The organism is Nonomuraea sp. NPDC050691 (assembly GCF_040654455.1).
GTDB lineage: Bacteria > Actinomycetota > Actinomycetes > Streptosporangiales > Streptosporangiaceae > Nonomuraea.
The window spans coordinates 1-51,844 of sequence record NZ_JBFAIA010000039.1 but is presented as its reverse complement, the minus strand read 5'-3'; the positions used below and the strand labels follow the sequence as shown (position 1 = coordinate 51,844).

Sequence of the window (51,844 nt, the reverse complement as noted above, 5' to 3'; positions counted from 1 at the left end):
CTCGGATCCGGGCTGTCGGGGATCGCGCAGGACATGATCCAGCTCGTCGGCTTCCGGATGGTGCAGGGGTTGGGCGCGGGCGGTCTGATGACCGGATCGCCGCCGCGTCCCCGGCCGAGGCGCCGCCGGTCCCGCCTCTGCGGCCCGCGGGCGCCGAGGTCCGGCTGAGCGGGGTCACGTTCGCGTACGGACCGCACGCGGCGCCGGTCGTGGCGGGCCTCGACCTGAGCGTGCCGGAAGGGGAGCACCTGGCGGTGGTCGGGCCCAGCGGGGCGGGCAAGTCCACGCTCGCGGCCCTCGTCAGCGGCCTGCTGCGGCCGGACGCGGGGGAGGCGCTGATCGGCGGCGTCCCGGCCGCGTCCGCGGACCCGTCCGCGCGGGTCCTCATCCCCCAGGAGGCGTACGTCTTCCGCGGCACCCTCCGCGAGAACCTCACGTACCTGACCCCGGAGGGAGACCTCGACCGGGCCGTGGCGGCGCTCGGGGCGGAGGAGCTGGTGGAGGCGGCCGGCGGGTACGACGCGCCGCTCGACGCCGCCGCCCTGTCCGCCGGTCAGCGGCAGCTCGTCGCCCTCGCGCGCGCCTACCTGTCGCCCGCCCGCCTCGTCATCCTGGACGAGGCCACGTCCTGCTTGGACCCGGCCGCCGAGGCGCGGGTGGAGCGGGCGTTCGCCCGGCGCGGCGGCACGCTCGTCGTGGTCGCGCACCGCATCACCTCCGCGCGGCGCGCCGGCCGCGTCCTGCTCATGGACGGGCCGGACGTGCGCACCGGCACGCACGACGAGCTCGTCCGCACCGCCCCCCTGTACGCCGACCTGGTCGGCCACTGGCAACCGGAGCCCGTGACATGAGATATCCGGACGCGATGCGTCTGCCCCTCGTCGAGCACCTGCACGGCCACGCCGTCCCCGACCCGTACCGCTGGCTGGAGGACCCGGGCACCCCCGAGACCCGCGCCTGGCAGCAGGCCCAGGACCGGCTGTGGCGCGAGCACGCCGCCACGCTGCCGCTGCGCGACCGGTTCGAGGCGCGCCTTCTGGAGCTGAGCGCCGCCGGCCTGGTCACGCCGCCGCTGTGGCGCGGCGGGCGCCGCTTCCACCTGGCCCAGTCCGCGGGGCAGGAGCACCCGGTGCTGCACCTCGACGGCGAGCCCGTCCTCGACCCCTCGGCGATCGACCCGTCGGGCCTGACCACGCTCGACGGCTGGCAGCCGGACCACGACGGACGCCTGCTCGCCTACCAGCTCTCCCGGCGCGGCGACGAGCGCGCGGACCTGCACGTCCTCGACCTGTCCACCGGGCGGCCGGTGGACGGCCCGATCGGCGGCTGCCGCTACTCGCCCGTCGCCTGGCTGCCCGGCGGCGACGCCTTCTACTACGTCCGCTTCCGCCAGGGCGTCTACCTGCACCGCCTCGGCGACCCGGCCGACGTGGAGGTGTTCGCGCGGGGCCCCGTCGCGTACGGGCTGCAGACCAGCGGCGACGGCCGGTGGCTGACCATCACCGCGGGCACCCGGGCGGGCAACGGCGCCTGGCTGGCCGGCCTGTCCGCCGGCGACCCCGCCCGGCTCGACCCGCGTCCCGTCCACGAGGAGGGGCGCGAGCGGGACGCCCGCACGGAGGCGGCCGTCGGCCCCGACGGCCGCCTCTACGTCCTGACCGACCAGGACGCCCCGCGCCGCAGGCTCTGCGTCGCCGACCCGGCGCAACCGTCGGCCTGGAAGGAGCTGATCCCGGAGGACGGGGCGGCGGTCCTCGGCGCGTTCACGGTCCTGGACGGCGACCGGCTGCTCGTCGCCCGCACCCGCCACGCCGTCGGCGAGATCGGCGTCCACGACGCGGCCACCGGGGAGCTCCTGGCCGAGGTGCCCCTGCCGGGCAGCGGCACCGTCACCGCCCTCACCTCGCGCCCGGGAGGCGGCCACGAGGCGTGGTTCGGCTACACCGACGCCGTGACCCCCGCCGAGGTCTGGCGGTACGACGCCCGCGACGGCGCCACGGCCCGCTGGGCGACCGCACCCGGGCACGTGCCGTTCACGGAGGTGGAGAGCCGGCACGTCGAGTACACCTCGGCCGACGGCACGCGCGTCCGCATGGTGGTCACCGCCCTGCCCGGCCGTGACGGCCCGCGGCCGGCGATCCTGACCGGGTACGGCGGGTTCGGGGTGCCGCTCACGCCCGCGTACGCCGCCGACTCGCGCGCCTGGGTGGAGGCGGGCGGCGTCCTCGCCGTCGCGCAACTGCGCGGGGGCGGCGAGGAGGGGGAGTCCTGGCACCGCGACGGCATGCTCGGCCGCAAGCAGAACGTCTTCGCCGACTTCGAGGCCGCCGCCGGGAAACTGGTCGCCGACGGCTGGACCGAGCCGGGCCGCCTGGCTGCCTGGGGCGAGTCGAACGGCGGCCTGCTCGTCGGCGCCGCCCTGACGCGCCGCCCCGACCTGTTCGCCGCCGTCATCTGCTCCGCCGGGCTGCTCGACATGGTCCGCTACGAGCGCTCCGGCCTCGGCGCCTCCTGGGCGACGGAGTACGGCACGGCCGCCGACCCGGAGCAGCTCGCCTGGCTGCTCGGCTACTCGCCCTATCACCACGTACGCCACGGGGTCACGTACCCGGCGACGCTCTTCACCGTCTCGGGCGGCGACTCGCGGGTCGACCCGATGCACGCCCGCAAGATGTGCGCCGCCCTGCAGGAGGCGACGTCGGGGGAGGGGCCGGTGCTGCTGCGCCACGAGCCCGACGTCGGCCACGGCGCCCGCGCGGTCAGCCGTTCCATCACCCTCGCCGCCGACATCCTCGCCTTCGCCGCCGCCCACACCGGCCTCACGGCCTGACAACGTCCTGGGGGCGGAGCGGTCAGATCCAGCCGGACTCGCGGGCGATGCGGATCGCGTCGATGCGGCTGCGCGCGCCAAGTTTGGAGGTGGTGCGGTGCAGGTAGTTGCGGACCGTTCCCTCCGACAGGAACAGCGAGGCCGCGATCTCCGAGACCGGGGCGCCCTCGGCCGCCGCGCCGATCACGTCCAGCTCCCGGGGAGTCAGCGGCGGCTCCAACGGTCTCATGGCGGCGATGGCGATCTCCGAGTCGATGACCCGCTCCCCGGCGGCCACCCGGCGGATGGCGTCGGCGAGCTGGTGCGGGGGCGCGTCCTTGGCCATGAAGCCGCGCACGTGCACGTCCAGCGCCCGCCGCAGCAGGCCGGGCGTGCCGACGCCGGTGAGGATGAGGACGCCGCAGTGCGGCAGCTCCTCGTGCAGCTCGCCCGCAGCCTCCAGGCCGTCCTTGCCGGGCAGTGAGACGTCGATGACGGCCACGTCCGCCCCGGAGGAACGGGCGGCGGCGACGATCCGGTCTCCCCGGTCGACCTCGGCGACGACCTCGATGTCCTCCTCGTAGGCCAGCAGGGCCACGATCGCGCCACGCACCAGATGCATGTCCTCAGCCAGCAACGTTCGGATCACGTTTGTCCTCGCGGTCGGCCAGCAAGACCTTTCCGGTTCCAGAGGCGGCCCTGACCCCTTCAAGAACAAGGTGTCAGGGCGCCGTCACCGCGAGTCTTTGCCCAGTTACGGCGGAAGCATGCTAGAGCGCCGTAAATTCCGCGGAATCTGTTCCCGGGGCAGCCGGCACGCCCCGGGCGTCAGGTCTTGTCCGCGCCGTTCTTCGGGTTGCCGAAGCGGACGCCCTGCCGGTACGTCCAGGCGTACTGCTTGCAGATGGTGGAGATCTTCACCCCCTTGTACCTGCCCTTGTAGGCCGGGCAGGTCCAGTCCCGCATGGTGACGTAGAAGACGTCGTCCACCTGGGACTTGCGGTTCCTGTCGAGGTAGTACTTGTACTTCTTGTAGGTGTTGCCGATCAGGCCGTATCCGTAGTCGTGCATGTCGCAGGCCGGGCGGAAGTCGAACTTCCACCTGCTGGGCCGGGCCGGGACACCGGTGCAGTAGTCGTGGTGGACGCCGACGACCCAGTACCCGGTGGGCAGCTTCTTCCACGACGGGTACTTCCAGCCGTAGTGGGCCGCCCACGCCGCGCAGCCGACGCGGGTGTACCACATCCAGTGCACGGCGGCGGAGCAGTACGAGGGGGAGGCGAACGGCCGGACGACGTCCCCGGAGAAGTCGTCCGGCGACGGGCCGGTGGCGTCGGGGTCCTTGATGGCGTCCCCGCTGAGGTCCGGCGGCGTGCCGGACGAGGTGTCGGGCCTCCTCGTGTCCGAGGTGGCGGTCGCGGCGGGGGCCGCCGAGTCCCCGGCGAACGCCAGCCGCCAGTCGCCGTGCGAGGCGGAGTCGACGGTGGTCAGCCGTCCGACGCCGTCGTAGGCGTACGCCGCCTGGCCCGCGCCGTCCAGGCGCGGGTCCGCCATGGTCCGCAGCAGGCCGGAGGCGTCGTAGGCGTACGTGGCGACGGGCGCGGGCGATCCGGAGCCGGACTGCAGCGTGATCTCCTTGAGCCGGCCCGCGTAGTCCCCGGTGCCCGTGCCGGCGGCGGTGGTCGTCGTGGCGTACCGGAAGGCCAGCACGCTCTGCGGTTCGTCGCCGGCGGCCGGCTCGGTCACGGTGGCGACCCTGCCCTGCGCGTCGTAGGTGACGGAGGACGTGCCGTAGGCGTTGTTCCCGACGCCCGTCACCCTCCAGGCGTCACCCACCTGTTTCCAGGTGTAGGTGTGGGCGAGGTCGGCCGGGTCGGCGGGTTCACCGCTCCCGTTGGTGAACCCGCCGTCCTCGGGGTCGCCCGGCTCGATGGGGATCGTCTCGACGATGGTGGCGGGCCCCGGGCGCCTGCCGGTGGACTCGGTGAGCTTGGAGCCGTCCTCGGCCTCGTACTTCCGGATGTACGCGCCACCGGGGAGGTCGATGCTGGTCTTGAGCGTGTAGGCGGTGGAGCTGTCCGAGTCGAGGTCGGTGACGATGATGGAGCCGTCCTGGACCTGCAGTGCCCGGCCGGTGGTGCCGCCGAGGAACTCGGCCTGCCATCCCGGCCCGAAGACGGACAGGTCGGTCCGGGAGGCCGGCGTCGGCCGGGGCCGGGAGGCCGTGCCGTCCACGGTGGTCACGCTGTGCCGGCGGCCGATCTGGCCCTCGGCCACGTCGCTCTCGGCGATCTCGAAGGTGTCGGTGTCGGCGTGGTACTGGCCGGGGCCGATGGACTGGACGTCGGCCGGCGGCACCGTGTCGGCGGCGACGGATGCGGCGACGACGGACGCGACGGGAGCGGAGGCGGCGGGAACGGATGTCGTGGGAACGGATGTGGTGGGAACGGATGTGGTGGGGACGGAGGCGGTGGCCTGTGCGGGTAAGGCGGTCAGCAGGGGGATGGCCAGCCCCATGACCGCCGTGACGACGCTTGAGCGTCTCACTCAGCCCTCCTTACGAGGTCCGAAGATCGGGTGGATCTTGCGGGCGCACGCTATGCGAGGGCTGTTGCCACCGGGTTGCCATCGAGGTCATCCGGGCCGTCGCCGCGGTCGTCCCGGCCGCCGCCGCCGCCGGCGCTCTCGCGGCTGCCCATCCGGAGGAAGATCGCCGACGCCTCGCGGAGGGCCGCCTCCGCCGCCGCCGCGTGGCCCTGGGTCGCCTCCAGGCGGGCGAGCACGCCGAGCGTCCGCGCCCGCCACAGGGGCAGGCCCATCTCGTCCCACAGGGCCAGCGCGGCGGCGAGCGCGCGGCCGGCCCGGACCGGCGCGCCCTGCGCGATCCGCAGCTCGCCGATCGTCCGCAGCACCAGGCCCCGGCCGAACCGGTCGCCCAGCCGCGAGCACACGCGCAGGCTGGCGAACAGCGCCTGCTCGGCGAGCCGGAGGTCGCCCCGGTGAAGATGGATCTTGGCCATGGCCTGGTCGGCGTAGCAGGCGCCATGGGGATCTCCGGCCGCGCCGAACAGCCGCCGGGAGTCGCGGAACCGGGCCGCCGCCTCCCCGTGCTCGCCCAACGCGCGGTGCGCGAGCCCGACGCTGCGGTGGAGGAGCGCCTCGCCGCGCCGGTCGTCGATCTTCCGGAAGGCGGCCAGGGCCTCGTTCAGCACCGACAGCGCCGCGTCCCCGTCGCCCCGTTCGCGGCGGACGAAGCCGAGCATGCACCGCGCGTGCGCGCGCCCGGCCCGGTCGCCGAGCCGGGTGAACAGCTCCGCCGCCTCGTGCAGGGAGTCCTCGGCCGGGCCGAACCAGCCGGCCTCGGCGCGCACCGTGCCGAGGCCGGACAGGGCGGCGGCCCGGTTGCGCCGGTCGCCGATCCGCTCGAACCGGCGCAACGCCTCCTCGTACGCGGTGGCCGACTCGGCGTAGCGGTCCTGCGCGAGGCGCATGCGGCCGAGCCCGAGCAGGACCATCCCCTCGCCTTCCAGATCTCCCGAGCGGCCGGGCGGCCCTGATCGGCCGGGCAGTCCTGATCGGTCGCCGAGCCCCGGGTCGCCGCGCAGGATGTCCTGGCGCAGCCGGACGACGCCGGGACCGGGTTCGAGGCCGAGGTCGTCGGCCAGGCGCTCCCGCAGCCGCTCGAACGCGTCGAGCGCCTCGGCGACCCGCCCGGACCGGTACAGCGCCAGCATCAGCAGCCCGACGAGCCGCTCCCGCGCCGGGTCGGCCGCGACCTCCTCGGCGAGCGTGCCCAGCACCTGGCGGTGGCGGCCGAGCCGCAGCGACGTCTCGACGTGCTCCTCGACGACGACCCGCCGGGCCTCCTCCAGGCCCACGCACAGCGCGTCGCGGGCCGCTCCGGTGGCCGCCGCGTCGAGCGCCGGGCCCCGCCACAGGTCCAGCGCCTGCCGGAGCAGGACGGTCCGCTCCTCGTCGTCGCCGGCGGCGCGGGCCCGCTCGGCCAGCACGCCGAACCGGTACGCGTCGACGGTCATCGGATCGACGCGCAGGCCGTACCCGGAGCCCGTGGCGAACACGGCCGCCTCGCACCCCGCGGCGACCCGGGAGAGCGCGCCGCGCAGCCGCGAGACCAGCACCTGGACCTGCCGGCGGCCGCCGTCTGGCGGCCGGTCGGGCCACAGGAGTTCGAGCAGCCGGTGGACCGGCACCACCCGGTTGGGCGAAAGGGCCAGCACCCCGAGCAGCAGCCGCTGCTGCCGCCTGGGCAGCGGCACCGGCGTGCCCGCCCACCGCAACTCCACCGGTCCGAGCAGGCGTATTGCGTGATCCTCAGCGTCCAAGCTGACGACCTCCCGGTCAGGCGTGGGTTCGCGCTCCGGGACGACTGTAGTTGATCAATCGGGAAAGCGGAGTTGCCGCCGGACCAGAGGCGCACCTCGCCGCAGAGATGCACCTCGACGCCGAGCCGGTCGAAGAACGCGGCCTTGGCGGTCAGTGCCTTGTCGGCCGTGGCGGCGTCCGGGGCGTAGGCGATCTGCACGTGGTTGGCCTTGTGCCGGGCCATGAACCGGTCGCGCGTGACGCCGTGGTGGACGACGTGCGCGATCGGCCACTCGGGGTTGGTGGCGGCCCAGCGGCGCTCGGTCTCCTCCTGCAGCTCGACCACGGACGCGCGGCCGATGTCGAGGTGGAGGCGGCCCCCGGCGATGTGGAGGCGCGACCAGACGATCTCAGTTCGCGGTGTACAAGGCGCCCGAGTCGTTCCGTCGCGACCTCGGCGCCACCGGCACCACCGTCCGCTGCCCCCTACGTGAAGGGGAGGCCCGCACGCGCGGGCCTTCTCTTCACGTCCGGGGTGGGGGATGCTGGCGATCATGGAACCTCGCGTGCGCCCTCTCCCACCCGAGCAGTGGGACGACTTCCAGCGGGACAACCCCTACAACGTCTTCACCACGATCGCCCGCCACCCCAAGCTCTACCGCGCCTGGCTCGGCTTCGGCGGCGCCCTCCTGTACGGCGGCACGCTGCCCGCGCGCGAGCGCGAGCTGGCCATCCTGCGCACCGCGCACCGCCACGGCAGCGCCTATGAGTGGGCCCACCACACGCGCATCGGCCGCGAGGCCGGGCTGACCGACCAGGAGATCGACGCGGTACGGCGCGACGACGCGGACTGGCCGCCCGGCGACCGGCTGGTGCTGCGGGCGGCCGACGAGCTCCACGCCGACGGCGACCTGAGCGACGCCACCTGGGCGGCCCTGTGCGAACGCTACGACGAGGCGGAGCGGATCGAGCTGGTCATGCTCATCGCCCACTACGGCATGCTCGCCGTGGTGCTCACCACGCTGCGCGTGCCCCTGGAGGACGCCTGAGCCGAGCACCCTGGTGTACTCGATCTCGGTGGTCAGTACAACCAGGCCGTGACAGCGGCCCCCGGCACAGCCGGGGGCGCTGGACCTGATCGAGAGGATGCGTGATGGGATGCGGAACTCGATCATTGCGTCCCCTGCCGCTTGGGCGCCAATCGAATGTGATCAACAGCATGCGACCGGCCGTCCTGCACGTCACTCCATGATCGAGTATCGTGGGCGGGCACAGCACCGATGGGAGACAGGGCGCCGGAAACGGCGAGCGTTGCACGATGTTCGATGAACTTGCCAAGCACTACGATCAGCGGGCCGCGCAGCTCAAGGGTGTCCATTACAGCTCGCATGGGCGGTCGGCGGCAGCCCCGGTCGGACGGCGAGCTGCTGACCGACGTGGTGCAGAGCCGCGTGGTAAGGCGCAGGGCATCAAGCTCGTTCCCGGGATCCACGGCGGTTTTCTGGGCTGTCGAAAACGTTGATGAAGCTGGTCGGTTGTGCCACAGCTTCGGTGGGCATCGGTCGAAAACTGACGAACCAGTGCTGCCCGCCTATGTGCCGTACGAGGAACTTCTCGGTGAGGGCGACGCAATATGAGGGATCACGGTTACTCCACACAATGGCAGTCGCTGCGGTGGGCAAGTGCCGTCGCCCAGGATCGTTGCGATCAGATGGCAGAGGTCCAAAAGGAGCTGCGGCGGGCGTTCGAGGAGGATAGAGCCGCCCTTGGTGGAGATGTGTACGGGGCGGAGCTGGCCATGAAGCTCCCAGCGATCGAAAAGGGGATATTCGACACTTTCGGCGCCTTGCTTGATGAGTTGGAATACGAGGGCCACGGCCTGGCCCGAGGTTCGGCCTTCTACGAGGTGGCCGAGCGCTCCAGCCAGCTGGGTATGTGACCGCCTTCGGTCGCCTTTCCACGCGCGGCGGAATGGCGGTGGGAGATGGGCTTTGACGGATGTGTCGTTCCGGAGGCGTTGCGACCGTACGTCGACTGGGTCACTGCGACGGCGTGGCCTGAAGGCGACCCGCGGGGGTGCTTCCGGATGGCCGATGCGTGCGTGGTGGCGGCGCATCGGGTGGTGGCCGACACTGACGCCGCGGATCTGGTCACGGCCAACCTCGTGGGGGAGCGGTGGGACGGCGCGGCACAGCGGCTGTTCGTCGCGCATGTGCGTGACAAGGTGGGCGGTCGGCGAGCCGAGCTCGTCACGCGGCTGATCAACGCGGCACTTGCGTTGAACGGGGTCGGGGTGGTCATCCAGCACGCCCAGCGCATGATCACCTTTATCGTGATCCTGGTGATGGCGGTTGTGCCGTTCCTGATCTGGCGGGCGCCATGGGTGCTCAGTGCCTTCTTGCGGGTAAGCCGCATGACCGCCTTGCAGGTCGCCAAGCTCGCAGTGACGCTGGCGGGCCTGTTCGCCGCGAGCGGCGGGACGTTGGAGTTGGTGACAGAGCTTTCGCAGGTCAAGGGCGGGCGGCGGGATGAGATCGACACTCACCAGTTGCTGATCAGTGTGCGGGACGGGGCGATCACCGGGCTGCTGACCGGGCTGCTTCAGGGCGGATTGGGCCGGCTGGCCACGCCGGCGTTACGGGACGGCATCGCTCAGGCAGAGGCCGCGTTCGGGGAGAGGTTGCTGGCTCTCCTGACGGGAACGGTGCCCGGCCAGGCATTGCAGTATGGCGTCGCCGGGTCGGCCGCCAGTGCGATCAGCACGGTGCTGGACGGCCGGCCGCTGGAGTGGGACCTGATCCTCAAGAGCGGCACTTCTGCGGCACTTGGCGCCGACGGCCAACACCTGGCCACCCCGCACCTGGCCGCTCGCCACATCGACGACGTGGCCGTACATGGCAGCACGGTGAACCCGGAAGGTCCTCCCACCGCCCATCACACCGATCTCGCCCAGGCCGCCACGCAGACCCATCCGCACGCCTCGCGCGACGGGCAGATCGGCACGCCTGGCTCCCCGGTCCGCGAACCGCGAACCGTCACGCCTGACAACGCAATCGGTGGTCTCCCCGCGAAGGACAGCGGGCCGACCCCCTCAATGGGCCTGGACGCCCGTACGGCGCCTTCCGCCGACCGTGCTGTCGCCTCACCCGACCCCAAGGTCGCCCCGGGGCGCAACAGAATCGAAGCGGCCCTTCTCGGCAAGGAGGGAGCCGTTCACGATGGGCAGGGAGGTCGCGGGCCTGGCCGTCAGGATTCTCTTGCAGCCGGCCCGCCGCTCGCCGAGGGCCGGCGACATCTGACGGAGCACCCGCAAGTCGCCGACTTGACGGTGGACCCCAGGGACACCGGTCACGCTGTCCAGGAGATCATTCCCGAGGGAGCGCCGAACCAACCGGAGGGTGCGACCGTCGCGCATACTGCCGAGAATCCCCAGTCGCAGGCGCACCAGCCATCGCCGGATCATCCCAGGATCACCACGTCCGAGTGGGTGCAGGCCACAATGGACGCGCACGGGGCCGAAGCCGGCAGCCCGCTCGCCTATCAGAATCAACGCGCCCAGGCGGTCGGCGAGGTCAGTGCGGAGTTGCGCCTGTCGGATCCAAAGGCTTTGAATGCCCTGGAGGTGGCGTACAACGTAGTCAGGGCAAATCATGCGCCATACATCGTCAGATGTGTCGAGGGAATGCTCCCTGATCTGAGAGCAGACGCGGCGGCAGGCCGCGCGATCGTCTTCATGGGCCGCGACGGATACAACATGGCCCTCGCGGCCAGGAGATTGGATCCGGCCTTCTTCGATGGCCATTGCACCGTGGCTCTTGTGTCCAGGAAGATGGCGGAAGCCGCAGTACAGGACCTGGAACTTGGGGGCAGAACCTTTCCGGAGCTCAAGGGTCTGCGGCATATGGCGCAGGATGTGAACCCCGGTGATGTCTCCGGAGCCGCTCGACGGTTGACCGAGTATCTCCAGCGGAGCGGGGTTCCCGTGGGGCGTGAAGGTGCCGTCACCATTGTCGACAACGGCTTCCGCGGAACCATCCAAGAGATGTTCGCCGCCATGTACCCGGAGACCTCGTTCACGGGACGCTACATGTTCTTCGCCCAGTCCCCGGGAGATCCTCATCCTGGAACGAAGCAGGGCTACGAATTTCATCTGGACCTCGATCGGAGTAATGGTGGATCGCCTCTCTGGGATCCGCTGCCGCCGAGAGAGGTCGAGCTCACGTTTCAGAGCAACTGGGCACTCTATGCAATCGAGGAAACCATGCAGGGGCCGATGTCGAGTCCCGCCCGAATCGGCGACGACGGTCACCCGGTACAGGTTTTAGAACGCGACAGTCGAAATCCCACGCACGGATTGAACCCTGTGCTCGTGCCAAAGATACTCACCGATCCGGCTGTCCGCGAGGCCGTGCTGCGAATCAACCTCGTTGCTGTCGAGCACTGCGTCGACCACATCATGGAGCTGAGATCAAAAGGTGATGACTGGCAGGGTGAGCTCGATCGGGGGAGGGACAGAATGCTGTCCAACGTGCGTGCTTGGATAGCCCGTGGTCAGCCCGATCCGGAATTCGCGTTCATGACCGGCGCCTTCGCGCGCCGAGAATTCGGGGCGCCGATCTTCGAACTCGCGTCGGCGATCGAACAAGCCGGCGTCTCAAGGCAGGAAGAACGGCGAGTGTGGGAGTCCTTCGAAAGGCTGTCGACCCGGGAAGAAAAAGAGGCGTTCGTGGAGGAATTCAGAGGGTCTCACACGCAGGACGCCGACGAAGGGGGTTGATGTTCCCAGCTGCCAGGTCCGCTTCCGCCGACACGCTGATGCGCTCTCGGATTGCTGTGCCGGCCGGCGCTCGGAAGATCTGTCCATGCACAGCTTTTCCCGAGGGAGCTATCCGAGCAGGATCATCGCCCGCCGATAGCGGACCGTGCTGGTCGTGCCGCGCCGCACGATCCGCTGCAGCTCCTGCCTCTCTTGGTCCGTGAGCCTGCGGGCCCTGACCGGTTGCGTCAGCCGGCCTCCCGAGCGCCTGTCGAACGTGATCAGCACCCATCCAACCGGCAGGAACGGCTCACGCGCCAACCCGGTGATCGTTTCCGGCCGGCAGCACTAGCCGCCCGGGACGATCATCGTCACGCCCGGCACCGAGCCGATCGAGGCCAGCGCCTTGCCCGCGTCGGCCAGCCCGATCGTCCGGGTCACGAGCTGGTCCGGATGCAGGATGCCGGCCCGGATCATCTCCAGCATCGGCGGATAGGCGTGCGCCGCCATGCCGTGGCTGCCCAGCAGCCGCAGCTCCTGTCCGATGACCCGGCTCATCGGCACCGGCGTCGTCTCCCCGGGCAGGAGCCCCACCTGCACGTGCCGGCCGCGGCGGCGCAGGCTCTCGACGGAGGCGGCGCACGTGCGCGGGCTGCCCAGCGCGTCGATCGACACGTGCGCGCCGCCGCGCGTCAGCTCCCGGACCTGCGCCCCCACGTCGCCGGCGGACCCGTCCACGAAATGCGTCGCGCCCGCCCGCTCGGCCAGGTGCAGCGCGTCGGCGCTGACGTCGACGGCCACCACCCGCGCGCCCGCCGCCGAGGCGATCATCACCGCGGACAGCCCCACGCCGCCGCAGCCGTGGACGGCCACCCACTCGCCCGGCCGCACCTCGCCCACCTGGGCGACGGCCCGGAACGCGGTGGCGAAGCGGCAGCCCAGCCCCGCGGCCGTGGTGTAGGCCATCTCCTCGGGCAGCGCGATGAGGTTGACGTCGGCGTGGTCGACGGCCACGTACTCGGCGAACGAGCCCCAGTGGGTGAAGCCCGGCTGCGTCTGCCGCTCGCACACCTGTTGCTCGCCGGCGGCGCAGGCCGTACAGGTGCCGCAGGCGCACACGAACGGGACGGTCACCCGCGCCCCCGGCAGCCACCCGCGCACGTCGGAGCCGACCGCCTCGACCACGCCCGCGAGCTCGTGGCCGGGCACGTGCGGCAGGGCCCGGATGTCGGGGTCGTGCCCCTGCCAGCCGTGCCAGTCGCTGCGGCAGAGACCCGTGGCGTGCACGCGGATCACCGCGCCGTGCGGTGCGGGGGTGGGGTCGGGCAGGTCGCGGAGGTCGAGCTCTCCGCCGAACAGGTCAAACGCAACGGCTCGCATCTCATGAGCTTAGGGTCAGGCGCGGCGGCCCGCGCAAGACCCTCACCTCACCGTCAGGTGGCGCAGCTCGCGCAGGGCCTGGTGCGAGGGCGAGCCGGGCTCGGTGGTGTAGATGACCAGGCGCAGGTCGTCGCGGTCGGGTACGGGAAGCACCTGGCAGGTCGCGTCGATGGCGCCCACGAGCGGGTGATGGATCACCTTGCGCTGCTCGCGGCGCACCTCCACCTCGTGCCGGTCCCAAAGCGCGGCGAACTCCGGGCTGAGCGCGAGCATCTCCGCGACCAGCGCCCGGATCCCGGTGTCGCCGGGGTAGCGGCCCGCGGCGGCGCGCAGGTCGGCGACGGCGGCCCGGGCGAAGCGGCTCTTCTCCTCGTCGGCGAGATGGTCGGCGAGGTCGGGCGCGCCGAAGACCCAGCGGATGGCGTTGGGCTGCTCCGGGCCCGCGCCGTCGAGGCCCTGCATGACGGCGCTCGCCAGTGGGTTCCAGGCGAGGAAGTCGTACTTGGCGTCGAGCACGAACGCGGGCACCTCCTCCAGGAAGTGAATCAGGTGCAGGATGCTCGCCGGCACGTGGCCCCCGCGCCGGCCGGCGGCTCCCGGCTGCTCCACCGCCTGCCCGGCCAGGTGGAACAGGTGCGCCCGCTCGTCCTGGCTGAGCATGAGCGCGCGGGCCAGCGCGTTCAGCACCTGCCGCGACGGGTGCGGCCCGCGGCCCTGCTCCAGTCTGATGTAGTAGTCGACCGACATGCCGGCGAGCTGGGCGACCTCCTGCCGCCGCAGGCCCGGCGTGCGCCGCCGCTCCCCGGCGGGCAGGCCGGCCTCGCGCGGGGTGCGGCGGGCGCGGCGTGAGCGGAGGAACTCGGCGAGCTGGGCACGGTCCATGCCTCCATCATCCCGGCTGGGCGGTTCGCGTGGGTGGTACCGCTGATCCCAGCTTCCGGAGGTCTCTCCCGCCTCGCCCGGAGCCCCGCGACGGTGGGGGCATGACGACGACAGCCCTCATCACGGGCGCCAACAAGGGAATCGGATTCGAGATCGCGCGTCAGCTCGCCGAGCGCGGCGTCACCGCGGTCGTCGGGGCGCGCGACGAGGAGCGCGGGCGGGCCGCCGCCGAGCGGCTCGGCCAGCCGTACGTGCTGCTCGACGTGACCGACGAGGAGAGCGTGCAGGCCGCGGCGAAGTGGATCGAACGGGAGTACGGCAGGCTGGACGTCCTCGTGAACAACGCCGGGACCGTCGGCGGCTGGCCGCCCGAGCCGAGGCCCAGCGCCACGCCGGCGGCTGCGCTGCGCGAGGTGTACGAGACGAACGTCTTCGGCGTGGTCACGGTGACCAACGCGATGCTGCCATTGCTGCGCCGGTCGGAGGCGGGCCGCATCGTGAACATGTCGAGCGAGCTCGGCTCGGTCAGCCTGGCCCTCGACCCGGGGACCCCCTTCTGGGAGAGCAACCTGCTGGCCTACAACTCCTCCAAGAGCGCGCTCAACATGGTGACCGTCTCGTACGCCAAGGAGCTGCGCGACACCCCGATCAAGGTGAACGCGTGCACCCCCGGCTACTGCGCGACGGACCTCAACGGCCACAGCGGCCACCGCACGGCCGAGCAGGGCGCGGTGATCGCGGTGCGCCTCGCGACGCTCGGCGCCGACGGCCCGACCGGCGCCTTCCTGTCGGAGGACGGCCCTCTGAGCTGGTAGGTGTGGCCGCCCTCTGTCCGGACAGTAAGGGGGGCATGGGACAGGATCTGGACAAGGAGCGCTTCACCGAGGCCGAGTTCACCGCGTTCGGCGAGCGGCTCCACCAACAGCTGGGCACGCTGCGCCGGCTGCTGGACAGGCCGGGGTTCGGCGAGGGGCCCACGACCATCGGGGCGGAGCTGGAGCTGGTCCTGATCGACGCGAACGGCCGTCCGTTGCCGCGCAACGACGAGACGCTGCGCGTGCTCGGCGACCCGCGTGTGGTGCTGGAGCTGGGCCGCTACAACCTGGAGGTCAACCTCACGCCGCTGCCGCTGGCGGGCCGGCCGTTCGAGGACCTCGGCGGCGAGGTGCAGGAGGCGCTGACCAAGGTGGACGCGGCTGCCGGGGCCGCGGGGCCGGGCGCGGGCGCGGTGCCGATCGGCATCCTGCCCACGCTCGGCACCGACGACTTCACCCGGGAGGCGATGAGTGACCAGAAGCGGTACCGGGCCATGAGCCGGGGCTTTCGCCGGCTGCGGCTCGAACCGTTCCTCGTGAAGATCGGCGACCTGGAGCTGGCGGTGTCGGACGTGCTCCTGGAGGCGGCCAACACCTCCTGGCAGGTGCACCTGCGCACCCCGCCCGAGCGGTTCGCCCGGGTGTTCAACGCCGCCCAGCTCGCGATCGGGCCGGTCCTCGCGGTGTGCGGCAACTCGCCGTCGTTCCTGGGCAGGCAGTTGTGGGAGGAGACGCGGATCCCGCTGATGGAGGAGGCGGTCGACGACCGCGACATCGAGCGCCGCGAGCGCCGCGACGGGCGGGTCACGTTCGGCTCGGACTGGGTGCGCGAGGGGGCGTACGAGCTGTTCGAGAGGTACGTCCGCGACTACGCCCCGATCATGCCCGAGCTGCGCGACAGCGACGACCCGCTGGACGTGCCCGAGCTGCGGCTGCACCAGGGCACGGTCTGGCAGTGGAACCGGCCCGTCTACGACCCGGCGGGTGGCGGTCACCTGCGGGTCGAGATGCGCGCCCTGCCGGCCGGGCCCTCGTGCGCCGACATGACGGCCAACACGGCGTTCCTCGTCGGGCTCACGCTCGCCGAGGCCGAGCGCGACCTGACCGGCTACCGCTTCGCCGAGACGTACCAGAACTTCTACCGGGCGGCCATGAACGGCCTGGACGCGAAGCTGTCGTGGCCGGGCCGGGACGGCGAGCTGGACGCGGCCGACCTCGTGCTCAGCCTGCTGCCGGAGGCGCGCGGGGCGCTGCTGGCCGCCGGGGTGGTGCCGGACGACGTGGACGCGGCGCTCGGCGTCATCGAGCAGCGGACCCGGCTGCGCCGCACCGGCTCGGCCTGGCAGCGGGAGGCGCTGGCGCGGCTCGGCGGCGACCGGGGCCGGCTCGTCCGCGAGTACCACGAGAACGCGCTGTCAGGGCTTCCCGTGCATATGTGGCGATAACCGCAACAATCCCGGCTCCTCGCCCGTCAAACTGATCACATCGGACGGAACGGGGAGAGGATGACATGGCGGGCACGGGGATGGTTCCGGCGGACGCGACGCCGTACTCGTTACGGCGGGCGACCGGCACGCTGGCGGAGGCGGCCGGAAAGCTCGCGGGGGAGCTCGGAGCGGTCACGGCGGCGACCGTGCTGGCCCGCGCCAACCGCACGGGGATCCGCAGGGGAGTGACGGCGGCGCTCGGCGCGATGCAGCCCCGGCCGGCCGACTGGTACGCCTTCGACGTCAAGGACCAGGACACGGTCGACTGGTACCCGCAGGGCCTGACCTGCGGCGAGGACTCGGGCTCGGCCGGTGCCTCCGTGCTCGCCGTGACCTGGTACTTCAAGCCCGCGCCGCCCGTGCCGGAGCGCGGCATCAGGCTCACCTTCCTCAGCCCGCAGACGCTCAAGTACCAGCACGCGCTGCTGGTCGAGCCCCGTACCGACGGCTCGTACGCCCCGATCAACATCCACGCGGGCGGGGTGGCCTGGCACGGCGACCTGCTGTACGTGGCCGACACCGCCCGGGGCCTGCGCGTCTTCGACATGCGTCACGTGCTCGACCTGCGCAGCGTGCAGAGCGACCTCGGCGACCCCACCCAGGTGGGGCGGCGCGACGGCCGCTTCCACGCCTTCGGCTACCGGTACGTCATCCCGCAGAGCGACTTCTGGCGCGTCGCGCGGCCCGGGCCGCTGTTCTCGTTCGTGTCGGTCGACCGCAGCACCACCCCGCACACGCTGATCAGCGGCGAGTACGACGAGGACGGGCCCGGCGGCCGCGTGGTCCGCTGGAACCTCGGACCGGACCTGGGCGACGGCACGCCGCGCGACGCCTTCGTCCTCGGCCACCCGAAGATCCAAGGGGCGGTGTCGAGCGGCGGGGCGTGGTACCTGAGCCAGGCGGCCGACGCGCGCACCAACGGCAAGCTGCTCGTGTACCGCGACGGCAAGCTCACCACCCGGGCCTTCCCGATCGGGCCCGAGGACCTGGCCGTGCGGGGCGGGCAGGTGTGGTCCGTCACCGAGTTCAGGAACAAGAGGATCATCTTCGGCGTCCCGCTCTGACGGCATGGGTCAGCTGGTGAGGTGGCGCTGGAGCACGTCGCGGTAGCGGCGGTCGAAGGCGTCGTAGCGGGCGCGCAGCTCGCGCCCCGGCCATCCGTCCGGCAGCAGTTCCGCGGGCAGCAGCGGATCGGCCAGCAGGTGCCGCAGCACGGCCGCCGACACGAGGAACCCCTCCGCCAGCCCCTCGGCCCGGTCCAGCCGCCGCTCCAGCTCGCGCGCCTCGGCGGCCCAGCCGTCGAGGTCCCACAGCAGGGGAGTGGGGTCGGCGTGCGGCCGGCCGTCGATGAGCGTGCACTGCGCGGTGACGGTCTCGGGCCAGGCGCGCAGCAGGTTGGCCGGGCGCATCCAGGTGCCTTCGCGCAGCTCGGCCATCCGCAGCGCCGTCATCGCGTGGCGCAGCGCGGCCCGGTCGGCGGGCGCGCGCCGCTCGGCGGTGACGACGGCGATCTCCCAGGAGCCGTCCCACGGCCTGGGGTGCGGGTCGCGGCTCTCGTCCTGGCGCGCCTGCCGCTCGACCAGCCGCTCCGACAGCCGGTAGCGGCCGTCCTCCTGGATGAGGTCGCCGGCGGCGACCATGCGGGACAGCGCCACCCGTACGGTGCCCTCGGCGATGCCGAACAGCTCGCCGACCCGCACCAGGTGTCGGGCGGGCAGGCTCGGCGGGTGGCTGCCGAGCAGCGCGCTCAGCACGGCGGAGCGCGCGCTCAGTGCCTGCACGGTGTGCTGCACATTGGTGACATTACGGTCTTCCATCGCGTGTCGAGTATATGTAACACTCCGGGCATGGGCCGCTATCTCATCGAACCGTTCGACAGCAGCGACCGCTACGCGACCGAGCGCTACCAGGGCGCCGCCGGCCGCAACTGGTGGACCTGCGACCCGACGCTGCGGCTGCTCATGCGGCGGCACCTCGGCGACGGCCTGGCCTGGGCCGAGCCGCACCTGGACCGGCTCGGCGCGCTCATGGGCGGCCCCGTCGCGGCGTGGGCGGAGGAGACCGACCGCAACCCGCCCCGGCTGGAGAAGTACGACAAGTGGGGCAGGGACGTCAGCCAGGTCGTCATGCCGCCCTCCTTCCACGCCGCCCGCGACGCCCTCATGGCCGACAACTTCACCTCGCCGGCCTTCGCCGAGCAGGCCCGCGCCCACGGCGCCGACCCGGCCGCGCTCGCCGCCGCCTGGACGTACCTGCTGGACCAGGCCGACATCGGCATGGGCTGCGCCCTCGGCACCGGCGGCGACATGGTCGTCTCGCTGGCCGAGCGGCACGCACCCGCCGACGTGCGGGACCGGGTCCGGGCCATCTTCGCCAACGGCTTCTACTCCGGCGAAGCCGCCCAGATGCTCACGGAGCGAACCGGCGGCTCCGACCTGGCGGCGCTGGAGGCCACCGCCGTGCCCGACGGCGAGGCGTGGCGGCTGACCGGGCTCAAGTGGTTCGCCTCGAACGCCAACGGGTCGGCGTTCGTGGTGCTCGCCCGGGCCACGACGGACGACGGGGTCGCCATCGCGCCGTTCCTCGTGCTCTGGGAACGCCGCGACGGCTCCCGCAACGGGGTACGGATCAGGCGGCTCAAGGACAAGCTGGGCACACGGTCGGTGGCCTCGGCCGAGGTCGAGTTCGCCGGCGCCGAGGCGTTCCTGCTCGCCGGGGCCCCCGGCGCGGGCTCGTCCGGGCTCGGGACGATGATGAAGCTGACCAACGCCTCCCGGCTCGGCGTGGCCATGATGGGGCTCGGCGTGGCCCGCCGCGCGCTCGTCGAGTCGATCTGCTACGCCCGCGCCCGCGAGGCGTTCGGCCGCAGGCTCATCGACCAGCCGCTCATGCGCCGCAAGCTGGCCGAACTGATCGTCGAGGTCGAGGCCGTCCAGGCGCTGGTCTTCGACGGCCACGTCGGTCCCCCGCTCCGCCTCGCGCCCGCCCTGGTCAAGCTGCGCGCCACCCGCCTCGGCCTGACCGCCGCCAGCGACGCCGTCGAGATCCACGGCGGCAACGGCTACATCGAGCAGTGGCCGGTCGCCCGCCTCCTGCGCGACGCCCAGGTCAACCCGATCTGGGAGGGCGGGGACAACATCCTCTGCCTCGACGTCCGGCGCGCCATGCTCCGCGAGAACGCCCACGAACCGTTCCTGGACCGGCTGGAGGCGGCCGTCGCCCAGGCCCCCGAAGGCTCCGGCGACCTGGTCCGGGCCCGGATCGGTGACCTCCGCAAGGCGATCACCGTCTGGTCCGGCCTGGACCCCGAGGTGGCCGAGGCCCGGCTGTACCCCCTGGCCCAGCTCATGGCGGACGTCTACGCGGCGGCGCTGCTGCTGGAGCAGGCGGGCTGGGAGCAGCGGGAGCTGGGCACGGACCGCAAGGCGCTGGTGGCCCGGCTCTACGCCGAGACCCACCTCGCCGACCACGGCCCGCTGCGCGGCCTCGACCGCCCGGCCGAGGACCTCGACCGCTTCGGCGACCTCCTGGAGGGGGCCGTCACCCTCTGACATCGGTGGGCGGCTTTGACATCGGTGGGCGGCGCCCGTGCGAGAGGCGCCGCCCGAGCGCGGTGATCGCCTCCAGCCCGGCCACCACCTCGGGGACGGAGGTGAAGCCGGCGGTCAGGTCCGTGCGCACCGCCGGCGCCCGCTGGATCACGAAGAACGGCGTGCTCACGTTGATCGCCGGCAGCAGCTCCAGCTCCTGCGGGGTGACCTGCGCGATCGGGTGGCCGGAGCCGATGCCCGCGTTGTTGACCACGATGTCCAGCCCGCGCCCCGCCAGCCCCGCGCTCAGCCCCTCGAGGAGCCGGTCCACCGCGCCGTCCTCGCCGAAACGGGCCCGGACGGCGAACGCGCGGCCTCCGGCCTCCTCGATCCGGGCCACGGTCTGCTCGGCCGCCTCGTCTTTGCCGCCGTAGTGGATCGCGCCCTCGGCGCCCAGCCGCACCGCCACCGCCCGGCGCCGCTTCGGCGCCCCGCCGGCCAGGGCGTCACAGGGCGGCCAGCAGGCGGGGCACCGCCTCGCCGATCGGGTCGCGGATCACCTCGTCGGCCTGGTCGTCGTACGGGGTCGGCTCACCGTTGACGATCACGAGCCGGGCGCCCGCCTCGGCCGCCAGCCCGGCCAGCGTGGCGGCGGGCTGCACCTGCAACGAGGTGCCGACGACGAGGAAGACCGCGCACCGCTGCGCCGCCCGGACCGCCTCCGCGAGCGTCTCCTCCGGCAGCACCTCGCCGAACATGACCGTCGTGGTCTTCAGGACACCCCCGCACCCGCGGCACGCGGGGTCCGGCTCGCCCGCGTCGATCCGGTCGAGCGCCTCACGCAGGCTGGAGCGGGCGCCGCAGCCGACGCACACCACGCCGAACATGTTGCCGTGCAACTCCAGCACCGCCCGGGAGCCCGCCTTCTGGTGCAGGCCGTCGACGTTCTGCGTGACCAGCCGGTCGAGCCCGCCCGCCCGCTCCAGTTCGGCCAGCGCCTCGTGGGCGGCGTTGGGCTCGGCCGTCCAGGCTGGGCTGGCGCGCCGGAACTCCCACGAACGGCGCCGCACGCCGGGATCGTCCAGGTAGGGGCCGATGCTGACGAGCTTCAGATGGTCGGGCTCGGTCTTCCACAGGCCGTTGGGGCCCCGGTAGTCGGGAATGCCGGACTCCGTGGAGATCCCCGCGCCGGTCAGCACCGTGATCGTCATCCTCGCCTCCTCTTCCGCCACCAGTCTCCCAGCGCGCGGCCTTTCTCGCGATCTTCAAACGCGCGGTCTCGGGGCGCGCGGTCTTGGAGCGTGCGCTTTTGGGCCGCGCGGTCTCGGGCCGCGCGGGCTTGGGGCGCGCGCTCTTGGGTGCGCAGTCTCGGGTGCGCGCTTTCGGGGTGCGCGGTCTCGCGGCGTGCGGTCTTCCCGTACGCGGGGCCCGGGCGGGCTTGTGTGCGTGGCGGGTCACGGGGATGCTGGGGCTCCTGGCCCTGGCCGAGGTTCGCGGAGGTGGACATGACCGTACGGATCGAACGCGACGGGCCCGTCGCAACCGTCGTGCTCAGCCGTCCCGAGGTCCGCAACGCGGTCGACCGCAAGACCGCCGGGGCGCTCGCCGACGCGTTCCGGGAGTTCGACGCCTCCGACGCGTCCGTCGCCGTGCTGTGGGGCGAGGGCGGCACGTTCTGCGCCGGCGCCGACCTGAAGGCGATCGACAACCACGTCGGCGAGGAGGGCGACGGGCCGATGGGCCCGACCCGGATGCGCCTGTCCAAGCCGGTCATAGCCGCCGTGGCCGGGCACGCCGTGGCGGGCGGGCTGGAGCTGGCGCTCTGGTGCGACCTACGGGTGGCCGAGGAGGACGCGGTGTTCGGGGTGTTCTGCCGCCGCTGGGGCGTGCCGTTGATCGACGGCGGCACCGTACGTCTGCCGCGCCTCATCGGCGCCTCCCGGGCCATGGACATGATCCTCACCGGCCGGCCGGTCGGGGCGGGAGAGGCGTACGAGATGGGGCTGGCCAACCGCGTCGTGCCCACCGGGGGCGCGCGGTCGCATGCCGAGGAGCTGGCCCGTGAGCTGGCCCGCTTCCCGCAGGCGTGCCTGCGGGGGGACCGGATGTCGATGCTGGAGCAGGAGGGCATGACGGAGGCGGAGGCGATCACGAACGAGCTGCGCCACGGGTTGCTCGCGCTCCCGGACGCCGCGGCCGGCGCGGCCCGCTTCACCTCCAGCGAGGGCCGCCACGGCCGATTCTGAGCCCGCCGTTTCCGAGCCCGTTGGTTCTGGGTCCGTTGGTTCTGGGCCCGCCAGTTCTTAGTCTGCCGGTTCTGAGGCCGCGCGGGCGGCGTTCCTTCGTCCGCGCGATCCGATCGCCGGGGTCCGCGCGGGCGTCACAGCACGGGGTAGTTGGCGCGGATCACGCCGTGCGGGTCCCGGGCGCGCTTGAGGTCACGCAGCCGCGCCAGCGTCTCGGCGGGGAAGGCCGCCGCCGCGTGCTCGCCCTCCGCGAGCATCGTGTACGGCTTGCGCCCGCTGCTGTACGGCTCGAGCGCCCCCGCCAGCTCCGCCATCCGGGCGGCCGTCTCCGGCGTCGGGAGCCCGATCATGTAGACCGAGTACGGCTCCACCAGCACCCCGGCCGCGCCACCGCCGTCCGGCCCCGCGGGACGGGCCAGCGCGCCGCCCAGGTGTCGGATCTGCACGCTGACCAGCGGGTCGATGGGCGCCCCGAGCAGCACGTCCTCGGGCAGCGAGGTCAGCAGCTCGCAGCGGCCGATCCCGGGGCTCGGGTCGGTGGGCTCGGCGCAGATCGACCCCAGCTCGGCCACCGGCAGCGGGCCGCGCCCGTCGCTGAGCAGGCCGCCGACCTTGTCGAAGCGGCGCAGCAGGCCGCCCGGATCGGCGCCCAGGTACGTCACGTCCACGTGCACGAACCCCGGTCCGCCGGGGATCTGGAGCAGGTCGTACCAGACCGTCAGCTCCTCCGGCGCGTCCGCGACCACCTCACGGAACGCCTCCAGCACCTCGGCGGCCCGCGCGATCGGCCACGTCATCCGCCCGCCGTACAGGGAGGGCGCCGGGTGCAGGTCGAACTCCAGCGCCGTCACGACGGCGAAGTCGCCGCCGCTGCCCCGCAGCGCCCAGAACAGCTCCGGGTCCGACTCGGCGGTCACCCGCGCCGGCACACCGTCGGGACCCACCACCTCGGCGGCGCGCACGCTCGCGGAGGCCATCCCGTGCGCGCGGCTGAACCAGCTCAACCCGCCGCCGAGCGTGTACCCGGTGACGCTCACCACCGGAGAGCTGCCGGCCAGGCCGGTCAGCCCGAGCGGACCGGCGGCGGCCAGCAGTTCGCCCCACTTCACGCCCGCTCCCACCCGGGCGACCCGGCCGGAGATCTCCACCTCGTCAAGACGGTTCGTGCGCAGGAGGATCGCGCCCTCGGTGTCGCCCGAGGCGCCATGTCCGCACGCCTGGGCGGTCACCGACAACCCGTGCGAGCGGGCATAGCTCACCGTGGCCGCCACGTCGGAGGCGTCCGCCGCCTCGACCACCGCCCGCACGGGCTGGTCCACCCCCAGGTGCCACGGGGTACGGGCCTGGTCGAATCCCTCGTCGCCCGGGACGAGCACGCTGCCGTTGATCGCGTTCTTCAGTTCGTTCATGGTGACGACCATGCCAGAGCCCGCTTGGCACGCAGTTGGCGTTCGCTTGTCTTGTGGGAAGTTGGGGCCGTTCTGGTGCCCTGAGGGTTCGGGGCGTCACCTGTCTGAGGGTTCGGGGCGTCACCTTTCTGAGGCGCGTGGTGCGTAGCCCTGCCTGGGGGCGCGTGGCGCGTCACCTGCCTGAGGGCGCGGTGCGTCACCGGCCCCCTCCTTGCGCTGGTCCGGGGGATTGTCGGAGGCGTTGCGTAGGGTTGGCCCCATGCCTGACATCGAGGTGGCGGGGCGGCGGGTGCCCATCACGAGCCCTGACAAAGTGATCTTCCCGCAGACCGGCCACACCAAGTTCGACCTGGTGCGTTACTACCAGGCCGTGTCCGAGGGGGCGCTGCGCGGGGTGTCAGGCAGGCCCATGATCCTCAAGCGGTACGTGCGCGGCATCGAGGAGGAGGCGTTCTTCCAGAAGCGGGTCCCGGCCAAGCGGCCTTCGTGGATCGAGGTGGCCGAGCTGCGCTACCGCTCCGGGCTCAGCGCCGAGGAGGTCGTGGTCAACGACCTGGCCCAGCTCCTCTGGGTCGTCAACCTCGGCTGCGTCGACCTCAACCCGCACCCCGTCCGCGCGGACGACCTCGCCCACCCCGACGAGCTGCGCATCGATCTCGACCCGGTGCCCGGGGTCGCGTGGGACGACGTGCTGGCGACCGCGATGGTGGCGCGGGAGGTGCTGGCCGACCACGGGCTGACCGCCTGGCCCAAGACATCCGGTTCGCGCGGCTTCCACGTCTACACCCGCATCGAGCCGCGCTGGACGTTCGCCGAGGTGCGCAAGGCCGCCGAAGCGGTGGCGCGCGAGGTCGAGCGGCGGGCCCCCGACGTGGCCACGAGCCGCTGGTGGAAGGAGGAACGGCACGGCGTCTTCGTCGACTTCAACCAGAACGCCTACGACCGCACCGTCGCCTCCGCCTACTCGGTCCGCGCCGTGCCGGACGCCCGCGTGTCCACGCCGCTGACCTGGGACGAGGTGCCGGGATGCCGGCCCGAGCTGTTCACGATCGACACCGTTCCGGAGCGGCTGGCCGAGCGGGGCGACCCGTGGGCCGGCATCGACGACCATCCGGGCACGCTCGACGGGCTGCTGGAGCTGGCCGAGTCGCTCGGGCCCGCCCCCAAGCCACCCAAGGGCACCGGCCGCAGGCGCCAGATCGTTCCCGTCATCGAGATCGCCAAGGCCCAGCACAAGGACGAGGCCCTGGCGGGCTTCGAGCGCTGGAAGGCCCGCCATCCGGGGGCGGCCGCCCGGCTGGAGCCCGCCGACGTGCTGGTCGACGGGATGCGGGGGCGCAGCAGCGTGTGGTACCGGGTCCGTGTCAACCTCCAGCACGTCCCCGAGTCCGAACGCCCGCCGCAGGAGCCGCTGGAGGTCGACTACGACCCCTGGCACTGATCCGGCGCCGTGCGCGGATGCGCCGGGGCGGCCCGCGAGCCGGCTCCCCGGGATAGGGGAGAGGTAGAGGCGCAGCGGGGCGGTCGGCATGGGGAGAGGAAGAGAACGCCGCCGGGCGATCGGCAGGATTTGGGGAGAGGTAGAGGTCTCGCCGGGCGGCCGGCGGGATAGCTCGGCAGGACATGCCAGGTCGGGGAGGTCGCGCCTGGCAGCCCGCGGGACGGGGCGGCGCGATGCGGGCGAGAAAGGGATCGCGCCTGGTGGGTCGCGGAGTGGGGGAGAGGAAGGGATCGCGCCGGGCGGGTCGGCGGGGTGCGGCGGCGGGATGGGGTAGGGCAGGAGATCGCGCCTGCCGGTCCACGAGATGTGGGAGAGTGCGAGGGACCGCAAGATCGAAAGGTGTGAGCCTTGGCAGTCCCCCTTGCCGCCCTGATGCTGGCCTCGTTACTTTCCTCCTCGCCGTCAGCCTCCCCGCCGGCAGTTTCTCCGCCGGCAGTTTCTGCGCCACCCGCCTCCCCATCACCGGCCTCCACGCCCTCCGCCTTACCCGCGTGCCCGCAGATCTTCGGGCACGGCGGCTACCCCACCGGCGCCAACGCGTGGGAGCGGGATCAGGTGCGTCAGCCCAACAACCCCACGGCCATCCGCAGCTACAAGGCGTGGGGGGCGTCCGGCGTCGAGGCGGATCTGCAACTCACCAAGGACGGCACCAAAGCCGTCATGTGGCACAACTTCTCCACATGGGGATTGACGGGTACGAAGAAGAACATCACCGACATCTGGTGGGCGGCGGGCGACACGGCGCTCAAGGGGCGGACCATCTACCGGGGCCTGTTCAAGGGCGAGACCGTCTACACCTTCCGCGAGTGGCTGGCCACGATGAGGAGCGCGGGCATGGTCGGGCTGGTCGAGATCAAGGCGGGGGCCCGGCAGTCGCTGCTCAGCTCCAACGCCTCGATCAAGTCGCGGGCCTGGGCCGAGGTGCTCGACCCGGTCAAGGAGTCCTATCGGTCGCAGGAGATCATCCTGTACTCCCACGACGGCGACCTCGCCGCCGAGCTTCGGAGGCGGGTGAGCGCGGCGGGCATGTCCCAGGTGCTGAGCGGCGGGCCCATCTGGCCGGAGGTCACCGCATGGGAGGAACCACCTCCCTCGTGGCGGCTCAACGAGAACGCATGGAAGACGGCGCTCCAGAACGGCGCCAAGCGGGTGGCCACCGACTACACGCCCCAGCTCAACACCTGGCTCCAGGGGAAGTGCCAGTGACCGCGCCCAGGAGGGTGGACGGCCGCTCCTGACGCGGGCTCGGCTTCTCCGGCCGGCGAGGCGTGCGGCCATTCCGGGAGCGGCCTGGGCTCTTCCAGGCAGGGCGTGGTCCTTGCCTCTGGGGAGGGTCGGGCGGGTTTGGTGTCTCTGGGAGGCTCGGGCGGGTTTGGTGTCTCTAGGAGGGTCGGGCGGGTTTGGTGTCTCTGGGAGGCTCGGGCGGGTTTGGTGTCTCTAGGAGGGTCGGGCGGGTTTGGTGTCTCTGGAGGCTCGGGCGGGTTTGGTGTCTCTAGGAGGCTCGGGCGGATTTGGTGCCTTGGGGGCGGCGGGCTTGGTGTGTCTTGGGAGACTCAGCTGCCTTTGGTTGGTGCGCTCTCGTTCTGTCGCGCTCTCGGTTGGTCCGGCCGGACGTGATCCTGGCTGCCGGGCGCGTGCCATCCGTGAGCAGCGAGCCAGGGGCGGCCTGCGGTTATTCAACGTGAGCTGGACGCCAAGCCGGCGTCGTAGGCGATGATGACGAGCTGGACCCGGTCGCGGGCGTCTAGCTTGGTCAGCAGGCGGGTCACGTACGCCTTCACGGTGGCCACACTGATGACCAGTTCGGCGGCGATTTCGGTGTTGGACAGGCCCCGGGCGACGAGGGTCAGCACCTCCTGCTCGCGGCCGGTGATGCCCTCCAGGGCGCGCGGCGCGGGAGCGGGCGCGGGGGCGGCGGCCGGTTCGGGTTCGGGATCGGGGCGACCGCTGAACGCCTCGATGAGCCGCCGGGTGACGCTCGGCGCTATGAGCGCGTCACCGGCGGCGACCACCCGGATCGCCGCCAGGATGTCGTCCAGGGCCATGTCCTTGACGAGGAAGCCGGACGCACCCGCCCGCAGCGCGCCGTACACGTAATCGTCGTCGTCGAACGTGGTCAGCACGACAACCGCTGCCCCGCTGGGGCCGGCGGTGATCAGCCGCGTCGCCTCGATGCCGTCCATGCCGGGCATGCGGATGTCCATCACCACGACGTCAGGCCGCAGGCTCTCGGCCAGCAGTACCGCCTCCGAGCCGGTGCCCGCCTCGCCGACGAGTTCCAGGTCGGGGGCGTCGGTGATGACCATGCGCAGGGCGGCGCGGATCAGCGGCTGATCGTCGGCCAGGACGACGCGCGCGAGCGGGTGGTCGCCTGGTCGAGTAACCCCGTCCGTCATCACGCTTCCCTCGAGAGGGGCAGGCGCACCGCCACCCGGAACCCACCCTCCGGACGCGGCCCAGCGAAGAACTCCCCGTCCAAGAGGTGAACCCGCTCCCGCATCCCTATCAACCCGAACCCACCGCCCGCAGAGCGACCAGCCCCACCCGGGTGGGCGCTGTCACCTGCATGGGTGTTTTGATCGGCAGGGCCGATGTCACGCAGGTGGGTGTTGTCACCAGCGTGGGTGTTCTCATCGGGAGGGCCAGTGTCACCTGCATCCGCATCATCGTCAGCTGGGTCACCTGCATGCGCAGTGTCATCGGCAGGGCCACCGTCACCGGCGTGGGCATTGCTTCCGCGGGCACCTTCATCGGCGGGAGCACCGTCACCTATGTGCGGGCTGCCATCCGCGTGCGGGCTGCCATCCGCGTACGAACTGCCATCCGCGTACGGACTGCCATCCGTGTGCGCATTGCCATCCGCGTGGGCGCTTCCTGTCGTAGGGGCGCGTTCTCCCGCGCGGGTGTCTTGCCTCGGGTGGCTGGTTGCGTCCCTGGAGCCGCCCTCTCCCATGGAGTCGCCTTCCTCGGCGAGAGCGCCTTCCTTGGTGCGGGCGCTCTCTCGCGTGACGGGGACGACTTCCGGTTGGTGCCTGCCTCTTGGGTGGCTGTTCTCCTCCGCGAGCGTGTTCTCCGCAGCGCGGCTGTCCTCTTCCGCGGGGGCGCCGTTTCGGGTGCGCCCGTTCGCAGGTGTCTGAGGCTGGGCAGGTGCGTGGTCGTTGGCTTCCCGGCGGCTGGCTACGCCTGGGAGACCGCGGACTGGTCCGTCGTTGAGGACCTCGATCGACAGCGCGTCCGCGTGGTACGCGACCGACACCTGGCACGAGTCGACGGCCGCGTGGCGGACCACGTTGGTGACCGCCTCCTGGACGACGCGGTAGGCGGAGAGGTCGAGATCGGCGGGTAGCGGTCGTTGGGCGCCGAGCCAGCGCACGTCGACGCGGACCCCGGCGTGCGTGGTCGTCGCCGCGAGCCGACCGAGGTTCGCCAGTCCGGGCGACGGTCGCCCGTCCTCTCCCGACTCGGCTGTCAACAGGCAGGGGTACGGAGATACGGGCCCAGGCGTTTGGCTCTCTGGAACCGGTTCAAGCGCCACAGGACGCGGGAAGGTCAGACCCGGCCCGGGGCTCGGGGGCGTCGAGTCGGGGCTAGCTGGGCTGGTCGGGTCGTGCAGGCCGGTCAGCTTGGTTGGGGCGGACACTGGCCGCGGGTTCGCCGGGCGGAGGGCGCTTGCCAGATGGAGGGCGCTTGCCGGACGGAGGGCGCTTGCCGGACGGAGGGCATGCGCCTGGCTCGTCAGGTCCAGACCCGACCGAGCAAGGCCGGCGGACCCTGTGGGGCCAGCGGACTGTGTCGGTCTGGCGGGCTCTGTGGGGCCGGCAGAAGCGGCGGGGCTGGCGGTCCCGGCCGAACTCGCTGAACCAGCGGGGATAGCGGCATCGCCAGCAATACAGCCGGGACCAGCGGGATTCTCGGTGAGACGCAGCGTCCTGGAATTCGGGGTGTGCGGAGCCTCCGCCGACCTCTCCGGGTTGCCGCGCGAGGGCGGTGGCGGGGGTGTGGGGTGGCCGAAGTCGCGTGGTGTCTCGCGGGCTGGGGCCTGGTCGTGTACCGGCGTCACTGCGAGGGGTGTCTGGGCGGTGCTGTCGGGGGCTTGGGGGGTCGCGTCTGAGGGCGTGCCGGGGGGCTGTGGTGCGTTCTGAAACCGGGACGGGTTGCGTGGGGGAGTCTCCGCGAGGTCGCCAAGGTCCTGGAGTGTGACGTGTGCTGGGTCGTCGTGGTGGGGTGTGGTCCGGGCGAGGTCGGCAGAGGTCTGTGGTGGCGCTTTCGCCACGTTGTCGCTCCCCTGTGCCGCGTCGTTGGCAGGGTGCTGTCGCGTGGCCCTTGGGGCGTTGCCTGGCGGCTGCGGGGACGTCTCTGCGCCGCGCGGCGCCGGGTGCGCATGGCCGCTCAGGGCGCCTGGTGTGACCTGCGTCGAGGCGTACGACTCGGACTGTCTGAGTGTGCCGACCATGCGGCGCAGCCCCGACAACGTCTCCCGGCCGACGGTCTCGATCTCCGCCAGGGCCTCCCGGGCGCGCAGCGGCTGGGTGTCGATGACCCGCCGCGCCGCGCCGGCCTGCAGGGCGATGACGCCGATACTGTGCGCGACCGTGTCGTGCAGGTCGCGCGAGATGCGCAGCCGCTCGTCCGTGACCGCCTGGGTCGTCGCCCGGGCGGTCAGGGCCGCGGCGTGCTCGCGGGCCTGGTGCGACGAGCGGCCGATCAGCCAGGCGATGATCGCCGTCATGGCCACCGCCAGCTCCGCCGAGGTGCCGATGGGCCAGCCGAACAGCATCCTGACGGTCAGGTAGCCGCCGAGCAGGGCGAGCGCCCAGAACAGGGCGGCCCTCGCGGTACGGCGTGACCGGGTGGCCGCGATGACGTACAGCGCGACGTCGATCGCGAGGTACTGGGCGAACGGGATCTCAGCAACTCCCAGCGGAACGCAGGCGATCACGGAGGCGGCCAGCATCAGCCCGAGCGCGCGCAGCGGGCGGCGGGTCAGCAGCCCGCTGCCGGCCAGCGTCAGACCGGTCGCCACCGCGAGAAACGTCAGCCCGTCGAACCGGTACAGCACGACGCCGGGATGCATGGCCGCCTCCCACTCGCCGGGCAACCTGACCCGCATGAGGAACGTGAACACCATGCCCGCGCACCATGCCAGGGCCGCCCACGCGCCGGGCGGCACGCGCTTGAGCAGTGGCGGGGGTGTGACCTGCATGCGCAGATCGTAACGGCGGGGGCGGGGGCCGGGCATCGGACCAGGGGTGTACGACCTGGGTCTATAGGGGCCGGGACAAATGCCGTCGGTGGTCCGATGTGGCGCATATGGCGTCTGCGTCACCGTCGGTGAGGTGATCCAGACCTACGAGCCGCACCTGGGTTGTGCCCCGCCGCCCGACAACCCGCCGCCCGACAACCCGCCGCCCGATGAGACGTGTTCGTGCGGGACCGCGCCGGGCGCGTCCTCTTCGCCGCCGTTCCCGCCGTCCCGACTGGCCCCTGGGCGGCCGTCCCGTTCGCCGTCACCGCCTGCTCCAGCGGGCAAAGGGCGCCCCAGTGCCCCGTTCTCCGCCTTGCGCCTCCGCCGCGCCATGTCCGAGGCGTCCCGGCTGCGCCGGGCCGTGAGCGCCCTGATGGTCGCCGCCTCCGTCGCCGGGCCGATCTCCGGGGCGGCTCGGCCGCAGGCCGTCGCGGCGCCCGTCCCCGCTCCTCTGACCCCGCTCCGAGCCGTCCCGGAGGACCTGGCCGTACGGTACGCCGCCGCACGCGACGGCATCATGGCCGCCGAGCGCCTGGCCCGAAGGCGCGGTGACCTGTGGCGGGCCGCGAGGCTGCGTGACATGGCGGGCCCCGGCCGCCGGTTCCTGTTCTTCGACGGGCGTGACGGAGGCCGTGCCGCCGAGGTCTTCGGCGACCTCGCCACGGCCCGGCGGATCGCGGTCGTCGTCCCCGGCTCCGACACCAGCCTCGACAAGTACGGCCTCCTGCGCGGCGGCTCCCTGAGGCTGCACGGCGAGCTGGGCGAGCGGTCCGCCGTCGTCGCGTGGCTCGGCTACCGGACGCCGGCCACCGTCAGTCTGGCGGTGCTGACGCCGGACCACGCCGAGGCGGGGGCACGTGACCTGCGCGCGTTCGTGCGGGAGCTGGACGCCGCCAGGCCCGGCGCGCGGATCTCCCTGCTGTGCCACTCGTACGGCGCGGCCGTCTGCGGCCGGGCCGCCCCCGGGCTGGACGTCTCCGCCATCGTGTTCGCCGGCGCCCCCGGCGCGGCCGTGGACGACGCCGCCGCGCTGCGTACCCGGGCGGAGGTCTGGGCCGGGCGCGGCACCGGCGACTGGATCGCCCACGTCCCGCACGCCCGGATCCGCCTGCCCCTCACCACCCTCGGGCTCGGACCCGATCCCGTCTCTCCGGCGTTCGGCGCCCGGGTCTTCCCGGCGGGCGACGGCGGCCACAGCGACTACCTGAGAGCCGGCTCCCTCTCGCTGCGCTCCATCGCCCGCATCGTCTCCGGACGGGCTCCCCTCCGGGCGGTGGGTGGTGCCTGATCCCGTGGGGCGCTCCGCCGCGGCGAGCCCTCGCGGGCCCATCGCGAGGGGCCGCCGGCTTCAGAGGTTGGTGCGGCGCGTGGACGCGGCGACCCCTCCGGGCCGGGACCGGGGTGCCGACGGGCTGCGTGGCCTGGCGATCCTCGGCGTGGTGGCCGGCCACTGGCTGGTCACCGCGCTGGTCGCCGACAGCGGGGCCCTGCGCGTCGCCAGCCCGCTGCGGCACATGCCCTGGCTCGCTCCCGTCTCCTGGGTCTTCCAGACCATGGCCGTCTTCTTCCTCGTCGGCGGGTGGACGGCCGCCGGGAGTCACGCGTCCGCCCGGGGACGCGGCGACTCGTACGGGCGCTGGCTGCGCGGCCGGATGGCGCGGCTGTTCAGGCCGCTCACCGCCCTGGTGGCCGTGTGGGGCGCGGTGGTGGTCGTGATGCTCGCCTCCGGGGCCGACGTCGCGACGGTACAGGCCCTGGCCAAGCTGGTGTGGTCGCCGCTGTGGTTCCTGCTGGTCTTCGCCGTGCTGACGGCGGCCACGCCGGTGGCGGTCAGGCTGTCTCCCGTGTGGCCGCTCGCGGTCGTCGCCGGGACCGATCTGGTCAGGTTCGGGCTGGACGGGCCGGCCTGGGCCGGCTGGGTGAACGTGGCCGCCGGATGGCTGGTGCCGTACTGCCTGGGCGCCTCCTGGGCCGGCGGTCGGACGCCGGGGCGGCGGTTCGGGTGGGCGCTGCTGCTCGGTGGCGCCGCCGTCACGGCCGCGCTCGTGCTGCGGGCCGGATACCCGGCCTCCATGGTCGGGGTGCCCGGCGCCCGCGTCTCCAACCAGTCCCCGCCGACCCTCGCGGCCGTGACCTTCGGGCTGGCCCAGAGCGGTGCCGCCCTGCTGCTGCTGGGCCCCTTACGGAGGGTGCTGAGCCGTCCCGTCGCCTGGGCGGCCGTGGCGCTGGTCAACCTGTCGGCGATGACCGTCTACCTCTGGCACCAGACGGCCATGATCGCGGTCACCGGGCTGGGCATGCTTGCGGGCCGCCCGCTGCCGGGCCTGCACACGGTGCCGGGGTCCGCCGCGTGGGTGGCCGTCCGGCTGGCCTGGCTGCCGGTGTTCGGGTGCGCCCTGGTGGTGTGCGTGGCGGCGTTCCGGCCGGACGGACGCAGATCCGGGGCGTCAGCCGAAGACGGCGTCGCGGGCCAGGTCGAGGGCCGTCAGGACGGCGCCCTGGAGCACCGCGTTGCCCGCCATCGTGCTGGGTCGTACCTCCGCGGGAGCGGGTGAGAGCGCTCTCAGACGCCCGGACACCAGGGCGGCCAGCGTGTCGCCGCCGGCGCGGCCCGTGGCGCCGCCCAGCACCACCAGCCCCGGGTCGAGGATGGTGACCAGCGCGGCCGCGCCCTTGGCGATCCGGCCCGCCAGCACCTCCGGGGGCAGGCCGCGGGCGACCTCGGCGGTCACCTGATCGCAGTACGGCCTCCCGTCCACCTCCAGGAAGCCGATCTCGCCCGCGCCGCCCGAGACGCCCCGCCGCAGCCGGCCGCCCAGGACGACCGCGGCGCCCACCCCGTCGTCCAGCCAGAGCAGCACGAAGTCCTCGCTCCCCGCGGCCGCGCCGTTCCGCAGCTCGGCGACGGCGGCGAGGTTCACCTCGTTCTCCAGGGTCACCGGCACTCCGAGGCGCCCGCGCACGTCGTCCGGGAGGCCGGGACGCCAGCCTGGCACGTCGTTCGGGGCCCCCAGGTCACCGCTGCGCGGGTCCACGAGGCCGGGCGCCCCGATCACGACGGCCTCCAGCGCCCGCCCGGACGCGGCCTCCGTGATCGCCCCCGCGACGAGGCCGGGCAGATCCGCGGCAGGCCCGGAAGGGGCCAGGGGTGTGATCTCGCGGGTGGACGTCCCCACGGTGTTCCCCGTGATGTCCGCCACCGTGGCGTGGACGGCCGAGCGGCGCACGTCCACCCCGGCCACGTGGGCGCGGCCCGCCACGATCCCGTACAGCCGGGCGTTGGGGCCGCGCCGGTCCTCGCCGTACTCGCCCGTGACCTCGATGAGGCCGCGCTCCATGAGCCGTTCGATGAGGTCGGACACCGTCGGCCGGGACAGGCCCGTGAGCGCGCGCACCTGGGGAGCGGTCAGGGGCCCGCGCTGGAGCAGCAGGTCCAGGGCCAGCCGGTCGTTGATGGCGCGAGCCAGCGACGGGGTCGCGCCATCGCCGGCGTGTTCGCCGTGCACGGCGCCGTCGCCGGCAGCCTGGCCACCCGCATCCCCTGGATCCAGGACCACCTCGCCCTCGACCCGAGCACGCTCGGACTCGCCCTGCTGTGTCCCCCGATCGGCGCCGTCCTCGGCATGCCCTGGCCGGACGGCTGGCGCACCGCGTCGGTGGGCGCGCCGCCACCCGGCTCCTGCTCCCCCTCTGGTGCTCGGGGCTGGCCCTTCCCGCGCTGTCGCCCGCCCCCGGCTGGCTGTTCGCGGCCTTCCTCGTGTCCGGCGTGGCCGCCGGGACGTGCGACGTGATTATGAACGCGCAGGCCGTCGTCCTGGAACGCCGCCTCGGACGCTCGATCATGTCCGGGCTCCACGGCATGTGGGGTGTGGGGAGCCTGGTGGGAGGCGGCGCCGGCACCCTGGCCGCGCAGGCGGCCCTCGACGCCCGGCTCCACCTCGGAGGCGCGGCCCTCGTGCTGCTCGCCGTCGGGAGGGTCGCCGGACGTGGCCTCCTGCCCGGCGACGGGCCACGGGCCGTGGTCCCGGGCGACGGCCGGGCGCCCTCGGGGCCGCGGTTCGCCCTGCCCTCGGGGGGCCTGGTGGTCATGGGGATCATCGGGTTCTGCGCCACCTTCGCCGAGGGGGCCGGCGCGAACTGGGCCGCCGTCTACCTCATCGACGTCACCGGCGCGGGCCCGGGACCGGCCGCGGCCGGCTACACGACCCTCATGCTCTGCATGGCGGGAGCCCGGCTGATCGGTGACCGGGTCGTCCGGCGGGTCGGGCCCGTGACGGCCGTGCGGGCGGGTGGCGTCCTGGCCGTCGCGGGCGGCGCCGTCGTCGTCGCCTCCCGCGCGCCGCTGGCCGGCGTGGCCGGGTTCGCGCTCATGGGGGCGGGGGTCGCGGTGATCATGCCGCTGGTCATCGCGGCGGCCGGCAGGACGGGCACGACACCCGGGGCCGGGGTCGCGGGCGTCGCGTCGATCACGTACCTGTCGGGGCTGACGGCGCCGGCGGTCACCGGGTGGATCGCGGGCGCCGTCTCCTACCCGGTGGCGTTCGCCGTGATCACCGCCGTGGTGGCGCCGGTGACCCTCCTCGCGCCGGCCCTCCGTGAGAAGGACCCTGACTCCCGGACGGACCGGGAGCCGGGCCCCGGCTCTCAGCGGCCCGAGATCAGGTCGGCGAGGCGGGCGTAGGCAGAGGTCGTCGTGCCCCGGTCGTTCTCGTGGCGGTCGGCCGCCCGGTACAGCGCGTAGATCAGCTGCACCCCCGTCCAGCGCAGCGGCTCCGGCTCCCACTGCCGCACCTGCCGCCCGACCCACGGCAGCGCCGTCAACTCCGTGTCGCGCCGCAGCACCAGGTCGCGCAGCGTACGGCCGGCCAGGTTCGTCGTGGTCACGCCGCTGCCCACGTAGCCGCCCGCCCAGCCGAGCCCCGTCGCGTGGTCGAGGTGGACGGTCGAGCACCAGTCGCGCGGCACGCCCAGCACCCCGCACCACGCGTGCTGCACCCGGGCGTCGGCCGCGGCCGGGAACAGCTTGACCAGCATCCGCCACAGCAGCGCCACCGTGGACGCCTGGGTGGCGCCGCGGTGGTCGGTGCGCGAGCCGTACCGGTAGGGCACGCCGCGCCCGCCGATGGCGATCCGGTCGTCGGCCGTCCGCTGGGCGTAGATGTAGGCGTGGGCCTGGTCGCCCAGCAGCTCGCTGCCCGACCAGCCGATGTGCTTCCACACCTCGGCCGGCAGCGGCTCGGTCACGATCATGGAGCTGTTCATCGGCAGCCACTGCCGGTGCTGGCCGTCGAGGCTGGCGGTGAAGCCCTCGGTGGCGCGGATGACGTAGTCGGCCCGGACCGTGCCCCGGGTGGTGACCGCCGCGGCCCGCCCGCCGCCCCGGCGGGGCAGGATCGCGGTGACGGTCGTGTCCTCGAAGACGTCCACGCCGAGCTCCACCACGGCCCGGGCCAGGCCGAGGGCGAGCTTGGCCGGCTGGATGCGGGCGCAGTGCGGCGAGTAGGTGGCCTCCAGCGTGCCGGCGACCTGGAGCCGTTCCCGCTGCTCGTCGCGGTCGAGCGGCCGGACGTCGTCCTCCCCGTACCCCCAGGCGCGCAGCTCGGCCGTCTCGGCGCGCAGCCGCCGCCGCTGCGCCGGGTTGGTGGCGACGTGCATGACGCCGCCCTTGTGGAGGTCGGCGTCGATGCCCTCGTCGCGGGTCACCTCGATGACCTCGTCCACCGTGCGGAACATCTCGCGCTGCAGGTCGATCATGGCCTGCCGGCCGCGCGCCTTGGCGTGCCGCTTGCGCGACCCGGCGAACTCGGCCGACAGCCAGCCACCGTTGCGCCCCGACGCGCCGAACCCGGCGAACTCCCTCTCGAGGACCGCCACGCGCAGCCCGGGGTCGGCCTTCTTCAGGTAGTACGCGGTCCACAGGCCGGTGTAGCCGCCGCCGACGATCGCCACGTCGTAGTCGCGGTCGCCCGGCAGCGGGGCGCGCCGGGCGGGCGTCCCGGTCTGCCGGAACCAGAAGGAGACGCCGCCGTTGGCGAAGTCGGCGGTCAGCGGCACGCCGGGCTTCACGGCGCGCTCACGGCGCCGGTGCGCCGCCCCTTGGCCCGGGACGGAAGGGTGGAACAGCGGGTCACTCTGATCTCCTGGTTCTTTCGGTCGGGTCGGGGGGTCGGACGGTGTCCCGCTTTCCTCTTCGGCCGCGCCGGGCGGGCGGCCCGGAGCGGTGGCGCAGGTGCGCCCCCGTGCTCCGGTGGTGCAGGTTCATGCCCCATGGAAACGTGGCCATGCCGAGCATGGGGTCAGGTGGCCGGGGTGGGCGGGCTCACCACCCACAGGACCTCGGCGGTGTGCTCGCCGTCGTTGGCCACGCGGTGGGGGACCGAGGTGCGGTACTCCACGCTGTCGCCGGGGCCGAGGACGTGCCGGGTGGCCTCGCCGGGCGGCCCGAGCCAGAGCGTGACCTCGCCGCGGATCACGAGCAGGATCTCCTGCGAGTCGCCGTGCGTGTACGGCTCAGCTCCGGTGGAGGAGCCCGGGTCGAACTCCCCGGCGTACATCTCCAGGTTGCGCAGCGGCCGCTGGGAGATCAGGTACTTGCGCGCGCCCGGCCCGGCGGGCAGCTCGGGACGCCCGGAGCGGGGCACCACCCGGTGCCCCACCTGGTCGTCCTCGCTGAACAGGTCGGCCACGGTGACGCCGAGGGCGAGCGCGATCCGGCGCAGCATGCCGACGCTCGCGCCGGCCTGGCCGCGTTCGAGCTGGCTGATGAAGCTGGCGCTGGCGCCGGCCTCGCCGGCGAGCCCGCGCACGGTCATCCGGCGCATGGTGCGGTACGCGCGGACGCGGGCGCCCAGGCGCGCCGTCTCCGACTCGCTCATCGAACCCCTCGACCGGCTGGACTGAACAAGTTGTTAAGTGGCAACGAAAGGACCGTACAGAGACCGGAGAAAGCCCAGCAAGGGGCCCCGGCATAACGAGTCCGCAACGCGGCCGGAGCACGGGCAGGCGTCTGCCCCGCCCGGATCCGGGTAGGGACGCCGCCATGGCTCGCATCGCATCGGAATCCCTGGTCGAACGGCTCGCCGAATGGGGTGTCGACACCGTCTTCGGCATGCCCGGCGACGGCATCAACGGCATCATGGAGGGCCTGCGCCGCCATCGCGACAAGGTGCGCTTCGTCCTCGTCCACCACGAGGAGGCCGCGGCGTTCATGGCCACCGGCTACGCCAAGGCCACCGGGAGGATCGGCGTGTGCCTGGCCACCTCGGGGCCCGGCGGCATCCACCTGCTCAACGGCCTGTACGACGCCAAGCTCGACCACGCGCCCGTGCTGGCGATCACCGGCATGCAGGAGACCGCCGTGCTCGGCACGGGCTACCAGCAGGAGGTCCACCTCGATCGGGTCTTCGAGGACGTGGCCGAGTACAACATGATGGTCACCAACCCTGAGCAGCTCCCGGCCGTGGTGGACCTCGCGGTCCGCACCGCCTACGCCCGGCGCGGCGTCGCCCACCTCACGATCCCCAACGACGTCCAGGTGGCCGAGGACGGGGAGGCGCCGTTCGCGCACGTCGGGCCGGTGCGCGCGCCGCAGTCCACCGCGGCGTACCTGCGCCCGCCGGGTGTGCCGCGGCAGGAGCACCTCGACGCGGCGGCCGAGCTGCTCAACGCCGCCGAACGGCCCGCCCTGCTGGTCGGCGCGGGCGCGCTGCACGCCCGCGAGGAGGTGCTGGCCGTCGCCGCGGCGCTCGGCGCGCCCGTGGTCAAGACGCTGCCCGGCAAGGCCGTCATCCCGGACGACTCGCCGTACACGACCGGCGGCATCGGCCTGCTCGGCACCCGCCCGAGCGAGGAGCTCATGGACGACGCCGACGCGCTGCTCATGGTCGGCACGAACTACCCCTACACCAAGTACCTGCCCCGGCCGGAGAAGGTGCGGGTGGTGCAGATCGAGGCCGATCCGGCCCGCGCGGGGGCGCGCATGCCCACCGACGTGCCCATGGTCGGCGACGCCCGCGACGCCCTGCGGGCGCTGCTGCCCCTGCTGAACGCGCGGGACGATCTCTCCCACCTGCGCGCGTACCAGAAGAGGACGGCCGCCTGGCGCTCCGACATGGAGGCGCTGGAGAATCCCGAGCGCGACCCGATCGCGCCGCAGTACGTGGTGTCGGTGCTCGACGACCTGGCCGCCGGCGACGCCATCATGACGTGCGACAGCGGCACCATCGCCACCTGGGCCGCCCGCCACTGGACGATCCGCGACGGCCGCGAGTTCTACCTGTCGGGCAACCTCGCCTCGATGGCGCCCGGCCTGCCGTACGCGATCGCCATGCAGCACGCCCACCCGGGCCGGCAGGTGATCGCGTACGTCGGCGACGGCGGCTTCGCCATGCTCATGGCCGAGTTCCTGACGGCCGCCCGCCACGGACTGCCGGTCAAGGTCGTGATCAACAACAACAACTCCCTCGGCCAGATCCTGTGGGAGCAGATGGTGCTCGGCTACCCCGAGCACGGCGTGCGCTTCCCCGACCCCGAGCCGGACTACTCCGCGTGGGCCGTCTCGTGCGGCGGGTTCGGCGCGAAGGTGACGAAGCCAGGCGACGTCCAGGGGGCGATCGGGGCGGCCCTCGCGCACGACGGGCCCGCGCTGGTGGACGTGGCGGTGAACCCGAACGAGCCGCCCATGCCCGGCAAGGTCACCTACGAGCAGGCCAAGAAGTTCGCCCAGGCCTTCCTCAAGGGCCAGCCGCACAAGGCGGCCATCGCCACCACCCTGTTCAAGGACCGGATCGAGAAGTTCGGCGATTGATCACGAAAGATCGCTGAAGGGTGCGAAAGCGCCGCCCCTTGCGTCACTTTTGGCAATACTTGCACCATGGCGAACGAAAGGGCGAATGAAGGGGCGTTGAATGCACGATGACCTGCAGGCCACCATCGAGAGCCTGGTCGAGGAGTACGGCCGGCAGTTCCGCGAGGTCAACGAGGCACACGCCCGCCTCAGCGAGGTCACGGCGACGGTCTCCAACGGCGACGTGACCGTCACGGCGGGCCCGCAGGGCAGGATCGACGAGATCGTCTTCCACCCCCGCGTGTACGGCCGGCTGTCGCCCACGGAACTGGCCCGGGCCGTCCAGGAGCAGATCGCCAGGGCCCAGGCCGAGGTGGCCGAGCGGTCGCACGAGATCATGGCCCCGCTCATGCCCGAGGGCCTGGACGACGAGGACCTGGCGGGCGGCGCCTTCGACCTGGGCGCGCTGTTGCCGGACCCGCCGGTCCCGCCCGCCTCCGGCCGTCACGGACAGGAGGGCCGCCGTTGAGCGGGTGGGCCGAAGGGTTCGACGTCGCCTGGGCCCGCATGCGCCGGGCCGGCTCCTGCTGGAGCGCCCCCGCGGAACGGCTGCGCGAGGCGCGCGGGCTGGTGGACGGCGTGCTCGCCGCCGCCCCGTGGGGCCAGGACCAGTACGGTCAGCAGTTCGCCGCCGACTTCGCCACCCGGCTGGACGGCCTGGCCGGAGGCTGCGAGCAGGGCGCCCGGAGCATGGACGACCTGGAGGAGCAGGTCGACACGGCCGCCCGCACCTACCAGCGGGTCGACCAGCCGTACCGGCGGACCTGACGCGTGGACCTGCGTTCGCTGCTCGGCCCCGTCTTCCCGATCGTGGAGCCGTTCCTCGGCTGGGTCGTCGGCATGGACTATCCCGAGACCGACAGCCGGCAGTGCCTGGACCAGGCCCGCGTCCTGCGCGCGGCGGCCAAGCTCTGCCGCACGGCGGGCACCGAGGGCGACGAGGCGCTCCGGCTCGTGCTCCAGTACGCCAAGGGTCCCGCCGCCGACGCGCTCAGCGGCCACTGGAAGCGGTACACCACCGAGGACCCCGCCTTCCTGGAAGCGCTGGCGGCCTCCAGCGAGGACGCCGCCGACCGGCTGGAGCGTTACGGCCTCGACAGCGACTACACGCAGAAGTACATCGCGCTGTGCCTCGTCCTGCTCGCCTTCGTGCTGCTGCGCACCCGGGCGCTCGCGCCGCTCACGGGCGGCCGGTCCCTGATGTTCGAGGGCCCCGCCTGCCGCCTCGCCCGCCTGAACGTCCGGATCGTCGCGAAGATGTTGCTGCTCAGCATCGCCTTCATGACCGGGCTGGACGCCGGGGTGCAGATCTGGCAGTTCGCCGAGGGCAAGCGGCACTCCTGGGACACGGACAAGACGGTGGCCGCCCTGGAGGGCGGCCTGCTCACCGGTCTCGCCTTCGTGGCGCTGGGCGCGGGGGTGGTCCGGCTGGGCGGCCCCAGGCTGCTCGGCAGCGGGGTGCTCAAGGCCGACATGACCTCCCGCGAGCGGGTCGCCGCCTGGCTCACCCACACCATGGGCGGGGTCGCGACCCAGAGCGCCGTCGCCTCGGCCATCGGCTCGGTGCCCATGCTCATGGAGTCGGGGCAGCTCACCGCGGAGAACCTGGCCAAGGCGCTGGTCTCGGGGTTCGTCGGGGGCATCGACGGCCGGGTGGGCCGCCCCGACCACGCCTCGCTGAAGACGGGCGCCGGCTACGACCTGCCGCTGCTGGGGGAGGCGCCCCGGCTGGGGGACGCGCCGCTTGCCCACAAGCCCTCCCCGGACAAGGGTCTGACCGACCGCAGCCTGGCCGACTCTGGCCTGGCCGACCCGAGCATGGCCGGCAAGGCCGACCGTGGCACGGCCGGCTTCGGTTCGCCGGACAAGGGCCTGGCGGGTGAGGGCCCGGGCGGGACGACGCTCGCCGGGGCGGGGCACACGCCGAAGGCGGATCCGCACGTGGGCGTCACCCCGCGGGCGGAGGCGCCCGTGTCCGGCGGGGACCGCGTGCTCGCGGACGCCGGCGTCTCCTACCACTTCGGCGCCGAACGCCCCGACCCGCCCGGCGGCGTCCCGCACGACGGCGCGCCCGGCGGTCACCACGGGGCCGATCACCCCGGGGCCGGTCGCCACGAGAGTGGGCGCGGGGTGCTCGAACTCACCGACACGCACCGGGAGGTCGTCCGCCAGTCCAGGCTCGAGGTCGACGCGGGCCTCTGGTACCGCGAACCTGGTGGGCGCGCCCTGCCCACGGCCGACATGCGGCTGCTGCGCCACACCGAGGGCATCGTGGACGTGGGCATCAGGGCCGACCGGGACGGCTTCCTCGTGGGCGACCGGCGGCTGTCGGCCCGCGACCTCGGCGCGATGCTCGCCCACGACCCGAAGGTGATGGCCGACCCGGACGCCAAGATCCGCCTCATCGCGTGCGACGTCGGCCAGAACCGGGCCGCGCTCCAGGAGATCGCCGACATCACCGGCCGGACGGTCGTCGCCGCCGACAAGTACGTCTACATCGGCGCCGACCGGCTGCCCCACACGGGCGGCGTCCCCGAGTACCGGCCCGACGGCCGTCCCGTCTTCCGCGAGGACGGGAACTGGCACCACGTCCAGCCGGAGCGGCCGCACGAGCAGCCGGCCGTCCCGATGGAGGTGCCCCGGCAGGCGCGCGAGCTGCCACAGGGGCCGATCGACGAGGCGGCGCTCAAGGAGCGGCTGAAGCGGGAGCGGCCCAAGGTGGACTACCTCGACGCCGGCCAGCACGGCGTGGTGCAGACCTACCGTTTCTACTCCGACGGCCTGGTCCTCATCCGCAAGCTTCACACCTACGGCCAGGTGACGCTGCTGAAGGATCTGCTCGCCTCCCTCGTCGGCCGCGCCATCGGCGCGTCGGTGCCGCACATCGTCCGCGACCCCACCAACCGCGAGGCTGTCTTCATGCAGGTCGTGGACGGCACCCCCGTGGAGAGGCTGTCCGCCGGTGAGCTGGAGCGCTATCTGTCCAGTGAGGCGGGCAAGCGGCTCGGCCTGCTGGACGCGCTGGTCTCCAACACCGACCGCCGGCGCCTCAACTGGCACGCCCACGGACGGGACCAGCTGACCGGACTTGACCTCAGCCGGTCCTTCTCCTTCAAGGAGGACAGAGTCGAGTTCGCGCAGAACGACTTCTCCCACCATTACATGGACCCCGAAGGTGGCTGGATCGACAACGGGCTCACCCGCGCCGAGATGGAGACCATCACCGACCAGATCACGGCTTTGCGGCCCGAGTTCGAGCGGCTGCGCCGCCTCCACTGGTACGAGGACATGCTGGACAACCTCTACCAGGTGAGCTGGCACGCCATGGGCGACGCGCCGGGCCCGGCCTCGCCCGCCCACCACTTCGGCTACACCGACGCCCCCGCGGTCTTCGACGGCATCCGCGACCAGGCGCAGGCGATCTTCCAGACGCGGTGGCGGGTGGCGGACGTCGTGCCGCTCCTGCTCGACTCCGGGGGGAGCCGCCGGGGGTTCGGCCTGGAGCTGGAGTACAGCCTGCCCGGGGTGCCGAAGGAGCAGCACGCCGCCGTCAACGAGCGGATCGCCCGCGCCCTCCACGACGCCGGCCTCAGCCACGATCGGCAGGTCCTCGACCACCACGTCGGCCACGAGCGGGGCTACGGCGAGGACGCGACAGGCTGGTGGGTCGAGACCGAGCGGACGAACTCGGTGGCCGGTGAGGTGGTCTCGCCGATCCTGCGCGACACGCCCGAGACCTGGCGCAGGCTCGCCCAGGTGGTGGAGATCATCCGCGCCCACGGGGGTGAGGTCGGGCCGGGCGTGGGCGGCCACATCCACGTCGGCACGCCCGATTACCGCACCGTGGTCAACTACCTCAAGCTCCTCGACAACGTCCGGGCCAACCAGGACGTCCTGTACCGGCTGGCGCAGAACCCGCTCGCCGAGGGCGGCCTGCACCGGGGATACAAGCACTGCGTGCCCAACGTGCCCCGCCCCGGCCTCAGGCCGTACCATTTCGGGGCGCTCGCCGAGGCCAACGACGCCACGATGGCGGTCAGCATGACCACGGTCCACGGGCGGATCGACGACCACGTCCAGTTCCGGCTGTTCGACGGGACGCTGGAGCCCGGCGTCATCCAGGCGCAGGCGCGCCTCACCCTCGCCCTCGCCGACGGCGCGCCGGCCGGGCTCGGCGAGGGGCAGGCGCCCGAGCTGCTGGGCCACCACCGGGAGCACGGCGACGACTCCGAGTCGTTCCGCCGCCTGCTGGACGGGCTGCCGCTGCGCGACATCGACAAGGAGCAGCTCATCAGCCTGTACGCCATCACGAACTGGCAGCCGTCCGTGCTCGAACGCTACAGCTCCAGGAGACAGGGATGATCAAGGTGGCGCGCGTGTTCGACGGGGTGAGGGACGGGGTGCCGTACTTCGAGCCCGGGCATCCCCGCGTGCCGGAGGCGGACGAGCGGCGGCGGCTGGCCCGCTACCTGGAGGCCGGCACGCCCTTCCTGGCGACCACCGGTCTCGACGTGGACCGCGTCGACCCGGGACGCGGCCAGGTGGTGCCGGTGAGCTTCCGCACCGACGGCGTCTACGTCTGGACCGACACGGTCACCTACTACCTGCGCACCCACCTCCTGCGGCCGGACCCCGAGCTGTGCGCGCACATCGCCGCCGCCGGGTACGCCTGCCCGCCGGTCGGCACGGAGGAGGCGGCCCGCGTCCTCGCCGAGTTCCAGCGTTTCTCCCAGGAGGCGTGAACGCGGGTCAGGCCCGCTGCCCCGGGGCCGCCGGCCGGCCCGCAGGTCCTCCAGCAGGCCAGGAACTGGGCGCGGTGGGAGCTGGGCTCGTCCACCGGCGGCGGCCACGGCACCTCGGCGGCGCCGTCGGCCGGGGTGTAGGTCCAGTTGGCTCCAGTCGCCGAGCAGCTCCAGCAGCAGGTCCATCTGGTGGATGCCGAGGCCCATCGCGGGGCCGCCGCCCTCGGTCTCCCAGCGTCCCCGCCAGGGCACGGCGTAGTAGGCGTCGTCGCGGAACCAGATGGTCTGGCAGTGCGCGACGTACGCGGCGCCGAGCGCCCCCTCGGCGATCAGCCGGCGCAAGTGCTGCGAGCTGGAGCCGAACACCGCTGCTAAAACACGATCGCCGCGTAGGGCCCGCCCTCCCGCTCGGCGGCGAGCATGGCGTCGTACTCGGCCAGCGACAGGCACGGCGGCTTCTCGCACCACACCCACGCCCCGGCGCGCAGCGCGGCCGCCGCCTGGGCGCTGTGCAGGGCGGGCGGGCTGGTGATGACGACGAGGTCCGGGCGCGTGTCCGCGAGGGTCCGGTGGAGGTCGTCCGAGGCGTACGGCAGGCCGAGCTCGGCGGCGAACGCCTTGGCCAGTTCATCGGTGGCGTCCACGACCGCGACCACCTCCACGGGGACCGCCGGGCCGCTCCGGTGCCCGGCCCTCCACCAGCACCGGACCGTCCTGACTCGATCCTCACTGCCGTTGTTGACGCCGTCGCAGGCGCGGGCTACCGTCGTCTCAAAATCTAAAGGAAACTTTACTAATAGTTTCCTGTGGATCCCTCCCATCCCACCCCCCAGACACCGGATGCCGGAGAATCATGAGACACAGACCGCTCAGCAAGGTCCTGGCGGGGGTGGCGGCGCTCCTGCTGCCGCTGACCGCCGCCGTCGCCGTCCCGCCCGCCGCCCAGGCCGCCCCCGCGATCAGCGCCCGGGCCGCCGCCTTCCTCGCCGACTGGGCGCCGAACGTCGCCTACGCCACCGGCGCCCGCGTCACCTACAACGGCGTCACCTACGAGTGCATCCAGGGCCACACCTCCCAGACCGGCTGGGAGCCGCCCAACGTGCCCGCCCTCTGGAAGCCGGTCACCGGAGGCGGCGACACGCAGGCGCCCAGCGCGCCGGGCAATCTCCGTTCGACCGGGGTGTCGTCGAGCAGCGTGTCGCTGGCGTGGAGCGCCTCGACGGACAACGTGGGGGTGACCGGCTACGACGTGTACCGGGGGAGCAGCCGGGTCGCGACCGTGGCCGGGACCTCGTACACCGACTCGGGGCTGGCCGCGAGCACGTCGTACACGTACACGGTGCGGGCGCGTGACGCGGCCGGCAACGTGTCGGCGGCGAGCCCGGCCGTGACCGCCACCACCACCACGGGCGGTGGCGGAGGCGGTGACAAGCTGCTCGGCTACTTCGTCCAGTGGGGCGTCTACCAGCGCGGCTACCACGTCAAGAACATCGACACCAGCGGCTCGGCCGCCAAGCTCACCCACATCAACTACGCGTTCGGCAACGTGCAGAACGGGCAGTGCGTGATCGGCGACAGCTACGCCGACTACGACCGGTTCTACAGCGCCGCCGAGAGCGTCGACGGCGTCGCCGACACCTGGGACGCCGGCGCGCTGCGCGGCAGCTTCAACCAGCTGCGCAAGCTCAAGAAGAAGTACCCGAACCTCAAGGTGCTGTTCTCCTTCGGCGGCTGGACCTGGTCGGGCGGCTTCACCCAGGCCGCGGCGAACCCCGCGGCGTTCGCCGACTCCTGCTACCGGCTCGTCGAGGACCCGCGCTGGACCGACGTGTTCGACGGCATCGACATCGACTGGGAGTACCCGAACGCCTGCGGCCTCACCTGCGACAGCAGCGGCCCGGCCGCGTTCCGGAACCTCATGTCGGCGCTGCGCTCCCGGTTCGGCTCCGGCAACCTGGTCACGGCCGCCATCACCGCCGACGGCACCTCCGGCGGCAAGATCGACGCGGCCGACTACGGGGGCGCCGCCGCGTACGTCGACTGGTACAACGTCATGACGTACGACTACTTCGGCGCCTGGGCGGCGCAGGGGCCGACCGCCCCCCACTCGCCGCTGACCTCCTACGCCGGCATCCCCACCGCCGGCTTCTACTCCGACAACGCCATCCAGAAGCTCAAGTCCAAGGGCGTCCCGGCGGGCAAGCTGCTGCTCGGCATCGGCTTCTACGGCCGCGGCTGGACCGGCGTCACCCAGGCCGCGCCCGGCGGTACCGCCTCCGGCCCCGCGCCCGGCACGTACGAGCAGGGCATCGAGGACTACAAGGTCCTCAAGACGCGCTGCCCGGCCACCGGCACGGTCGCCGGCACCGCGTACGCCTCCTGCGGCGGCCAGTGGTGGAGCTACGACACGCCGGCCACGATCGGCGGCAAGATGGGCTACTCGAAGGACCAGAGCCTCGGCGGCGCGTTCTTCTGGGAGCTCAGCGGCGACACGACGGGCGGCGAGCTGATCACGGCCATGCGCGACGGCCTCGGCTGACGCCCGGGTGAGCAGGAGGGGCCGGTCCGCCACCTCGGGGACCGGCCCTTCTCAGGACGGCCGCTGGAGCAGGCGTACGGCCTCGTCGTGGGTGTCGCGGACGGTCAGGGGCGCGGGACTGAGCGCGTCCAGGCGGCGCCGGAAGTCCACGGTCAGGCCGGTCAGCACCATGGCCCCGGCCTTGGCGCCGTCCACCTGCTGCTGCGCGGTGATCAGCGCGGCGACGCCCATCGCGTCCCAGAACGTCACCGCGCCCAGGTCGAGCAGTAGCCGCGGCTCGGGGCCGGCGGAGACGATCTCGCGGACGACTCCGGCGAGCTCCTGCGCGGCCTCGTCGCCGAGTGTCCCGGACAGCTCCAGCACGATGTGCGAGCCCCGGTCGTGGCGGGTGAGGCCGAACGGCTCGCCGTGCCCGTCCGGCGGCAGGGCGAAGTCGGCGACGGCGACGGTGCCCTCCGGCCCGGAGCCGATCGTGAACCGGTCGGGCAGGAAGCGGGCGATCCACAGCCCGTGCCCGTGCTCGACCGGCCAGCGGGCGGCGTCGGGCATGGGGGCCCGCCGCGTCTCACCGCCGGCCTGCCCGGTGACGGGGCCGCAGTCGCCGACCTGGCCGGCGGGGCGCGTGGCCAGGGCCGGGCCCGCGTCGCTGATCTCGCACCGCAGCATGTCGCCCACCCGCCAGATCCGCACCCGGCCCGTCCCCGCGCCGTGGACCACCGCGTTGGTCGCCAGCTCGTGCACGGTGATCACCAGGTCGACGGCCCGGCCGCCGGGCATGCCGGCGTGCGTGGCGTGCGCCTCCAGCGTGGCGCGCAGCGCGTACAGCAGGTCGGCGTCGAACCCCTGGTCGAGGATGAGGCGCCGCTGGTCCTGGGTGGTGGGCGGGGTGTTCACGGACTCGTCATCGACCATGGCCGGTCACCAGACTGATCCCGGGAAGGCCGCCGGCCCCCAGGAGCACGAATCTCGACGCCGTGATCCGGCTGCAGCGCAGGTCCACCTTGCGGTCGGGGGCGACGCTCCGCGCCGCCTCCAGGATCATGCGGGCGCTGGACAGGTCGATGAACGTCAGCTCCGCCATGTTGATGGTGATGTCGCTCTCTCCCCGGATCGCCTCGGTCAGCGCCATCCTCAAGGGGTCCTCGGCGGTCCGGTCCATCTGGCCGGCCAGCCGGATGCCGGGTGGCGCGTACTGGCGGCATATGCGTAGCAGCGGGGAGCTGTGGTAGGTCGCGGCGGCCACCGAGCGGGTGTGGAACGGCGACACCGAGGCCAGGGTGACCGGGTCGAAGCGGTCGCGGTCGTACTGGCACAGCACCGAGACCGTCGTGTCGGCCAGCGCGGTGGCGATCTCCTTCTCGAACGCCGGCAACTGCTCGATCCCGCTGATCGGCCGCAGCGCCCAGCCCATGTCGAGCGCCACGCGCAGCCCGGAGTAGCCCTCGCTCGCGGTCAGGTCGATCTGGTCGCGCAGCCAGCCCATCGCGTGCTCCACCGCGAACGCCTGCCCCGACAGCAGGCCGTCCTGGCAGGCCAGGACCTCCATCCGGCCGGCGGCGGTGGCGGAGCGCACGGAGATCCCGCGGCGGCCCAGCTCGGTCAGCGCCTCCTGCGGCTCCTCCGACAGCCACACCACCCGCAGCCCGCCCGACAGGCCGTCGCGCACGAACGCCGCGGTCAGGTCGAGCAGCTCCTCGGGCTCGCCGAAGGTCAGGCACGCGTGATCGTTGACCCTGAGGTCCGTGATCTGAACTTCGGCGTCAACCGTCACAGCGTCACCCATCTCCTCGCGGCCACCGCCGCGCCCCGTACCGCCGGAGACTCCAGGGTAGTGACCGGCGGCAATCCCCCACACCTCCCGGTCGGAACGTCCGCCGGGCGCTCGCGGGGCCTCCCCGGCCCGTACCCGTGCCCACCCTGCCGCGGCCCACACCTGCGCCGCGAACCGGCGGCCCGGATCGGGCGCCGTCCATCACCGTCATCCGCGCAGATCGTGCGATCGGTGACCTACGCGGTGAGCGACGACACCGACGTGGGTCACCACAGCTCGATCGAGCGGGCGAAGATGCCCGCCACGTCGTCCTCGGTGACCGGCAGGGGAGCGGTCGCGAGCAGGCGCTGCTGCCGCATCGTGCCCTCGGCGAGCGCGCCGACGTCGCCCGGTCCGTACCCGACGGCGCCGATCCCGTTGGGCACGCCGACGTCGCGCATCAGGTCGATGAGGACGCCCGGCAGGAACTCGGCCGGATCGGACGGCTCCTCCCGGTCCGGGGCGAGCAGTCGCGCGGCGCGCAGGTGCCGTTCCGGCGCCGCCGCGAATGTGAACCGGAACGCCTCCGGCGCCGTGAGCGCGACGGACATGCCGTGCGGCACCATCGGCTCGTCACCGGGATAGTCCTTGGGGCGGAAGTCGCGCACCCGCCCCGCGATCGGGTAGGCGTTGGCGTGCGGGATGTGCACGCCGGCGTTGCCGAAGCCCAGCCCGGCGAACGTCGCGGCCAGCGCCATCTCGCCGCGGGCCGCCGTGTCGCCGCCGTGGCGCACGGCCCGCCGGAACGCCCCGGCCAGCAGCCGCATGGCCTGCTCGGCCCACATGTCGGAGATCGGGTTGGCGCCGCAGTACGGCACGCGTTCCTCGGGACGCTTGCGCTCACTGGAGGTGTACCAGCGGGCGGTGTAGCTCTCGACCGCGTGGCAGAGGATGTCCATCCCGGCCGCGGCGGTCACTCCCGGAGGCTGGGTGAGCGTGAGACGCGGGTCCACGACGGCGAGCGACGGGCGCAGCGCGGCGTGGCTGATGCCGGTCTTGACCTTGAGCGACAGCACGTCGAGGACGCAGATGGTGGTGCTCTCCGCGCCCGTGCCGGTGGTCGTGGGCACGGCGACGAGCGGCTTGAGCGGCTCGGCGGGGGCCCGGCCGAGCCCGACCGGGGCGTTGACGTAGTCCATCAGCTCGCCGGGGTTGGTGAGCATCAGGTCGACCGCCTTGGCGGTGTCGATGCTGGAGCCGCCGCCGACGGCGACGAGCGCGTCCCAGGGACCGGTGGCGCGGGCGTGCGCGACGGCGGCCTCCAGGGAGGCGTCCGTCGGCTCGACGTGGACCTGGTCGTACACGTGGGCGTCGATGCCGTGGGCGCGGATCCCCTCGGCGATCCGGTGCGGTGCGCCGGTGGCGGCCACGCCGTGATCGGTGACGATCAGGACGCGCCGGACGTCGCCGTACCGGCTCAGGTCGAAGCCGATCTCGTCGGAGGCGCCGTCGCCGAACTTGAGCCGGGGCGCGCCGTAGGTGAAGACGGTCTCGGGGGTGACCGGAGGCGTGGTCGTCATGTCCGGTTCCCTACCCGTCGGCGGCCGTCGCCCGCGCATGGGTCCGTGGTCAGGTGGATGAGTAGGGTGTCGGCATGCGGGTGATCTGGCGGGTCTTGATGGTGTCCGCCGCTCTTGTCGGGATCGTCTGTCTGTCGTCCGCCATCCGCACGCCCTGGGTGTACTTCACCGCGCAGAGCAACGGCCTGCTCGTGCTCTACTACGGCTGGCGGCTGCTCGGCGGGCAGGGGCCGGCCGGGCTCAAGGGCGCCGTCACGCTCTACCTCACGATCACCGGCCTGGTCGCGCACTTCTACCTGACGGGCGGGGGCGACCCGCTCCTCCTGCTCGACCGCGGGCCGCGCGGGATCGGCAACCTGCTGCTGCACTACGTGACGCCCCTCATGGCGGTCGCCGACTGGCTGGTGTGGGACCGCGACCGCCGGCCCTCGTGGGCCGCCCCGCTCACCTGGCTGGCCTTCCCCCTGGTGTACGCGGCGTTCGTGGTGGTCCGGGCGCCGTCGCTGCCGCCGGGCACGCGGCGCAGGTACGTGTACCCGTTCCTGGACGTGGGACGGCTCGGCTGGGACGGGTTCGCTATGGCGGTGGCCGTGCTGGCCGCGTGTTTCGTGGTGACCGGATACGCGCTGCTCGTCCTCCACCGGCTGGCGGGACGGCGCGCGCAGCCCGGGACTCTCGCCGAAGGGGATGCTCCGGGATGAGTGCGGCCGGGAAAGCAGAAGCCCCAGGCTTGCGGCCCGGGGCTTCGGTGCGATGTGTGGACGATACTGGGATTGAACCAGTGACCTCTTCCGTGTCAGGGAAGCGCTCTCCCGCTGAGCTAATCGTCCGTATTGAGTTGACACTCAGAGCGGAAGACGGGATTCGAACCCGCGACCCTCACCTTGGCAAGGTGATGCTCTACCACTGAGCCACTTCCGCATGGCGTTGCACTTTACTTTAGCGGATCCCGTGAGGGCCCGCCGCCTGCCGAGGTGGAGACGGGATTTGAACCCGTGTAGACGGCTTTGCAGGCCGCTGCCTCGCCTCTCGGCCACTCCACCAGGAGATCGAACTCCGAGCGGAAGACGGGATTCGAACCCGCGACCCTCACCTTGGCAAGGTGATGCTCTACCACTGAGCCACTTCCGCGTGTCTCCGGCGAAGTGCCGGCCACGGGAAAACCATATCGCCTCCTGGGAGTGCCCGCGCGCGTCCGGCGGCCTCCAGGCCGAATTCGCCGCCCGAATCGAGAGCGGATGCCGGCCGTTCACCGGACGGCCCCGCCCGGCACGCGGTCGTGTGCCGGGCGGCCGGCCGGACGCTCATCGGATCACGCGCACGTCCCGCGCCCGCACGAACGCCACCCGATGGCCGAGCTGGATCTGGTAGAACCGCCGCGTGCCCGTGACCATGACGTGCGCGTCCCGGTCGAAGGAGCCGCCCTTGAGGTACGAGCCCGGCAGGGTCTGTCCCAGCGTGTACCTCTGGCCGGGCCGGATCACGTACGCCAGTGGCGTGCGCTCCTGGTAGGAGACGCCCGTCCCCTTGTACGCCGGATGGCCGGGGTAGGCGCGGCCGTACACCCTGACGTCGTCCCCGCGCGGCGTCACCAGCGGCCCGGAGGCGGGGATCGCGGTCGGCGCCGCGGCCGGGTTGCGGAACCACGCCTTCAGACCCAGGTACCAGATCGCCGTCCAGTCGCCCCGCCGGTCGGCCACGGCGAAACGCTGGCCGGTGGAGGCGCGGGCGCTGTGGTCGTACACGCCGTACGTGCTGGCCTTGCCCACCCGCTTGCCGATGTCGTCGATCAGGGGCGCGTCGTCGCGCGGCTCGGTGCGCAGCCACACGGACGAGGCGCCGTGCGGCTCGCAGGCCCGCGCCGGCTTGTCCTTGACGCAGCCGGTGAAGCGGGGCTGGTTGGTGCCGTAGTAGGGCAGGATGATCACCGACTTGCCGGGGGCCGCGCCACCCGCCGCGGGCACGACGGCGGTGCCGGCGGACGCGGGCATGCCGGTGGTGCCGG

The 51,844-nt window shown here is 72.9% G+C and carries 41 protein-coding genes, 4 tRNA genes and 3 pseudogenes; 22 read left to right on the top strand and 26 right to left on the bottom strand.

Going from position 1 to position 51,844, the window contains the following annotated elements; translation table 11 throughout:
- The first annotated feature begins 209 nt into the window (after positions 1 to 209).
- Complete coding sequence (locus AB0H81_RS17445; RefSeq protein WP_358375434.1) at positions 210 to 851, top strand: ATP-binding cassette domain-containing protein; 642 nt, start codon at positions 210 to 212, stop codon at positions 849 to 851.
- A gap of 14 nt (positions 852 to 865) precedes the next feature.
- Positions 866 to 2,830 carry a prolyl oligopeptidase family serine peptidase gene (locus tag AB0H81_RS17440; protein ID WP_358375432.1) on the top strand — a complete coding sequence of 655 codons (1,965 nt, stop codon included), beginning with the start codon at positions 866 to 868 and terminating at the stop codon, positions 2,828 to 2,830.
- A gap of 22 nt (positions 2,831 to 2,852) precedes the next feature.
- On the opposite strand, the gene AB0H81_RS17435 is transcribed toward AB0H81_RS17440, so the two are convergent.
- The 3 genes from AB0H81_RS17435 to AB0H81_RS17425 all read right to left on the bottom strand — a co-directional run bounded on the left by AB0H81_RS17435 (position 2,853) and on the right by AB0H81_RS17425 (position 7,152).
- Positions 2,853 to 3,458, bottom strand: coding sequence for a response regulator transcription factor (locus tag AB0H81_RS17435; RefSeq protein WP_358375430.1), 606 nt, complete (start codon positions 3,456 to 3,458; stop codon positions 2,853 to 2,855).
- Between the two features lie 179 nt (positions 3,459 to 3,637).
- Entirely contained in the window at positions 3,638 to 5,356 is a 1,719-nt protein-coding gene (locus AB0H81_RS17430) for a phospholipase A2 (protein ID WP_358375429.1), read from the bottom strand.
- 50 nt (positions 5,357 to 5,406) lie between these two features.
- Positions 5,407 to 7,152: a BTAD domain-containing putative transcriptional regulator gene (locus AB0H81_RS17425; protein WP_358375427.1), complete on the bottom strand. Its 1,746-nt coding sequence runs from the start codon at positions 7,150 to 7,152 to the stop codon at positions 5,407 to 5,409.
- A gap of 534 nt (positions 7,153 to 7,686) precedes the next feature.
- Between AB0H81_RS17425 and AB0H81_RS17420 the strand changes: the two genes are divergently transcribed.
- Positions 7,687 to 8,181, top strand: a complete 495-nt coding sequence (locus AB0H81_RS17420; RefSeq protein ID WP_358375425.1) for a carboxymuconolactone decarboxylase family protein — start codon at positions 7,687 to 7,689, stop codon at positions 8,179 to 8,181.
- 122 nt (positions 8,182 to 8,303) lie between these two features.
- On the opposite strand, the gene AB0H81_RS17415 is transcribed toward AB0H81_RS17420, so the two are convergent.
- Positions 8,304 to 8,510: a hypothetical protein gene (locus AB0H81_RS17415; RefSeq protein ID WP_358375424.1), complete on the bottom strand. Its 207-nt coding sequence runs from the start codon at positions 8,508 to 8,510 to the stop codon at positions 8,304 to 8,306.
- A 333-nt stretch (positions 8,511 to 8,843) separates the two neighbouring features.
- Here AB0H81_RS17415 and AB0H81_RS17410 point away from each other — a divergent pair, with 333 nt between their 5' ends.
- Together AB0H81_RS17410 and AB0H81_RS17405 are read left to right on the top strand one after the other, a co-directional pair.
- On the top strand, positions 8,844 to 9,071 hold the full coding sequence (locus AB0H81_RS17410; RefSeq protein ID WP_358375422.1) for a hypothetical protein: 228 nt from the start codon (positions 8,844 to 8,846) through the stop codon (positions 9,069 to 9,071).
- A 147-nt stretch (positions 9,072 to 9,218) separates the two neighbouring features.
- Positions 9,219 to 11,909 (top strand): hypothetical protein, encoded by a 2,691-nt coding sequence (locus AB0H81_RS17405; RefSeq protein ID WP_358375420.1) that lies wholly within the window; start codon positions 9,219 to 9,221, stop codon positions 11,907 to 11,909.
- Between the two features lie 114 nt (positions 11,910 to 12,023).
- Here AB0H81_RS17405 and AB0H81_RS17400 read toward each other — a convergent pair.
- The 3 genes and pseudogenes from AB0H81_RS17400 to AB0H81_RS17390 all read right to left on the bottom strand — a co-directional run.
- A pseudogene (locus tag AB0H81_RS17400) lies at positions 12,024 to 12,140 on the bottom strand (IS630 family transposase); the annotation flags it as partial.
- A gap of 96 nt (positions 12,141 to 12,236) precedes the next feature.
- A complete protein-coding gene (locus AB0H81_RS17395) occupies positions 12,237 to 13,268 on the bottom strand; it encodes a zinc-dependent alcohol dehydrogenase family protein (RefSeq protein WP_358375418.1) in 1,032 nt (343 codons plus the stop codon).
- Between the two features lie 42 nt (positions 13,269 to 13,310).
- Positions 13,311 to 14,150 carry a helix-turn-helix transcriptional regulator gene (locus tag AB0H81_RS17390; protein ID WP_358375416.1) on the bottom strand — a complete coding sequence of 280 codons (840 nt, stop codon included), beginning with the start codon at positions 14,148 to 14,150 and terminating at the stop codon, positions 13,311 to 13,313.
- A gap of 101 nt (positions 14,151 to 14,251) precedes the next feature.
- On the opposite strand from AB0H81_RS17390, the gene AB0H81_RS17385 reads away from it, so the two are divergent.
- The 3 genes from AB0H81_RS17385 (at position 14,252) to AB0H81_RS17375 (ending at position 17,516) form a co-directional block, all read left to right on the top strand.
- Complete coding sequence (locus tag AB0H81_RS17385; protein WP_358375414.1) at positions 14,252 to 14,965, top strand: SDR family oxidoreductase; 714 nt, start codon at positions 14,252 to 14,254, stop codon at positions 14,963 to 14,965.
- Between the two features lie 35 nt (positions 14,966 to 15,000).
- A complete protein-coding gene (locus AB0H81_RS17380; RefSeq protein ID WP_358375413.1) occupies positions 15,001 to 16,410 on the top strand; it encodes a glutamate--cysteine ligase in 1,410 nt (469 codons plus the stop codon).
- Between the two features lie 65 nt (positions 16,411 to 16,475).
- The gene (locus AB0H81_RS17375) at positions 16,476 to 17,516 is read left to right on the top strand and encodes a hypothetical protein (RefSeq protein WP_358375412.1); all 1,041 of its coding nucleotides are present in this window, start codon (positions 16,476 to 16,478) and stop codon (positions 17,514 to 17,516) included.
- A gap of 9 nt (positions 17,517 to 17,525) precedes the next feature.
- On the opposite strand, the gene AB0H81_RS17370 is transcribed toward AB0H81_RS17375, so the two are convergent.
- Positions 17,526 to 18,269, bottom strand: coding sequence for a PaaX family transcriptional regulator C-terminal domain-containing protein (locus AB0H81_RS17370; protein WP_358375410.1), 744 nt, complete (start codon positions 18,267 to 18,269; stop codon positions 17,526 to 17,528).
- Positions 18,270 to 18,299: 30 nt separating this feature from the next.
- On the opposite strand from AB0H81_RS17370, the gene AB0H81_RS17365 reads away from it, so the two are divergent.
- Positions 18,300 to 20,003: an acyl-CoA dehydrogenase family protein gene (locus AB0H81_RS17365; protein WP_358375408.1), complete on the top strand. Its 1,704-nt coding sequence runs from the start codon at positions 18,300 to 18,302 to the stop codon at positions 20,001 to 20,003.
- Here AB0H81_RS17365 and AB0H81_RS17360 read toward each other — a convergent pair.
- On the bottom strand, positions 19,993 to 20,451 hold the full coding sequence (locus tag AB0H81_RS17360; protein ID WP_358375407.1) for an SDR family NAD(P)-dependent oxidoreductase: 459 nt from the start codon (positions 20,449 to 20,451) through the stop codon (positions 19,993 to 19,995). The genes AB0H81_RS17365 and AB0H81_RS17360 overlap by 11 nt on opposite strands.
- Positions 20,452 to 20,488: 37 nt before the next feature.
- Positions 20,489 to 21,193, bottom strand: coding sequence for a Sir2 family NAD-dependent protein deacetylase (locus tag AB0H81_RS17355; RefSeq protein ID WP_358375405.1), 705 nt, complete (start codon positions 21,191 to 21,193; stop codon positions 20,489 to 20,491).
- A gap of 294 nt (positions 21,194 to 21,487) precedes the next feature.
- Between AB0H81_RS17355 and AB0H81_RS17350 the strand changes: the two genes are divergently transcribed.
- The gene (locus tag AB0H81_RS17350; protein WP_358375403.1) at positions 21,488 to 22,228 is read left to right on the top strand and encodes a crotonase/enoyl-CoA hydratase family protein; all 741 of its coding nucleotides are present in this window, start codon (positions 21,488 to 21,490) and stop codon (positions 22,226 to 22,228) included.
- 134 nt (positions 22,229 to 22,362) lie between these two features.
- Here AB0H81_RS17350 and AB0H81_RS17345 read toward each other — a convergent pair whose 3' ends face one another.
- A complete protein-coding gene (locus AB0H81_RS17345) occupies positions 22,363 to 23,637 on the bottom strand; it encodes an FAD-binding oxidoreductase (protein WP_358375401.1) in 1,275 nt (424 codons plus the stop codon).
- A gap of 259 nt (positions 23,638 to 23,896) precedes the next feature.
- On the opposite strand from AB0H81_RS17345, the gene ligD reads away from it, so the two are divergent.
- Positions 23,897 to 25,078 (top strand): non-homologous end-joining DNA ligase, encoded by a 1,182-nt coding sequence (ligD, locus tag AB0H81_RS17340; protein WP_358375399.1) that lies wholly within the window; start codon positions 23,897 to 23,899, stop codon positions 25,076 to 25,078.
- A gap of 615 nt (positions 25,079 to 25,693) precedes the next feature.
- Positions 25,694 to 26,344 (top strand): glycerophosphodiester phosphodiesterase family protein, encoded by a 651-nt coding sequence (locus AB0H81_RS17335; RefSeq protein WP_358375398.1) that lies wholly within the window; start codon positions 25,694 to 25,696, stop codon positions 26,342 to 26,344.
- A gap of 470 nt (positions 26,345 to 26,814) precedes the next feature.
- Here the strand turns inward: AB0H81_RS17335 and AB0H81_RS17330 are convergent, their stop codons facing one another.
- Entirely contained in the window at positions 26,815 to 27,534 is a 720-nt protein-coding gene (locus tag AB0H81_RS17330) for a response regulator transcription factor (protein WP_358375396.1), read from the bottom strand.
- Positions 27,534 to 30,341: a histidine kinase gene (locus tag AB0H81_RS17325; protein WP_358375394.1), complete on the bottom strand. Its 2,808-nt coding sequence runs from the start codon at positions 30,339 to 30,341 to the stop codon at positions 27,534 to 27,536. Before AB0H81_RS17325 ends, AB0H81_RS17330 begins: the two co-directional genes overlap by 1 nt.
- Positions 30,342 to 30,714: 373 nt before the next feature.
- Between AB0H81_RS17325 and AB0H81_RS17320 the strand changes: the two genes are divergently transcribed.
- Both AB0H81_RS17320 and AB0H81_RS17315 read left to right on the top strand, forming a co-directional pair.
- Positions 30,715 to 31,671, top strand: a complete 957-nt coding sequence (locus AB0H81_RS17320; RefSeq protein ID WP_358375392.1) for an alpha/beta hydrolase — start codon at positions 30,715 to 30,717, stop codon at positions 31,669 to 31,671.
- Between the two features lie 79 nt (positions 31,672 to 31,750).
- The gene (locus AB0H81_RS17315) at positions 31,751 to 32,938 is read left to right on the top strand and encodes an acyltransferase (RefSeq protein ID WP_358375390.1); all 1,188 of its coding nucleotides are present in this window, start codon (positions 31,751 to 31,753) and stop codon (positions 32,936 to 32,938) included.
- Here the strand turns inward: AB0H81_RS17315 and AB0H81_RS17310 are convergent.
- On the bottom strand, positions 32,831 to 33,889 hold the full coding sequence (locus AB0H81_RS17310) for an ROK family transcriptional regulator (RefSeq protein WP_358375388.1): 1,059 nt from the start codon (positions 33,887 to 33,889) through the stop codon (positions 32,831 to 32,833). The genes AB0H81_RS17315 and AB0H81_RS17310 overlap by 108 nt on opposite strands.
- Positions 33,890 to 33,978: 89 nt before the next feature.
- Here AB0H81_RS17310 and AB0H81_RS17305 point away from each other — a divergent pair, with 89 nt between their 5' ends.
- On the top strand, positions 33,979 to 35,064 hold the full coding sequence (locus tag AB0H81_RS17305) for an MFS transporter (protein WP_358375386.1): 1,086 nt from the start codon (positions 33,979 to 33,981) through the stop codon (positions 35,062 to 35,064).
- On the opposite strand, the gene AB0H81_RS17300 is transcribed toward AB0H81_RS17305, so the two are convergent.
- Together AB0H81_RS17300 and AB0H81_RS17295 are read right to left on the bottom strand one after the other, a co-directional pair.
- Entirely contained in the window at positions 35,028 to 36,449 is a 1,422-nt protein-coding gene (locus AB0H81_RS17300; RefSeq protein WP_358375384.1) for an FAD-binding oxidoreductase, read from the bottom strand. The genes AB0H81_RS17305 and AB0H81_RS17300 overlap by 37 nt on opposite strands.
- Positions 36,450 to 36,679: 230 nt before the next feature.
- A complete protein-coding gene (locus AB0H81_RS17295) occupies positions 36,680 to 37,258 on the bottom strand; it encodes a cupin domain-containing protein (protein WP_358375382.1) in 579 nt (192 codons plus the stop codon).
- A 164-nt stretch (positions 37,259 to 37,422) separates the two neighbouring features.
- Here AB0H81_RS17295 and AB0H81_RS17290 point away from each other — a divergent pair, with 164 nt between their 5' ends.
- The 5 genes from AB0H81_RS17290 to AB0H81_RS17270 all read left to right on the top strand — a co-directional run bounded on the left by AB0H81_RS17290 (position 37,423) and on the right by AB0H81_RS17270 (position 43,970).
- A complete protein-coding gene (locus AB0H81_RS17290; RefSeq protein WP_358375380.1) occupies positions 37,423 to 39,189 on the top strand; it encodes a thiamine pyrophosphate-dependent enzyme in 1,767 nt (588 codons plus the stop codon).
- Between the two features lie 100 nt (positions 39,190 to 39,289).
- Positions 39,290 to 39,697, top strand: coding sequence for a YbaB/EbfC family nucleoid-associated protein (locus AB0H81_RS17285; RefSeq protein ID WP_358375378.1), 408 nt, complete (start codon positions 39,290 to 39,292; stop codon positions 39,695 to 39,697).
- Positions 39,694 to 39,996, top strand: a complete 303-nt coding sequence (locus tag AB0H81_RS17280; RefSeq protein ID WP_358375377.1) for a type VII secretion target — start codon at positions 39,694 to 39,696, stop codon at positions 39,994 to 39,996. Before AB0H81_RS17285 ends, AB0H81_RS17280 begins: the two co-directional genes overlap by 4 nt.
- 3 nt (positions 39,997 to 39,999) lie before the next feature.
- Entirely contained in the window at positions 40,000 to 43,590 is a 3,591-nt protein-coding gene (locus tag AB0H81_RS17275; protein WP_358375375.1) for a hypothetical protein, read from the top strand.
- Positions 43,587 to 43,970: a hypothetical protein gene (locus AB0H81_RS17270; protein ID WP_358375436.1), complete on the top strand. Its 384-nt coding sequence runs from the start codon at positions 43,587 to 43,589 to the stop codon at positions 43,968 to 43,970. Before AB0H81_RS17275 ends, AB0H81_RS17270 begins: the two co-directional genes overlap by 4 nt.
- Positions 43,971 to 44,159: 189 nt before the next feature.
- On the opposite strand, the pseudogene AB0H81_RS17265 reads toward AB0H81_RS17270, so the two are convergent.
- A pseudogene (locus tag AB0H81_RS17265) lies at positions 44,160 to 44,336 on the bottom strand (Gfo/Idh/MocA family oxidoreductase); the annotation flags it as partial.
- Positions 44,337 to 44,341: 5 nt separating this feature from the next.
- Entirely contained in the window at positions 44,342 to 44,614 is a 273-nt protein-coding gene (locus AB0H81_RS17260; RefSeq protein ID WP_358375373.1) for a Gfo/Idh/MocA family oxidoreductase, read from the bottom strand.
- Positions 44,615 to 44,823: 209 nt separating this feature from the next.
- Between AB0H81_RS17260 and AB0H81_RS17255 the strand changes: the two genes are divergently transcribed.
- The gene (locus AB0H81_RS17255; RefSeq protein WP_358375371.1) at positions 44,824 to 46,509 is read left to right on the top strand and encodes a glycosyl hydrolase family 18 protein; all 1,686 of its coding nucleotides are present in this window, start codon (positions 44,824 to 44,826) and stop codon (positions 46,507 to 46,509) included.
- 51 nt (positions 46,510 to 46,560) lie between these two features.
- On the opposite strand, the gene AB0H81_RS17250 is transcribed toward AB0H81_RS17255, so the two are convergent.
- The 3 genes from AB0H81_RS17250 to AB0H81_RS17240 all read right to left on the bottom strand — a co-directional run bounded on the left by AB0H81_RS17250 (position 46,561) and on the right by AB0H81_RS17240 (position 49,839).
- Positions 46,561 to 47,421, bottom strand: coding sequence for an ATP-binding protein (locus AB0H81_RS17250; protein ID WP_358375369.1), 861 nt, complete (start codon positions 47,419 to 47,421; stop codon positions 46,561 to 46,563).
- Complete coding sequence (locus AB0H81_RS17245) at positions 47,411 to 48,280, bottom strand: MEDS domain-containing protein (RefSeq protein ID WP_358375368.1); 870 nt, start codon at positions 48,278 to 48,280, stop codon at positions 47,411 to 47,413. The genes AB0H81_RS17250 and AB0H81_RS17245 overlap by 11 nt, the downstream gene beginning before the upstream one ends.
- Positions 48,281 to 48,546: 266 nt before the next feature.
- On the bottom strand, positions 48,547 to 49,839 hold the full coding sequence (locus AB0H81_RS17240; RefSeq protein WP_358375367.1) for a hydroxyacid-oxoacid transhydrogenase: 1,293 nt from the start codon (positions 49,837 to 49,839) through the stop codon (positions 48,547 to 48,549).
- 74 nt (positions 49,840 to 49,913) lie between these two features.
- On the opposite strand from AB0H81_RS17240, the gene AB0H81_RS17235 reads away from it, so the two are divergent.
- A complete protein-coding gene (locus AB0H81_RS17235; RefSeq protein WP_358375365.1) occupies positions 49,914 to 50,540 on the top strand; it encodes a Pr6Pr family membrane protein in 627 nt (208 codons plus the stop codon).
- A 57-nt stretch (positions 50,541 to 50,597) separates the two neighbouring features.
- On the opposite strand, the gene AB0H81_RS17230 is transcribed toward AB0H81_RS17235, so the two are convergent.
- The 5 genes and pseudogenes from AB0H81_RS17230 to AB0H81_RS17210 all read right to left on the bottom strand — a co-directional run.
- Positions 50,598 to 50,669: transfer RNA gene (locus AB0H81_RS17230), tRNA-Val, on the bottom strand.
- Between the two features lie 19 nt (positions 50,670 to 50,688).
- Positions 50,689 to 50,760, bottom strand: a tRNA-Gly gene (locus AB0H81_RS17225).
- A gap of 51 nt (positions 50,761 to 50,811) precedes the next feature.
- Positions 50,812 to 50,882 (bottom strand) — tRNA-Cys (locus AB0H81_RS17220).
- Between the two features lie 16 nt (positions 50,883 to 50,898).
- Positions 50,899 to 50,970, bottom strand: a tRNA-Gly gene (locus AB0H81_RS17215).
- A 173-nt stretch (positions 50,971 to 51,143) separates the two neighbouring features.
- Positions 51,144 to 51,844, bottom strand: a pseudogene (locus AB0H81_RS17210) (N-acetylmuramoyl-L-alanine amidase); the annotation flags it as partial.

What these genes read in the sequence shown, in the direction of transcription:
- AB0H81_RS17440 (WP_358375432.1), top strand. Translation starts at nt 866, where the DNA reads ATGCGTCTGCCCCTCGTCGAGCACCTGCACGGCCACGCCGTCCCCGAC.
- AB0H81_RS17420 (WP_358375425.1), top strand. Translation starts at nt 7,687, where the DNA reads ATGGAACCTCGCGTGCGCCCTCTCCCACCCGAGCAGTGGGACGACTTC.
- AB0H81_RS17415 (WP_358375424.1), bottom strand. Translation starts at nt 8,510, where the DNA reads ATGGACACCCTTGAGCTGCGCGGCCCGCTGATCGTAGTGCTTGGCAAG.
- AB0H81_RS17410 (WP_358375422.1), top strand. Translation starts at nt 8,844, where the DNA reads ATGGCAGAGGTCCAAAAGGAGCTGCGGCGGGCGTTCGAGGAGGATAGA.
- AB0H81_RS17405 (WP_358375420.1), top strand. Translation starts at nt 9,219, where the DNA reads ATGGCCGATGCGTGCGTGGTGGCGGCGCATCGGGTGGTGGCCGACACT.
- AB0H81_RS17395 (WP_358375418.1), bottom strand. Translation starts at nt 13,268, where the DNA reads ATGCGAGCCGTTGCGTTTGACCTGTTCGGCGGAGAGCTCGACCTCCGC.
- AB0H81_RS17390 (WP_358375416.1), bottom strand. Translation starts at nt 14,150, where the DNA reads ATGGACCGTGCCCAGCTCGCCGAGTTCCTCCGCTCACGCCGCGCCCGC.
- AB0H81_RS17385 (WP_358375414.1), top strand. Translation starts at nt 14,252, where the DNA reads ATGACGACGACAGCCCTCATCACGGGCGCCAACAAGGGAATCGGATTC.
- AB0H81_RS17380 (WP_358375413.1), top strand. Translation starts at nt 15,001, where the DNA reads ATGGGACAGGATCTGGACAAGGAGCGCTTCACCGAGGCCGAGTTCACC.
- AB0H81_RS17375 (WP_358375412.1), top strand. Translation starts at nt 16,476, where the DNA reads ATGGCGGGCACGGGGATGGTTCCGGCGGACGCGACGCCGTACTCGTTA.
- AB0H81_RS17370 (WP_358375410.1), bottom strand. Translation starts at nt 18,269, where the DNA reads ATGGAAGACCGTAATGTCACCAATGTGCAGCACACCGTGCAGGCACTG.
- AB0H81_RS17365 (WP_358375408.1), top strand. Translation starts at nt 18,300, where the DNA reads ATGGGCCGCTATCTCATCGAACCGTTCGACAGCAGCGACCGCTACGCG.
- AB0H81_RS17355 (WP_358375405.1), bottom strand. Translation starts at nt 21,193, where the DNA reads ATGACGATCACGGTGCTGACCGGCGCGGGGATCTCCACGGAGTCCGGC.
- AB0H81_RS17350 (WP_358375403.1), top strand. Translation starts at nt 21,488, where the DNA reads ATGACCGTACGGATCGAACGCGACGGGCCCGTCGCAACCGTCGTGCTC.
- AB0H81_RS17345 (WP_358375401.1), bottom strand. Translation starts at nt 23,637, where the DNA reads ATGAACGAACTGAAGAACGCGATCAACGGCAGCGTGCTCGTCCCGGGC.
- ligD (WP_358375399.1), top strand. Translation starts at nt 23,897, where the DNA reads ATGCCTGACATCGAGGTGGCGGGGCGGCGGGTGCCCATCACGAGCCCT.
- AB0H81_RS17330 (WP_358375396.1), bottom strand. Translation starts at nt 27,534, where the DNA reads ATGACGGACGGGGTTACTCGACCAGGCGACCACCCGCTCGCGCGCGTC.
- AB0H81_RS17325 (WP_358375394.1), bottom strand. Translation starts at nt 30,341, where the DNA reads ATGCAGGTCACACCCCCGCCACTGCTCAAGCGCGTGCCGCCCGGCGCG.
- AB0H81_RS17320 (WP_358375392.1), top strand. Translation starts at nt 30,715, where the DNA reads ATGTCCGAGGCGTCCCGGCTGCGCCGGGCCGTGAGCGCCCTGATGGTC.
- AB0H81_RS17295 (WP_358375382.1), bottom strand. Translation starts at nt 37,258, where the DNA reads ATGAGCGAGTCGGAGACGGCGCGCCTGGGCGCCCGCGTCCGCGCGTAC.
- AB0H81_RS17290 (WP_358375380.1), top strand. Translation starts at nt 37,423, where the DNA reads ATGGCTCGCATCGCATCGGAATCCCTGGTCGAACGGCTCGCCGAATGG.
- AB0H81_RS17285 (WP_358375378.1), top strand. Translation starts at nt 39,290, where the DNA reads ATGCACGATGACCTGCAGGCCACCATCGAGAGCCTGGTCGAGGAGTAC.
- AB0H81_RS17270 (WP_358375436.1), top strand. Translation starts at nt 43,587, where the DNA reads ATGATCAAGGTGGCGCGCGTGTTCGACGGGGTGAGGGACGGGGTGCCG.
- AB0H81_RS17255 (WP_358375371.1), top strand. Translation starts at nt 44,824, where the DNA reads ATGAGACACAGACCGCTCAGCAAGGTCCTGGCGGGGGTGGCGGCGCTC.
- AB0H81_RS17250 (WP_358375369.1), bottom strand. Translation starts at nt 47,421, where the DNA reads ATGGTCGATGACGAGTCCGTGAACACCCCGCCCACCACCCAGGACCAG.
- AB0H81_RS17240 (WP_358375367.1), bottom strand. Translation starts at nt 49,839, where the DNA reads ATGACGACCACGCCTCCGGTCACCCCCGAGACCGTCTTCACCTACGGC.
- AB0H81_RS17235 (WP_358375365.1), top strand. Translation starts at nt 49,914, where the DNA reads ATGCGGGTGATCTGGCGGGTCTTGATGGTGTCCGCCGCTCTTGTCGGG.